The organism is Thalassospira profundimaris (assembly GCF_003326795.1).
Taxonomy (GTDB): domain Bacteria; phylum Pseudomonadota; class Alphaproteobacteria; order Rhodospirillales; family Thalassospiraceae; genus Thalassospira; species Thalassospira profundimaris_C.
In genome coordinates, this window is the sequence record NZ_JPWI01000015.1 from 57672 (window position 1) to 112594 (window position 54923).

67 protein-coding genes and 1 tRNA gene (2 of these 68 cut by a window edge) are annotated in these 54923 nt (G+C 50.9%); 41 read left to right on the plus strand and 27 right to left on the minus strand.

Features of this window, described 5'->3' with window-relative positions; all coding sequences use genetic code 11:
* The 9 genes from TH30_RS18885 to TH30_RS18930 form a co-directional block, all read right to left on the minus strand.
* Positions 1 to 229, minus strand: the 5' portion of a protein-coding gene (locus TH30_RS18885; protein ID WP_114099660.1) for a MobA/MobL family protein. 1718 nt of this gene lie to the left of the window's left edge; the window shows 229 of its 1947 coding nt (coding positions 1–229); the start codon lies at positions 227 to 229; its stop codon lies beyond the left edge, outside the window.
* A gap of 376 nt (positions 230 to 605) precedes the next feature.
* Positions 606 to 1484, minus strand: coding sequence for a DUF5131 family protein (locus TH30_RS18895; protein WP_114099662.1), 879 nt, complete (start codon positions 1482 to 1484; stop codon positions 606 to 608).
* A 95-nt stretch (positions 1485 to 1579) separates the two neighbouring features.
* Positions 1580 to 2326 (minus strand): adenylosuccinate synthase, encoded by a 747-nt coding sequence (locus TH30_RS18900; protein WP_114099663.1) that lies wholly within the window; start codon positions 2324 to 2326, stop codon positions 1580 to 1582.
* Positions 2326 to 3147, minus strand: a complete 822-nt coding sequence (locus tag TH30_RS22485; protein WP_220150343.1) for a hypothetical protein — start codon at positions 3145 to 3147, stop codon at positions 2326 to 2328. Before TH30_RS22485 ends, TH30_RS18900 begins: the two co-directional genes overlap by 1 nt.
* Positions 3144 to 4340 carry a site-specific DNA-methyltransferase gene (locus tag TH30_RS18910; RefSeq protein ID WP_114099664.1) on the minus strand — a complete coding sequence of 399 codons (1197 nt, stop codon included), beginning with the start codon at positions 4338 to 4340 and terminating at the stop codon, positions 3144 to 3146. Before TH30_RS18910 ends, TH30_RS22485 begins: the two co-directional genes overlap by 4 nt.
* The gene (locus TH30_RS18915) at positions 4337 to 4816 is read right to left on the minus strand and encodes a helix-turn-helix domain-containing protein (RefSeq protein ID WP_114099665.1); all 480 of its coding nucleotides are present in this window, start codon (positions 4814 to 4816) and stop codon (positions 4337 to 4339) included. Before TH30_RS18915 ends, TH30_RS18910 begins: the two co-directional genes overlap by 4 nt.
* Before the next feature lie 34 nt (positions 4817 to 4850).
* Positions 4851 to 5312 (minus strand): hypothetical protein, encoded by a 462-nt coding sequence (locus TH30_RS18920; protein ID WP_114099666.1) that lies wholly within the window; start codon positions 5310 to 5312, stop codon positions 4851 to 4853.
* A complete protein-coding gene (locus TH30_RS18925) occupies positions 5309 to 5944 on the minus strand; it encodes a hypothetical protein (RefSeq protein WP_114099667.1) in 636 nt (211 codons plus the stop codon). The genes TH30_RS18920 and TH30_RS18925 overlap by 4 nt, the downstream gene beginning before the upstream one ends.
* A 24-nt stretch (positions 5945 to 5968) precedes the next feature.
* A complete protein-coding gene (locus tag TH30_RS18930; protein ID WP_114099668.1) occupies positions 5969 to 6235 on the minus strand; it encodes a hypothetical protein in 267 nt (88 codons plus the stop codon).
* A gap of 142 nt (positions 6236 to 6377) precedes the next feature.
* Here TH30_RS18930 and TH30_RS18935 point away from each other — a divergent pair, with 142 nt between their 5' ends.
* The 11 genes from TH30_RS18935 to TH30_RS22180 all read left to right on the plus strand — a co-directional run bounded on the left by TH30_RS18935 (position 6378) and on the right by TH30_RS22180 (position 12167).
* Positions 6378 to 6842 (plus strand): hypothetical protein, encoded by a 465-nt coding sequence (locus TH30_RS18935; RefSeq protein WP_114099669.1) that lies wholly within the window; start codon positions 6378 to 6380, stop codon positions 6840 to 6842.
* A 5-nt stretch (positions 6843 to 6847) separates the two neighbouring features.
* On the plus strand, positions 6848 to 7786 hold the full coding sequence (locus TH30_RS18940) for a hypothetical protein (protein ID WP_147252067.1): 939 nt from the start codon (positions 6848 to 6850) through the stop codon (positions 7784 to 7786).
* Positions 7783 to 8193 (plus strand): hypothetical protein, encoded by a 411-nt coding sequence (locus tag TH30_RS18945; protein ID WP_114099671.1) that lies wholly within the window; start codon positions 7783 to 7785, stop codon positions 8191 to 8193. The genes TH30_RS18940 and TH30_RS18945 overlap by 4 nt, the downstream gene beginning before the upstream one ends.
* On the plus strand, positions 8190 to 8468 hold the full coding sequence (locus TH30_RS18950; protein WP_114099672.1) for a hypothetical protein: 279 nt from the start codon (positions 8190 to 8192) through the stop codon (positions 8466 to 8468). The genes TH30_RS18945 and TH30_RS18950 overlap by 4 nt, the downstream gene beginning before the upstream one ends.
* Positions 8469 to 8472: 4 nt before the next feature.
* Positions 8473 to 8549: transfer RNA gene (locus TH30_RS18955), tRNA-Ile, on the plus strand.
* A gap of 20 nt (positions 8550 to 8569) precedes the next feature.
* Positions 8570 to 8950, plus strand: a complete 381-nt coding sequence (locus tag TH30_RS18960; protein WP_114099673.1) for a BTB/POZ domain-containing protein — start codon at positions 8570 to 8572, stop codon at positions 8948 to 8950.
* Positions 8951 to 8961: 11 nt separating this feature from the next.
* Positions 8962 to 9645 (plus strand): hypothetical protein, encoded by a 684-nt coding sequence (locus TH30_RS18965; RefSeq protein ID WP_114099674.1) that lies wholly within the window; start codon positions 8962 to 8964, stop codon positions 9643 to 9645.
* Between the two features lie 196 nt (positions 9646 to 9841).
* The gene (locus tag TH30_RS18975) at positions 9842 to 10321 is read left to right on the plus strand and encodes a hypothetical protein (protein ID WP_114099676.1); all 480 of its coding nucleotides are present in this window, start codon (positions 9842 to 9844) and stop codon (positions 10319 to 10321) included.
* A gap of 137 nt (positions 10322 to 10458) precedes the next feature.
* Positions 10459 to 11136: a GNAT family N-acetyltransferase gene (locus tag TH30_RS18980; RefSeq protein WP_114099677.1), complete on the plus strand. Its 678-nt coding sequence runs from the start codon at positions 10459 to 10461 to the stop codon at positions 11134 to 11136.
* A 67-nt stretch (positions 11137 to 11203) separates the two neighbouring features.
* Positions 11204 to 11887, plus strand: coding sequence for a PIN domain-containing protein (locus TH30_RS18985; protein WP_114099678.1), 684 nt, complete (start codon positions 11204 to 11206; stop codon positions 11885 to 11887).
* Between the two features lie 136 nt (positions 11888 to 12023).
* Positions 12024 to 12167, plus strand: coding sequence for a hypothetical protein (locus TH30_RS22180; protein WP_181850405.1), 144 nt, complete (start codon positions 12024 to 12026; stop codon positions 12165 to 12167).
* 81 nt (positions 12168 to 12248) lie between these two features.
* Here TH30_RS22180 and TH30_RS18990 read toward each other — a convergent pair whose 3' ends face one another.
* Entirely contained in the window at positions 12249 to 13433 is a 1185-nt protein-coding gene (locus TH30_RS18990) for a Swt1 family HEPN domain-containing protein (RefSeq protein WP_147252069.1), read from the minus strand.
* 669 nt (positions 13434 to 14102) lie between these two features.
* Between TH30_RS18990 and TH30_RS19000 the strand changes: the two genes are divergently transcribed.
* The 12 genes from TH30_RS19000 (at position 14103) to TH30_RS19055 (ending at position 24521) form a co-directional block, all read left to right on the plus strand.
* Positions 14103 to 14561 carry a hypothetical protein gene (locus tag TH30_RS19000; protein WP_114099681.1) on the plus strand — a complete coding sequence of 153 codons (459 nt, stop codon included), beginning with the start codon at positions 14103 to 14105 and terminating at the stop codon, positions 14559 to 14561.
* A complete protein-coding gene (locus TH30_RS19005; protein WP_114099682.1) occupies positions 14554 to 14997 on the plus strand; it encodes a hypothetical protein in 444 nt (147 codons plus the stop codon). Before TH30_RS19000 ends, TH30_RS19005 begins: the two co-directional genes overlap by 8 nt.
* 2 nt (positions 14998 to 14999) lie before the next feature.
* Complete coding sequence (locus tag TH30_RS19010; protein ID WP_114099683.1) at positions 15000 to 16511, plus strand: hypothetical protein; 1512 nt, start codon at positions 15000 to 15002, stop codon at positions 16509 to 16511.
* 17 nt (positions 16512 to 16528) lie between these two features.
* Positions 16529 to 17233: a hypothetical protein gene (locus TH30_RS19015; RefSeq protein ID WP_147252071.1), complete on the plus strand. Its 705-nt coding sequence runs from the start codon at positions 16529 to 16531 to the stop codon at positions 17231 to 17233.
* Positions 17233 to 17952: a hypothetical protein gene (locus TH30_RS19020; protein ID WP_114099685.1), complete on the plus strand. Its 720-nt coding sequence runs from the start codon at positions 17233 to 17235 to the stop codon at positions 17950 to 17952. Before TH30_RS19015 ends, TH30_RS19020 begins: the two co-directional genes overlap by 1 nt.
* A complete protein-coding gene (locus TH30_RS19025) occupies positions 17952 to 18563 on the plus strand; it encodes a hypothetical protein (RefSeq protein WP_114099686.1) in 612 nt (203 codons plus the stop codon). The genes TH30_RS19020 and TH30_RS19025 overlap by 1 nt, the downstream gene beginning before the upstream one ends.
* On the plus strand, positions 18560 to 19774 hold the full coding sequence (locus TH30_RS19030) for a hypothetical protein (RefSeq protein ID WP_114099687.1): 1215 nt from the start codon (positions 18560 to 18562) through the stop codon (positions 19772 to 19774). The genes TH30_RS19025 and TH30_RS19030 overlap by 4 nt, the downstream gene beginning before the upstream one ends.
* Positions 19775 to 19926: 152 nt before the next feature.
* Positions 19927 to 20181, plus strand: coding sequence for a helix-turn-helix domain-containing protein (locus tag TH30_RS19035; RefSeq protein ID WP_114099688.1), 255 nt, complete (start codon positions 19927 to 19929; stop codon positions 20179 to 20181).
* Positions 20162 to 21739, plus strand: a complete 1578-nt coding sequence (locus TH30_RS19040; RefSeq protein ID WP_114099689.1) for a type II toxin-antitoxin system HipA family toxin — start codon at positions 20162 to 20164, stop codon at positions 21737 to 21739. Before TH30_RS19035 ends, TH30_RS19040 begins: the two co-directional genes overlap by 20 nt.
* A gap of 106 nt (positions 21740 to 21845) precedes the next feature.
* The gene (locus TH30_RS19045; protein ID WP_114099690.1) at positions 21846 to 22478 is read left to right on the plus strand and encodes a hypothetical protein; all 633 of its coding nucleotides are present in this window, start codon (positions 21846 to 21848) and stop codon (positions 22476 to 22478) included.
* A gap of 14 nt (positions 22479 to 22492) precedes the next feature.
* A complete protein-coding gene (locus tag TH30_RS19050) occupies positions 22493 to 23380 on the plus strand; it encodes a hypothetical protein (protein ID WP_114099691.1) in 888 nt (295 codons plus the stop codon).
* Positions 23381 to 23579: 199 nt separating this feature from the next.
* On the plus strand, positions 23580 to 24521 hold the full coding sequence (locus TH30_RS19055) for an eCIS core domain-containing protein (protein ID WP_114099692.1): 942 nt from the start codon (positions 23580 to 23582) through the stop codon (positions 24519 to 24521).
* 85 nt (positions 24522 to 24606) lie between these two features.
* Here the strand turns inward: TH30_RS19055 and TH30_RS19060 are convergent, their stop codons facing one another.
* The 4 genes from TH30_RS19060 to TH30_RS22025 all read right to left on the minus strand — a co-directional run bounded on the left by TH30_RS19060 (position 24607) and on the right by TH30_RS22025 (position 26581).
* Positions 24607 to 24930, minus strand: coding sequence for a hypothetical protein (locus TH30_RS19060; RefSeq protein ID WP_114099693.1), 324 nt, complete (start codon positions 24928 to 24930; stop codon positions 24607 to 24609).
* A 42-nt stretch (positions 24931 to 24972) separates the two neighbouring features.
* Positions 24973 to 25275 (minus strand): helix-turn-helix domain-containing protein, encoded by a 303-nt coding sequence (locus TH30_RS19065; RefSeq protein ID WP_114099694.1) that lies wholly within the window; start codon positions 25273 to 25275, stop codon positions 24973 to 24975.
* Positions 25276 to 25299: 24 nt separating this feature from the next.
* On the minus strand, positions 25300 to 25653 hold the full coding sequence (locus TH30_RS19070; protein ID WP_114099695.1) for a type II toxin-antitoxin system RelE/ParE family toxin: 354 nt from the start codon (positions 25651 to 25653) through the stop codon (positions 25300 to 25302).
* A gap of 103 nt (positions 25654 to 25756) precedes the next feature.
* Positions 25757 to 26581, minus strand: coding sequence for a hypothetical protein (locus TH30_RS22025; protein WP_147252073.1), 825 nt, complete (start codon positions 26579 to 26581; stop codon positions 25757 to 25759).
* 121 nt (positions 26582 to 26702) lie between these two features.
* On the opposite strand from TH30_RS22025, the gene TH30_RS19080 reads away from it, so the two are divergent.
* The 5 genes from TH30_RS19080 to TH30_RS19100 all read left to right on the plus strand — a co-directional run bounded on the left by TH30_RS19080 (position 26703) and on the right by TH30_RS19100 (position 30865).
* Complete coding sequence (locus TH30_RS19080; protein ID WP_114099697.1) at positions 26703 to 27068, plus strand: helix-turn-helix domain-containing protein; 366 nt, start codon at positions 26703 to 26705, stop codon at positions 27066 to 27068.
* A gap of 160 nt (positions 27069 to 27228) precedes the next feature.
* Positions 27229 to 27729, plus strand: a complete 501-nt coding sequence (locus TH30_RS19085; RefSeq protein ID WP_114099698.1) for a hypothetical protein — start codon at positions 27229 to 27231, stop codon at positions 27727 to 27729.
* A complete protein-coding gene (locus TH30_RS19090; RefSeq protein ID WP_114099699.1) occupies positions 27726 to 28805 on the plus strand; it encodes a hypothetical protein in 1080 nt (359 codons plus the stop codon). Before TH30_RS19085 ends, TH30_RS19090 begins: the two co-directional genes overlap by 4 nt.
* A 353-nt stretch (positions 28806 to 29158) precedes the next feature.
* Positions 29159 to 30100, plus strand: a complete 942-nt coding sequence (locus TH30_RS19095; protein WP_181850406.1) for a helix-turn-helix domain-containing protein — start codon at positions 29159 to 29161, stop codon at positions 30098 to 30100.
* A gap of 18 nt (positions 30101 to 30118) precedes the next feature.
* Entirely contained in the window at positions 30119 to 30865 is a 747-nt protein-coding gene (locus tag TH30_RS19100; protein ID WP_114099701.1) for a hypothetical protein, read from the plus strand.
* 127 nt (positions 30866 to 30992) lie between these two features.
* Here TH30_RS19100 and TH30_RS19105 read toward each other — a convergent pair whose 3' ends face one another.
* From TH30_RS19105 to TH30_RS19135, 7 genes are all read right to left on the minus strand, one after another.
* Complete coding sequence (locus TH30_RS19105; protein WP_147252074.1) at positions 30993 to 32048, minus strand: pentapeptide repeat-containing protein; 1056 nt, start codon at positions 32046 to 32048, stop codon at positions 30993 to 30995.
* Positions 32049 to 32083: 35 nt separating this feature from the next.
* Entirely contained in the window at positions 32084 to 33439 is a 1356-nt protein-coding gene (locus tag TH30_RS19110) for a hypothetical protein (protein WP_114099703.1), read from the minus strand.
* 14 nt (positions 33440 to 33453) lie between these two features.
* Entirely contained in the window at positions 33454 to 33735 is a 282-nt protein-coding gene (locus tag TH30_RS19115) for a hypothetical protein (RefSeq protein WP_114099704.1), read from the minus strand.
* 3 nt (positions 33736 to 33738) lie between these two features.
* Positions 33739 to 34473: a hypothetical protein gene (locus TH30_RS19120; RefSeq protein WP_114099705.1), complete on the minus strand. Its 735-nt coding sequence runs from the start codon at positions 34471 to 34473 to the stop codon at positions 33739 to 33741.
* A 495-nt stretch (positions 34474 to 34968) separates the two neighbouring features.
* Positions 34969 to 35586, minus strand: a complete 618-nt coding sequence (locus TH30_RS19125; protein ID WP_114099706.1) for a hypothetical protein — start codon at positions 35584 to 35586, stop codon at positions 34969 to 34971.
* Complete coding sequence (locus TH30_RS19130; protein ID WP_114099707.1) at positions 35579 to 36274, minus strand: PD-(D/E)XK nuclease family protein; 696 nt, start codon at positions 36272 to 36274, stop codon at positions 35579 to 35581. Before TH30_RS19130 ends, TH30_RS19125 begins: the two co-directional genes overlap by 8 nt.
* A complete protein-coding gene (locus TH30_RS19135) occupies positions 36274 to 36636 on the minus strand; it encodes a hypothetical protein (RefSeq protein WP_114099708.1) in 363 nt (120 codons plus the stop codon). The genes TH30_RS19130 and TH30_RS19135 overlap by 1 nt, the downstream gene beginning before the upstream one ends.
* A 441-nt stretch (positions 36637 to 37077) precedes the next feature.
* Here TH30_RS19135 and TH30_RS19140 point away from each other — a divergent pair, with 441 nt between their 5' ends.
* From TH30_RS19140 to TH30_RS19165, 6 genes are all read left to right on the plus strand, one after another.
* The gene (locus tag TH30_RS19140) at positions 37078 to 37809 is read left to right on the plus strand and encodes a nucleotide-binding protein (RefSeq protein WP_114099709.1); all 732 of its coding nucleotides are present in this window, start codon (positions 37078 to 37080) and stop codon (positions 37807 to 37809) included.
* Position 37810: 1 nt separating this feature from the next.
* Complete coding sequence (locus TH30_RS19145; RefSeq protein ID WP_114099710.1) at positions 37811 to 38182, plus strand: hypothetical protein; 372 nt, start codon at positions 37811 to 37813, stop codon at positions 38180 to 38182.
* A 498-nt stretch (positions 38183 to 38680) separates the two neighbouring features.
* Positions 38681 to 39808 carry a replication initiator protein A gene (locus tag TH30_RS19150; RefSeq protein WP_258548795.1) on the plus strand — a complete coding sequence of 376 codons (1128 nt, stop codon included), beginning with the start codon at positions 38681 to 38683 and terminating at the stop codon, positions 39806 to 39808.
* A 424-nt stretch (positions 39809 to 40232) separates the two neighbouring features.
* Positions 40233 to 40502, plus strand: a complete 270-nt coding sequence (locus TH30_RS19155) for a hypothetical protein (RefSeq protein WP_114099711.1) — start codon at positions 40233 to 40235, stop codon at positions 40500 to 40502.
* Positions 40503 to 40674: 172 nt separating this feature from the next.
* Positions 40675 to 41631: a DNA/RNA non-specific endonuclease gene (locus tag TH30_RS19160; protein WP_114099712.1), complete on the plus strand. Its 957-nt coding sequence runs from the start codon at positions 40675 to 40677 to the stop codon at positions 41629 to 41631.
* 65 nt (positions 41632 to 41696) lie between these two features.
* Positions 41697 to 42548 (plus strand): hypothetical protein, encoded by an 852-nt coding sequence (locus TH30_RS19165; protein ID WP_147252076.1) that lies wholly within the window; start codon positions 41697 to 41699, stop codon positions 42546 to 42548.
* A gap of 104 nt (positions 42549 to 42652) precedes the next feature.
* Here TH30_RS19165 and TH30_RS19170 read toward each other — a convergent pair whose 3' ends face one another.
* A complete protein-coding gene (locus TH30_RS19170; RefSeq protein WP_114099714.1) occupies positions 42653 to 42835 on the minus strand; it encodes a hypothetical protein in 183 nt (60 codons plus the stop codon).
* A complete protein-coding gene (locus TH30_RS19175; protein WP_114099715.1) occupies positions 42835 to 43383 on the minus strand; it encodes a transglycosylase SLT domain-containing protein in 549 nt (182 codons plus the stop codon). Before TH30_RS19175 ends, TH30_RS19170 begins: the two co-directional genes overlap by 1 nt.
* Before the next feature lie 617 nt (positions 43384 to 44000).
* Between TH30_RS19175 and TH30_RS19185 the strand changes: the two genes are divergently transcribed.
* From TH30_RS19185 to TH30_RS19205, 5 genes are read left to right on the plus strand one after another with little or no spacing between them, the layout of a single operon-like run.
* Positions 44001 to 44363: a hypothetical protein gene (locus TH30_RS19185; RefSeq protein WP_114099717.1), complete on the plus strand. Its 363-nt coding sequence runs from the start codon at positions 44001 to 44003 to the stop codon at positions 44361 to 44363.
* Positions 44363 to 45817, plus strand: coding sequence for a hypothetical protein (locus TH30_RS19190; RefSeq protein ID WP_114099718.1), 1455 nt, complete (start codon positions 44363 to 44365; stop codon positions 45815 to 45817). Before TH30_RS19185 ends, TH30_RS19190 begins: the two co-directional genes overlap by 1 nt.
* 9 nt (positions 45818 to 45826) lie before the next feature.
* Positions 45827 to 46318 (plus strand): hypothetical protein, encoded by a 492-nt coding sequence (locus TH30_RS19195; RefSeq protein WP_147252078.1) that lies wholly within the window; start codon positions 45827 to 45829, stop codon positions 46316 to 46318.
* On the plus strand, positions 46315 to 48798 hold the full coding sequence (locus TH30_RS19200; RefSeq protein ID WP_114099720.1) for a DNA topoisomerase: 2484 nt from the start codon (positions 46315 to 46317) through the stop codon (positions 48796 to 48798). The genes TH30_RS19195 and TH30_RS19200 overlap by 4 nt, the downstream gene beginning before the upstream one ends.
* Positions 48798 to 49682 carry a hypothetical protein gene (locus tag TH30_RS19205; protein WP_114099721.1) on the plus strand — a complete coding sequence of 295 codons (885 nt, stop codon included), beginning with the start codon at positions 48798 to 48800 and terminating at the stop codon, positions 49680 to 49682. Before TH30_RS19200 ends, TH30_RS19205 begins: the two co-directional genes overlap by 1 nt.
* Before the next feature lie 12 nt (positions 49683 to 49694).
* On the opposite strand, the gene TH30_RS19210 is transcribed toward TH30_RS19205, so the two are convergent.
* On the minus strand, positions 49695 to 50279 hold the full coding sequence (locus TH30_RS19210) for a response regulator transcription factor (protein ID WP_114099722.1): 585 nt from the start codon (positions 50277 to 50279) through the stop codon (positions 49695 to 49697).
* 125 nt (positions 50280 to 50404) lie between these two features.
* On the opposite strand from TH30_RS19210, the gene TH30_RS19215 reads away from it, so the two are divergent.
* Positions 50405 to 50800 (plus strand): hypothetical protein, encoded by a 396-nt coding sequence (locus TH30_RS19215; protein WP_114099723.1) that lies wholly within the window; start codon positions 50405 to 50407, stop codon positions 50798 to 50800.
* A gap of 289 nt (positions 50801 to 51089) precedes the next feature.
* Here the strand turns inward: TH30_RS19215 and TH30_RS22670 are convergent, their stop codons facing one another.
* Positions 51090 to 51971, minus strand: a complete 882-nt coding sequence (locus TH30_RS22670) for a DUF4113 domain-containing protein (RefSeq protein WP_114099724.1) — start codon at positions 51969 to 51971, stop codon at positions 51090 to 51092.
* Between the two features lie 196 nt (positions 51972 to 52167).
* Complete coding sequence (locus tag TH30_RS19225; protein ID WP_223304932.1) at positions 52168 to 52668, minus strand: helix-turn-helix domain-containing protein; 501 nt, start codon at positions 52666 to 52668, stop codon at positions 52168 to 52170.
* A gap of 658 nt (positions 52669 to 53326) precedes the next feature.
* On the opposite strand from TH30_RS19225, the gene TH30_RS19235 reads away from it, so the two are divergent.
* A complete protein-coding gene (locus TH30_RS19235; protein WP_255356165.1) occupies positions 53327 to 53653 on the plus strand; it encodes a TRAP transporter small permease in 327 nt (108 codons plus the stop codon).
* An 83-nt stretch (positions 53654 to 53736) separates the two neighbouring features.
* Here TH30_RS19235 and TH30_RS19240 read toward each other — a convergent pair whose 3' ends face one another.
* Positions 53737 to 54923, minus strand: partial view of a methyl-accepting chemotaxis protein gene (locus TH30_RS19240; protein ID WP_063086832.1) — the 3' portion only. 484 nt of this gene lie beyond the right edge of the window; only the last 1187 of its 1671 coding nucleotides appear in the window; its start codon lies beyond the right edge, outside the window — the gene reads right to left on this strand; its stop codon occupies positions 53737 to 53739.

Genomic DNA, 54923 nt, shown 5'->3' on the forward strand with positions numbered 1-54923 from the left:
CTTTGAGGCTGAAGACAAAGGTTTGACCTCCAGAAGCTGATATCGGTCGGGATGTTTTGAGTGCCGGCACCAATGGGTTGCGACGGGATGCAGCGAACCTTTTAAAATCCCATAGGGGATCAGAATGCAGCAGGCGTTTAATCAACGCCTCCTCCGCCATGGTGACGCGTCCTAATTTGGGCCCGGTGTCTTCACCGCCATCGAGGAGATCATCAAAAAAAATGCGCATCAGTTAAAAGCCATGCATCGGGTCGCAATGGTCTGTATATTGTCTGAGCTGCCTGCCTGAGTCCTGAGAGTGCAAAGGATCAGTGACGGCTTCCCGTCCGGTTTGGATAGATATATCTCCGTGTTACCTGACAGATAATTCAGGCTTACGCTGGCGGGCTCATAACCCTGTCCAAGGAGTGCTGCTATTGTTCTTGTCTCGAGCGTCAGAATTTCCTGGTTCCAGGTCCTGGTTTCCTCAGTCTGGGATGTGCGCGGAGTGATCTTCCCCCCGGCATTGCCCTGATAGGCATTCCAACTGCCTGATTGAGCCAACAACGGTTGGGGCAGAGCGCACAAGCAAATGCTTGCGCCGATTGTCATGATTGATTTCAGCCTCATGCTGCTTCTCCGCTTTTAGTCATGCAACGACTGCACAGATTTGAGGAAGCCCAATGGCAGGTTCCATTATCCGTCAGACAGGCATGCAGATCATGGCACCCGCAGCTGATACAACGACGGACATTTGATAAAGGAAACTCAAGGATTGACACGCCATCGATGACATTGCCGTGTGGCGCCACACGCCCCGCACCCCATTGCTTGAAGAAAACTGCAACGCCAGCTGCTTGGCATTGATCAATGAGATTGCGGACCCATTCATAATTCGCCACCAATGGTTCCGCATCTCCCATCTGCTTGCTTTGCCCACCAATGATGACCCAATCGAGCAGATGCAGCCATTCAGTCAGATCCACCGGGCCCATGATCGGCTCGATGGATAGGCCCCGCACGATCGCTGGCACCGCTGCCAGCTTGGGCATATCCCGATCGACTTCTTCCTGATTGACCATTGTCGCCAGCAACCAGGTATTGCTATAGCCGTGCTCCCAGTCGGCGGGCAGCATTTTAACCGCATTGCCAATCCGTTTGGTTACCAGGATAAAATCAAGATGATTGGTTGTCCGCAGTGTGTTCCAGACATCTTCGCGCCATTCCTCGGGTACTTCATTGTCGAAAATGTCGGAAGCCGAATTCACAAAGAAGCGCTGACGAACACCCAGGCGTGCTGCTTGCTGACTGGCCTTGCGCACTTTCGCGCTAAAACCTTTCACCTTGTGACGAGCTTTGCCTTGCCCCCATTCCACCATATGCAAGCGCTTGGCGAAAAGCGCATCGGCATAGCAAAGATTGCAACCCGGGCCGACTGCTGTGCATCCGATCCAGGCGTTACCGGAATAATGCGTCCATTCAATACCGGATTCACGTATGGCCATAATGTTTCCTTTCCAGTTCCATCAGGAGGACGGGGTATTTGAGAGCAACCTCTGGGGCTTTCGCTTGCAACAGGTCCGCCGATCGAAAGCCGCTCTCAAATCCCGAAACTGGCAGGAATTGCAGTGCCAGTTGTTTTCCGAACATGCTCGGCGAGCTCACGCATCTGTCGAGCTTGCGCTTGCAGCTGCCCTTCAAGTCTACCGCAGCGCTCCTTGGCATCCGCCAATGAGCGGCTTAAACGGGCTACAAGGTTCTGCTGCTCCCGTTTTCGGTCGAGCACCTCCTGGGCATCGGTGTTGTTGCGCAGTGCCGAGAGGAACAGCAGCAACTCGTGATCACGATTTCCGGCAAAACGCATCGCTTCGACCTTGGCGCGATGCTCTTTCCGATGCGGGGAGTTCTCGATATGCAGGCAGAGTTGAGGCTTTATGTGTCCACGGCTATTCACCCAGATCAGGCCCCATTTCTCGGGCAGATCTGCCGGGGAAATGAGCCCTTCCGGACACAGATAGAACCGCCAGTCGCCAACACCGATTGACGGGTCAGCCCGAAAGCCCTTCTTTCGGTCTGCAAGAAAATCCGGGCGGCTGGTTTTAACCTCCACCAGATAAGTTCCCGACCATGGACCGGATGCTCGATATCCCAGCACATCAGGGCTTTCGCCTCCATAGATGCTGCTGATCTCGCGAAGCGCCAAATTGCAGCCAAGTCCACGTGATGAGTGGGCGCGCAACAGCCATTTTCGAGCGACTTCACAAAGCCTGTCATGCTCACTAAGCGTTCGCTCTTGCAGGTCGGCCGGCACTGTCGCCAGACTTTCAGTGCGTCGAACGATGGTCATCAGGATTTCTCCGTAGATGCTGCAATGATGTCCCCTGGCAAGGGCGAGCCCTTTATTGCAGCAGCCTGCTTGGCACGAATGCGAGGGAATTCTTCCCACACGCGCGCAAGTTCATCTTCGCCGGCATGTAGAAGGTCAATGCCAAGAGCAGTGCACAATGTCGCGAGTGTCACCATCGTACCGCCCACTTCCTGATGCGGATCTCCGGTCGGCTTGTTGGACACATGGTGTACAAGCTGAATGATTTCGTCGGCGGTTCCACCAGCTGCCTGATGCAGCTCTATCGCTTCCTCCATGAAGCGATTGCGGCGATGAAAGTGATCAATAGCCGTCTCTACCCCAAAACAGGCCGACGCCCAATCTCCGGCCCGTTTCTGATAATCGCCCTTAAGGTGATCTATCGTGGTCCAGATTTTCTTCGGGCACATGATCGTCAATCTGATGGGATGTTTGTAGGTCGCAAGTTCCTTAAACCAGTTATCCAGTCGCGCACTGCAATTGGCCCGACAGGACGCGGTAACGTTCAGGAATTCCTCAATCCCCACAGTGACGCGCCATCCCATGACTTCAGTGACTTCCTCATCACTGAGCCACCACGTCAGCCCACGGCCACGGTTGATGACAGCATGTTTCCACGGCAATCTGGTTTGAGCGAGAATATATCTCAGCTCAGTCTCACCATCTCGCTCACTAAAGATGCCCTCACCGGTCACTGTTAAAGACTCATCATCATTCGGGACCGGTTCAACCAACACACAAGTAACGCCATCAATCACGCGAGGATCAAATGGAACGGATGCCGTCTCGATTACCTTGGTCATCGCGCACTCCTTTGTGAAAATCGCAATGTGCCGCCCGCGATGTAATGCGCAGACGGCTCCGATCCGATCCATCGACGCCCCAGCTGCTCAGCGGCAAAACACGTTGCAAGCGAACCCGCCATCGGATCGTAAACGAGATCGCCCGGCTCAGTTGTCAGACGGATAAATCGATCAGGCAGCGCCAAAGGCGAGATTGCCGGGTGCGGCTTGATACCAGCCGACTTGCACGCACGGCGATACGCGCTGTGAGGGCCTTCGTGAGATTGCACCTGAAGCACAGACGGAATGGCAGTACCCGAAGTCTTCAAAAAGCCCTGCCCCGCTATCGCGCCGCCAGGGCGCTTGCCAAGGCCTGTACCGCTTGCCAATGCGTTTGCACGCCAGCGCGTCGTGTTCGGGCTTTCTGCCTCACGTACGTTGTCGTTGTTCGATTTGAAGTCCTCCGACTTAGAGAACCACAACACATGCTCGACTGTGTTTTTCAGTCGCTTCTTCTGCACCGATACCCACTGTACCGGCGATGGAAGTTTTGCAGGATTGTGCCAATAATGCTCATCCACCAGGTGCAAGCCGATCCGGTCGATCAGGTCCAACTGGAAGCGTGCGGCATATGGATCCTTGAACGGCTTACCCGCCTCCGAAATCGATCCGATATTCACCACAAGAGATCCGCTGTTGGCCAATAGACCTGACCACAGTTCCGACAGATCGCCCATCCATTTCAGCCAGTCGGCACTCTTCAAGTTTCCGTATTCTTTCGGCTGCAAAAGCGGATAAGGCGGACTTGTGTAGATCAGATCAATGACACCGGGCTCAATAACGGCGGCCGCCTCCTCGGCGGACCCCCAAAGCACCTGTCCAAGCTCGGTCTCCCAGATCGTAAACACAATCCCGGTCTGGTTGTTGGCCAACTTATCCACGGCCTCTTCAGTAATCGCCCAGACACCTCGCCCAGCTGATCGCAACAAACCATCCTCAATAGCACGGTGACGGGCCCAGCGGACACGTTGCTGGAACTTTGAAACCGTTTTGCCTTGCCCGGACTTCACCGTTTCTGACAAGGCGTCGGCGCTCAAGTTAAACTGCGCTTCAAGAGCCTCATACGCATCACGCGCTTGCAGTTTTCCGCCAGCGGCCTGACAGGCTTCAAGCAAAGGAAGAATGAGCTGCTTCTGGGAGGGAATGGTGGTCATCGATGGCGCTCCATCACTTCCTCATTCGCCTCCCCAGCGCCCATCGCCTTCACAAGTTCGAAAAACTTCTTTCGGACACCGGGATCAATGATGCGGTAGTAGGCGCGGACAAGCTCAAGTGTCTCGCGCCGATGCATCGGATCCGCTTCGTGTTTGACATCGGTCTGTCGGCGTTGCTCCGGCGTTTTTTGCTTGATCTCCTCAGGCATATCATCAAAGAAAAAGGAGACCGGAACATCCAGAATCGATGCGAGATCATAAAGGCGCGATGCCCCAATGCGATTGGCGCCCCGCTCATATTTCTGCACCTGCTGAAACGTCAAACCGATGTCACGCCCAAGCTGACTTTGGCTAAGCCCGATCAGCGTTCGACGCAAACGCAGTCTCGCACCGACATGCACATCTACGGGGTTCGATTGACCTTTAATACCGCGTTGTCCGCGAGTGCGCTTTTCTACGGTCACTTCTTTATTCACTTCTTCTCTCCCTGATCAAAGATTATGGGCACAATTACTGCCCTTCATGCTCGATGTTATCACCGTTCAGAGACATGTACGCGTGTGCTTCCACAGCCTCTCTAATCTGGGCGGGCGTGAGCAAGAGCAGAAGGGCAATATCGTTGACCGTAACCTCCGCATTCTGGGCGGCCGATATGACTTGAACGATCAGTGACAATTCCCGCACATCAATTACTGTGCGCGCAAACTGTCGATCCCTCACGAAGATCAGTGTGCCGTCACTCGTTCGCAGTGTTGAACGCCACGTTGCCGCTTGCTCGATGACAAACGTCGTCGTGTTGAAGGCTGCGCGGGCTTCCGAAACCGGTATGTCACGGCCTTGCAGAACAAGCCAGCCTGCCAGAGCTTTTGAGAAGAGATCGATCGAGATACGGCCGCCATTCTCGATGTTCCAGAAGCCATCGTCATCCGGTCCCGTTTCCAAGCCGGTGATCAACATTGTGCCAACATTCATGCCGCGATCTCCTGATAAACCTCAATGTACGAGGATACAGGGCCCGCGATGGGCCGCTCATATGAAATTCGGTACACCATCTGATCAGCATTCCATACACCATAAGAAGCAGACCAGATGGATTGAAAGAGACTTACGGCGCTTGGATGAAATCCAACACTTACGCGACCGATACAGGCCGACACGCCTTCGTCGACGGCATCTTGCTCACTGATGTCACCAAGCCGAACCAGGTCGATTGCTGTGATCCTCATAAAGAGCCGATTGCGCTCAAATGGCATATGCATCGCCGGTACCCATCGAATGCTGTTTGCGGCACCGCGCAGCTCTTCATCCGCGCGATAGCGCACGGCCGAGATCGTGGACCGATCGCGCTCCTGCTTCGTCAGGTCGAAGTAGTCGCCTGACGTTCCATGTTCTGTTGCATAGGTCGCCTGCCATGCCTCGCGAACCCATCCCACAACATTAAGGCGCTGCTTCAACGCCTCCTGCGCATTGCGCAGAATGGCCGAACCAGCCGGTCGCCGGGTGGCGGTTTTAAGACCATCGCAATTGGCACGGACCATCTCTGACGAAAACGGCAACGGCACAAGATAAAACCCGTCATAGCGTGTACAGATCGGATCCAACATAGATGTGTTTCTCCTGCGCTACGATTATTTCGAAGCTTGGAATAATGCCAATTCGTCATCAAAAAGCACGCGGCCCAATCCGATGGCATCGGCAAGGCTGAACGAACTCTTGCCATGAATCAGCCCGGCAAGACGATGACGACTGAGCATCCTGTGTCCTTCCTGGCGGATCGCAGCAGATAAGGAAGAAACTGAAAATCCCCTGCTCAGGCGGGCAGCTTCAATCTTTGCCGGCAACCCTTCTTCCAGGGAGACCAGATTGGCTTCGAGCTTTGGAACAATCGTCGACATTTTCTTGCAATCCTAATTTTCTTGCAAATGAATTTCTTTCAATGTAATACATTTTGGGTAATGCGCCATAACAAATTGGCGATTTGACTGTTTTTTTCTGGCGGGAAGGGATTAGAGATTTGAAATTTCAGACTTTTGACAGATGGCTGTAAGTGAGCATATCGAGGTGTGGTCGCGCTGGGCGTTCATCGGATGGGCGTGGACACGTTGCGCGTTTCTCTTGCAGTGCGTCTATTTCGTCGTTGGTGTGGCTCTTCCTGCTAACGTCGAAACGCTTGCCGATCTGATCAACACCTTTGGCGCCTACTCCCTTCGAACGCTGGGCTACGGTCTCTTCTTCCAATGTGCCGCTTCGCTCTGCGTTGGCGCGATCGCGGTGTGTGTCGTCGTGCTTAGACAGATGTTCATCGATTTCTTTGGAGCCGAGCAAACCTCCGAAACGAACATCCCGTCCGACACCCCTCACGGGCCGACTGTCGACTATGAAGCGCGTGTAACGATGAACGATGTGACGATGAAGCGTGTTTATTCCGGAGGGCCGGATCAACTCGCCGCACTAGGGTTGCGGCCCGCTCCTCGTCGTTCTGATCAATCACGGAAGGGATGAGCGATATGAATATTCTCGACGCGCAACAGTTGGCGGGCGATCTCATCTATCGATATCTGTCGGTGCAGTATCACTGTCGGGACTCTCGGGACCTTGTTCGAACCGGCAGATTCGACGATACCCCTGTCGATGTGGAAGCATTGAACCATGACCTGACAACAATGATGTCAGCGTTTGGCATGTACATGCGCGATCTCGGGATGCTGGCAAACGGACGCTCCCACATTCACCCTGAAAGATCTGATGCCACCCAACTCAACAATGAACTTTATGACACAGCACGGCGCGTGCATCACACCATCAAACATCTCTATTGTCCGCCGCTGTTCCATAAAAGCTCGGCCTGGCAAGACTTCTGCCAACTGGTTGCGCAGATCGCAGGAGAAGAACCCGTGTTCGGGAGAACACGCGACTACAAGCTGTCTCGACAAGACCAGATTGAAGAACTGCTTACTCTGGCGCGTTACACCGGATACAAGGTGTGTTCTTCAAGCTGGCTAAACCGAATGCTCGGCCGCCCGAAACTTACAAGCTGGGGTTGGTTCATTCGCGGTCTTGTCGGCGGCTTATGCGCAGGGGTCGTCTTTGTACTGATCACAAGCTCACTAAAGACGCACAGTATAATCGAGGCCAGTTACCAGATCATTGAACTGTTCTGGATGTGCGTTCCGCTGAGCATGGTCGGTGGCGGTCTGGCCGTTTCGATCTATTGGGTCTTGCATGCTCTTGGCAAGCCCGATTTAAGCATACGGGATCATCCTCCAACCGGGCGCGTCAATCAAGAATCCGGCGCGAAACCCACGGCGGATTACGACAGCCAGATTTCGGCGGCCGATGCAAGTGTGAAGCGCGTCTATACCGGAACACCAGATCAGTTTTCGACAATCGGAATGGACACAGAGCTGAACAGAACGGCCCCCCCCAAGAATGGCGGTTCCTCATGAGCAGTGCTTCAGCTTCCGAAGAATGGTGGTGCGCACACTATCGCGAAAAGGTGATGAACTACCTGCGCTTCCATCGCCAGTTCACCAAGAGCACCATCCGTCGCCATTTTGGGAGCGACCTTGATCGGGAGCGCCTTGATCGGGTCATTCAGGCTTTGGTCGAGGATGGAACCTTACGTGAAAGCGGGCGTCGCTTTTTCTGCCTAAAACCGCCACCACAACTGACCCGCGCGCCCGCAGTTACCGAGCAAACCCGTGCCGAGTTCGCAGCAAAAAGTGGCCCTGAAAAGCAGGCTATCGCGGCAGCTGGTGATCTGCGTCGTCAAGCGACGTCGGCTGCGGAGAAACGTCAGCAACGGCGCATGGCGCGTCGTCGCCTTCCCTCACTCGGAGGACCTTGCCAATGACAGATAAAGTGGACACCACCTACCTTGCCTTTTCCTGGGCGGCCATTGCTTGTGCTGAAACATTTTTGCATAGCCTGTCGCGCAATAGCCCAAAGGCACGCTCTCATGCAGAACTGCTGATCGAGTTTGTGAAGGTCGGTAAACTCGGTGCTGCACCAAGTCACTATATCAACACCGTCGTCAGGCAGTATCCCGATCTCGCGATCCATCAGACAAGAGCGAACCGCGAGCTTCAGAAACTGCAAACAAACCCGCCCCGCAAGGCCGCAGAATAGACAAGGCCCCGTAGCTTAGCGGTCAAAAGCTGTCGACTCATAACCGAAGGAGCGCAGGTTCGAATCCTGCCGGGGCTACCAACACACTACGGAGATCCTCAATGAATAACATCGCATCCGGCCCGGGCAAGATTACGGCCGACACCATTTGTCTCGATAGTTCGGAATCCAATGGTTTCATTGACAGAAACTTCGTCCTGACGAACCGGGAATATTATCGGGCAATGTGGACCGCTATTCTGGAACGGGCGCGCGAACTCAAACTTGAATTTCGCTCCAACGCGGGTGGCCAAGCAATCACATACGATTACTACCTCGAATATGACGACGTAATGGAGTTGGTATTTGCGCTCTCTTCCGCCCAGGACATGCACCTATATGGCAAAGTTCTGGAAGCTGAAAGCCCGACCGCCTATCGCTGTCTTGTCGAGATACTCAAATCCGCTGCCTTGCAAGGATATGCTTTCCGGCCTGCGGATTAGGGAGAACCATCATGACTAATCTTCAATCAAACCCGCGACAGAAAGCACAAGAAATTCTGTTCGCGTGGTTCGCGTTTCAACGGTCGCTGGGATCACGCATCAAGATCGCAGTCGATGCCATTGAACCACAAGCAAACACCGACCTGATCATTCGCCTTCTTGCCGATATGGCAGCACAGCTTGATAACCTTCCCGAAATCATCTCGGGCAAGTTGCCATTCCAGGATGAAACCGCTGGCGGGGCAGCCCTATCCTCTGTACTCCGAGAAGAATGCAAAGGCATTCATAATCGAATTCAATCGCTCGACGTCCCGGCAAGATGGGTGGACCCACTGGACCGGGATAACACCTGGCCGCTTTGGAAAAAGTTCTGTGATCTTGTTGCAGATTACATTGATGCGAAAAGGGTCTATGGCCAGTTCATTTCCAATGAACAGGACGCTTCAAAATGGCGCGAGCTTTTATTGCGCCTTGTCGACCCCAGTCTTGGAACAATCATCGGACCTTCCAGACTGAAACACTGGCTCGGTGTTAAGCACATTCAGATCAAATTGCCCGATATAAGCACGAACCCACCTAAAGGTCGTGGCCCTTTCACTATCGACGAAACCGACCATGAGTTTCTTAAACGAAAGGCACGCCAGCAGGTCGTTGACAATGGGGATGTCTACAAACTGGAAAGGTCTAAACCATGACCGCCAAATGCACGATCAACGGTCACGGCTTCCAGTTCCTGTTCGACGCCCTCCTCAACAACGCCTATGCCAAGTTGAAAAGGCAAAAGTTGCCATCCAGATCGAAACGGCTCCGGCTTCCCTTCGGCCGGATGACACAATCTTTCACGAAAACAGCACACTGGCAGAGACAGATCTGCAGTCCATTCTCTGGTTGATGCCAGCATCACGCTACGGGGCTTTCGATCACCTGATCGATGCCCTGCCCTATCGCAAGGACGATCGGGCCAATACCTTTGGTGATCTCGCCTGGATCCTTAAGCAGTATTTCCTGATCCGGATTAAAAAGCGACAGGATCTCGCCGATGAAATGCTTTTTGAGCATGTTGGCCAACCGTCAGGCACCTTTTCTGCCGAAACACCGGCGCAACCGGCGGTCACCGGCATTGCGGCCGACAAGGACTGGTATGATGGCAAGGGTTCGACCGGGTCACCGCATGTGCGAACGGAACGGCTTAAGCGACTGGCGGGAAAATGGCTTCAGGCGAAAGACGCTGCAACGTGGCTTGATGGCTGGAATGACGAGCTCCAGAACAGTCCGCTTGGCGCGTCCTTCTTCTCGGCCAGCGCCTATATTCGCGCTCAGGAACTCTTGCGCGATGAAGCAGATCGCAAAGATCTGCAATTGCCGCTTTGAAGTTACGACAATAATATCTCCTCATCCATCATTCGAGACAGGTCGTCCAACCCTTGTTAACACCTTACATCCCTCATCCAGACTTTCTGATTTCTGTCGCCCCATCCGATCCTGAGGATCCTGCATCCGGGAAATGGATGCTGCATGTAAATCCGCGCGAAGAGCGGTTTAAAGCATCCGACGGCAGTCTATATGAAAGCAAACTCTATATTCGATATGCTGTCGTCAGCAGGAACTGGTATGAACGCCCGGTCCCCTACAAGTATTTCGACGCCATCTATAACGCCCACCAGAAATCCCTGGCCGTGGTAGCCAATGTCCTGTTTCTGGACCCTGATGAATTACGGGGTTACGGCATTGGCAGTTGCCTGATGAACAGGATCATTGACTGGGCACAGGAATGGCCAGAGGCAAAAGTTTCCCCGATAGACATCTTTGACCCAGACCCTTTGACCGTTGCCCGCCGCAAGAATTTTTACGAAAAATTCGGACTGGAATTTGAGTTGATCAAGGGCAGACCAGTCATGAAACACATTCTGGTCAAAGATCTGAAAAAATCTGAAAGCGGTGCTTCGAACCTGATTCATGATCTACCGGTCGGACTGATGAAGATTTGCCAGACAAAGGATCAGCTTGAACGTGATCTTGCCCATAAAACCAGAGAATATGATCATCTGCGAGATTTCCGAAACGTCTTTACAGACAAGCCCTTTCTGACAGGCCTTTCATACTGGTTTTCAAAAAACCTCTACCGCCTGATGCTGTATGGCTTACTCTTAATCATTGGGGCAAGTTTCTGGTTCAGCCTGACATAAGCCGAGCCTGAAACGAGCACGGCTCCTCTCCAAGCGGACCAACCTTCAAACCTAGTTTGCCGACGAAATGAACAAGCGCGAAACAAAGCCCCTTCATCTACTGATTGACGGTGACCAGATATCTTCGGCGGCTATACCCGCCATTCTGCAAGCGCTTTATGACCATGCTTACCAAATGGTCTGGCCGGTTTATGTCTATTGCAACGAAAAAGCGGAAGCATGGTCAGGTGTAATGTCAGTCGAACAGCTTGAGCTTACAGTCGCCCCCCAGATCCGGGATGCTGCAGATATCGCAATTACCCTGCAAGCCGGACGGCTCATCGAACGCGGGGCCAATTGTATCGCGATTGCATCAGCTGATCGCTTGTTCATGACTACCTTTGCGCTCTTCAGGAGCTACGACATAGAAGCTGTGGCCATCTGTCCGGCAAAAAACATCATGCGCAAGCAATTGGCATTACATGCAGATAAATGCATCCTGTTTCACAATATCAGAGACAGTGCCCGCGGTTCTCCAGCCGGTGTAGCCCCTCCACCGAAACAAGAACCAGTTGCTGAAGATTTGCGAGAGCTTCTTGAGCAGCTATGCGGCCAAGATCATATGGTTGAACTACAAACCATCGGGGATTTCGCCGCTCAACTCGGGATCCGTTACAGTGCCAGCCTGAGCAAGCAGATCGGGCGCTTACCCGACTGGGAAGTGGTCAAGAGCCATCGGGTGCTCTACGCAAAAAAATCCGCTTGCAAATAACCGTAACTGAACTGTTTGGCAATCATGTTGGCGCTTGCCAAATTTACGTTTGGCGGCGCGCTATCACAGATATCAAGACTGTCCTGTGTTTCTCTACTATCGGGCAATCCGCCCGAACAGCACAGGAGGGAACAGAATGGTCAAACCGGATCTGGAACAACTTCTTCAACAAGCACTCAAACTGGCACGGAAAGATCAGAATTATCGTTTCGTCGCCTGCTACCTCAAGGCAGCTCTTGAAACTGCCCGTGAGTGCAAAGAGATGACGAAATCATCCTGACCGGTATTGGCCGCGAGCAAATATAGAGGCTGCCCGGCAAAGGTCGGGCAACCTTTCTATCTCAACCGGTTTTGCAAAGACCTAGCCTTCGAAGCTACCTGGCCAAATCTTGCGGGCCGATTGCAGAAGCCTCTGACCTTCAATGTAAACAGTGAGGATGTCTTGCCTGAGTAACGCACGGGAATGCATGGTTTCGATACGCACCCAGTAAAGCCTTTGTAGACTTTCACGCACATCTTCCTGGCGATGCCACAAGGCCGAAAAGACTTCCTTCCAATTATCACGACGCTCGATGATCTTCTGGTAATCGGTGAAGTCCGCATAGTCGATAAGCGGGCCCTTCCGTCGCCCAGCCTTGACGGCTTTCTGTTGCTTGTCCAGCCATGTATCATACATGCGGTTTGGCAACCGATGTCGTGGCCATCCCGGGCCAAATGTCTCTTCCATTACATGAGCGATGAGCCGCCGTATGCCGCATTCAAGAACAAAGAGCCAGTTATAAGCCTGACGGGACAAATCACCGTCGGGAAGCTTGCCAATCAAGGGCACAGGGGCAAAAGTTCCGAAGATATCTTCAAGAATCATGGCGGGTTGTCGAATGCCGGTTGTATCGACGATTTCAACGAAACTTTCGTCTTCGCCCTCAACCAGTTCATCATCAAAGCCGTGATCCCGATATGTCTCCTCACGAGATAAAACAGCCTGATCTACAGAGAACTGAACCGGATCACGCCAGTCTCCGAGCTCGTCTCGCATGGCTTCAACCATGCCGGGGCTGTAGCTGTCAGGCTGCCGGACAAGATCCCCGATGGTCTGAAGTTTTACCAGTCCCGCTATGGCATGTTCGGCTTTGGCAATTTCGAGCAGAACCGGATTAAACTCTGCTAGTCGGGATTGAAGATTGACCGCGAAAAGTCCGACATTCTGCGCTGCAGCCATCAGCGGGCTGTCGTGAAGCTTCTCCAATGCTGCTCCTATACGGACGATCTCTGGAGATTTCGCAAACTGCTGATAGGTCAGACCAATTCTTTGGATTTTTTCAAACACCGGCTCCCAATCCAGCCCGCGATAGGGATCAATCATGCGCTCGACGTCCAGGCGCAATTTTTCGCTGGCAGTAGCTGCCCGCCCCAATGCGGACATCTGGATGGATCGCTCTGCAAACTCACTCAAGGGGGAAGCACTTGATTTTATCGCTTGCTGCAACCGATCTGTTGCCCGCGGAGGCTCTGTCTTTTCACTTGGTTGATCGTCGTTCGATGTCATCTGTATCCAATCCCGGCATTAAACGAATATGGGAACCTGAACATCCGTTTTGGCACCCAAACCCCTCTTTGGCATAGAAACTTATGAGAGCAGATATTCCGTCTCATAAACATTAACTTTCGAGGATTTAAGTATGACACGATCAGTTAAAGATACAAACTACGACCAGATATCCGGCATTTTCGCTGATGTTCGGCAAGGGGTTCTCACCCCGTAGCGTTATCCTCACTGTCCTTCTGTCAAATCGCCAATTTGTTATGGCGCATTACCCAAAATGGAACTGATTGACAGAATTCAGGGGGACGACCTCTGCCATCTTCATAAATTGATATTTGCAAAATTTCTTGCAATATAATATTTTCGATGTCGTTACCTGACTTCAGCGACATGAAAGGCTCAGCATGAACAGTCCCTCCGCCTCTTTGGCTGAACCGGTGGCAAAATGATCGACCGGGTATCTGTTCTCATTCTGACCTCTGTGTCGATCGGCAATCTGTTGATGCCTCACAATGCAAAACTGCTCGGCGCGACCGGGCTTGTCTGGTGCATTTTTTTAGCCGGTCGGACAGTTTTATATCGGTCTCGTGACGTCAAGAAACGCATTCGGGATGGAGACAGCCCGTCATTTCTGTTTCGCATCAGCTTTGACACCAAAAAGGATTGAGCCCAATGGATAATAACGAACAGATCTCCATCGATCAGAAATCCCCGACTACGGGCGAGACAACGCCGCATGCTCAGCGCCGGAGCAGATCTGCGGCGAAGCGCGACAGTGTCTCAACTGCCCGTGACCGTCTGAATACCGCAATCAGGGCGGCAGAAGATCAGCTTGAGAAAATCCGCGAATGGGTCACTGAACATGATCCGGCAAATGCCATCTCTCCTGCAACCCAGGCAGCCACTCTGACCAATCAGCTTGGCACCAGACTTGACAAGATTGCCGATGCGCATTCGAGCCTGACGAAAATACGTCAGAAAGCCGCGACAACAACACTTGCATCCGCCGTTTCGGTTATCGATCCGAACATTGATCTGGGCCAGATCGAACAGCTGATCAAAAGCGGTGCGACCGGCGATGAAATTGCCAAGGCTTTGGCGGCCAAACTGACGGAATCGCGGCATGACTGATCAGGAATATGGCATAACCCGTGAAGAGGAAGCCCGGCACACGGCGCTTCAGGAGATTTCACGCCCCCCCAAGGATGATGACATTCCTGTCGTACTGGCCGACATAACTGACTGGATGAAACGGCAAGGGGCCGTTCTCACACATGAAGACAGCTATCAGCTGCAGTCCCAGATTTTGCAGCTTGGCCAGCCGGGTTACTATCCCTGGCTTATTCGTGCCTTTGCCGACTGTGCACGCATTGCGCGCGAGAAACCGGTCCGTGACTTGCGTAAGGAAAAAAAGTCGCGCGACAGTTTCCAGTTGCTCTGTTTCATTCTGGCCGTCTGTCTGGGGGCGATTTCGTTCATGCCGACCAATCCCTGGGTTTATGCCTGTGCTCTTCCACCCGGACTGATCTCTTTGTGGTTTTTGATTAAACAGGCCCGGGGGAAATAGGCATGGATTACATCGCCGATTTCTTCAACGAACTTTACCAGATCAAATACGCTTTCGCGACCGGCGTATATACCACCCTTGGTCCGCCGATGCTCACGCTATTGCGAAGCGGAAGTTCGCTTTACATCATCCTGATCGCGGTCATGATGATTGCGCAACCGCAGAAAGGGAAGGAAAGACTTGAAGGGCTTGCCTATTCGATCCTGGCTGTTATCGCCGCGATCTTCCTGCTGAACCAGACAGGTGGAACGGCACTTGTCCTGAATGTTTTCTGGGCAATTGAGGATATGTCTCTCGGGATTGCCATTGAAATGCTGCGCAAGCTGCCGACTTATGGCCAGGCACTCGCCTTGCCATATCCGATCGACACCGCGACAGCAACAATTCAAGTCGGTGGCGAAACGATCGTCAATGGCTACGCGGTTCTTGCGGCGCTTATCGAAGACCAAATGTTTGGTATTCTTGGGCTCATGGCACAGGTGGCTTATGGTAATGGCACTATTTTGACTCCTGCCACTATTGTCAGGGCATTAATGTCGATAATTGGCATGCTGCCCTTCATATTCGTGCTCGGCATTTTTGCCGCCTTCATGGCGGAAGCGATGTTCAAATATGTGGCCATGAGTACGGCTGCACCCATCCTGATCGCTCTTTTTCCCTTCAAGTTCTTTCGCCCTTTCAGCACAGCCGGCATCCGCATCCTGATTGGAGCCTTTTTCACCATCATATTTGCTGCCGGCGCCATGGGCTTCACCATGGTTGCAGTTGATAACTTTAAAGGTCGTCTGAGCACCAAACTTGAAGCCGCACAACAGGCAGGCAGCGGAACGATAAGATATCGTTTATGGTGTGAAAACAGCTCTACGATTTATACTGGTGCCTGGCCAGAAGAGGGTTATGAGGCATTCAAATGGTATGGAAAAGGTGACGTAGAAGAAATGTCGCCCGAACAATGTGCAGAAGCACTACGTCTATCTAATGTTGGTGCTTGGATTGTTTTTGAGAAGGAATTCTTAACTCTTGTCGTTATTGGTTTCTTGTCAGTTTTGCTCCATTTGTCGGCCAAAACCCTTGCCTCCAATATTTCTGGCGCCAATGACGGGCCTGGACCGGCTGCAGCCGTCGTGATGGCTGCAAAAACTGCTGCCATGGGCGGCGCCGGCATTGCCATGCGCTATGGTGGAGGTACGCTCTTCGGTCAAGGCGGTGCAGGTAACAGCATTTCCAGCCTGATGAATAAAAGCGAAATTGGTCAAACACTTCATAACCATGGGCTTGTGGGCAGCGCAGCCTCAGCCATCAATCCCTTCAAAGGAGCTCCACCGACATCGCAAAACACTAGTTCTTCTGCAGGCTTTGGCAATATTGGCACTGACCGCTTTTCAACCGGAGGCGGTAATGGCAGTATGATGGGATCACAAAAAGAGCAGCAGCAATTTGCTGATATCATCACAAAATCATTTGCACAGGCCCTTCGGCAATCCGGCGTAGGTCGCGACCGAAACGGCCTATGATTTTTAGGAATTATGCCATGCGCAAGATAGTTACACTTCTCCCTCTTATATTACTGCTCAACGCATGCTGGTTCGATACAGCTCCAGAGTTGTATCGCGTAGACGTTGTTTTTCAGGAGAACGGAAAACTCACCTCCGGGCATTCACAAGCAGTTTGTGATTTCAGAGGTCAAACTGCCACACGACAATGCTCTGTTAAGCTTGTGATTAAAGACACACATTTAAATCCTTCCGGAGCAGGACAGTATAAGGCAAAAATCGACCAGATGTTCGCTGACCCGGCTTACGCAAAATCAGAATATGCTACTGCCTTCTCAAAACACGAAGAAATTGCTTTGTCGCTTGAACTCTCTGCACATGGCCGTAAAGAGAACCGGTACAATCTGATCGTAAATGGAGATCTGCCATGGTCCTGGTCAAATCAAGCAACAGCAACAAATGAACTTGGCCAGAAAGTTGTGGTCGTAACAGACAGCGAACTCAGAGACGGAAGAAATCTAAGTTTTGAACCAAATCCAGCTCCGTATATTAAGCTGTATAACGATGCCTACAATGAATTTTTTAATAGAAAATCCGGGTGTTATACCGGGGATGTGAATGGATGCAAAATCATTGAATTCATAGGTATGCAAGTGACGGTTCCCTATCAACCGGCAAATGTGACCATCACCTGGACACCAATCGATGAAGATGATCTCAGTCATACCGATAAGGTGAGCTGATGAACATTAATGCCATGCGCAAATTTATGACCCTTCTGCCTCTTACATTACTGCTGAGTGCATGCTGGTGGGATGATGCGCCTGAACTTTACAGTGTTGACGTTGAATTCTCTGAAGAGGGTGGTTCTTTATCGGCGAAGACAAGTTCAGTTTGTGATTTTAGAGCTCAAACATCATCAAGAACCTGTGAAATAAACCTTCCACTCGAAAATCATCACCTTCAGCTGATCGGAGTTGGCCGATATGCTGAAGGAAACTCTCGGATGTTTATCGACCCGAATTTTGAACGCACAAAATATGCAGAATTCACCAAACAGCACATCGCTATGCCATTAACAATCTTGATTTCTGCGCATGGAAGGAAGGAGAATCGATACGGCATTAACTTGGATGGATTGATCCCGTATGGCTTAAACTCTTCATCTGTCGCTAAAGACGATCTTGGAAGACAAGTCGCTATTGCCACAGATGAAAACCTTAGAAATTCATATGTCATCGATCTTTCTCCAATGCCCGAGGAATACCTCAAGCACTGGTCAAACATTTATAACGAACAATTCAATCGCGAGTTCAGTTGCTACAACGGTGACCCCGGAGGATGCAAATTGCTGGATCAAGTGGCAGTTTCAGAAGCCCAACCATTCAAACCAGCAACCCTGACCATCACCTGGACGCCAATCGACGAAGATGATCTCAGCCACACCGATAAGGTGAGCTGATGGCTGTTCTTGTCAATCCGCACCCTGATCCCGGCAATCTCATTGAACAGCAGCTGGCAGGCCTGCCAGATCACTGGATTGTCGTTAAAGCAGGAGCTGGATGGGCAAGTCTCGAACCAACCCGGGGATGGTATGAAATCGATGCCATCCCGGAAGATATCAAAGTCAACCTGCCTCCTGCCGCCGGGCAGCTCAACAGCCATTTTCTGCCCCAGCTCATCGCGCAAAATATAGAAAACATGCCAGGCAATATCGACAACCTGCCGATCGGCTGGTTTGATGATGCATGTGCCGTGCTGACATCTGCCAAGCCGGAAACGCCACCAGCGGCAAAAAGCAGCACCACTTCGCGAAAACGAACACGTCGCAATCCGGAAGCTCTTAAAGCCATCCGTCTTGAATTACAGAATGCTCTGGCCGGGCTGTATGAGGATCCCGGCGCGGCATGCGCCAGAATTGAAAGAGCACTGCAACGGGATGACAGCACTTTCATCCTCACATTGCTCAACCATAATCCGGATCATTTTGGCAGCACCCATTCGATCAAAAGACGCTGGTGGCATCCGGATATCGAAATACATCTCCAAGCACTTGAGGATTTGTCGTCATGATCCCCCTTATTGCAGCCTTGTTTTGCGCATCGGTCGCAAGTTTTCTGTCGGGCTGGGCGATCCTTGCCCTGTTTGGGATCAACTGGCTTAATCCAGATCATCGCGCAGGCCTGGCAGATCTGGCAGGTTGGCCGCTGGAGGCTTACAGCCTCGGTCATTTATGGCTGACTGCGGCCCATCTGCTTGGCCTGATCACCATTTGCACATGCCTCTTCCTTGGTTGGAAATTTCTTGCCGAACCTTTCCGCATCCTGTTCCGCCAGACGCCCAAACTCATCTATCTGGCCTATCCTGTCGCTTTTCTCTGGAACAAGGCTGGAAAGCTCATCGCAAGGATGATCCGGATCAGAGTTCCCAAACCGCGCATCGAGGCACGTATTGAATGGAATGCCTCGGCCGCGGTCAATCGAACCGAAAATGTTTCTCCTGAAAGAGCGCCGGTAACCCTGACACTCGACCCGCCAGCTTCCAAACCGGTTGCAAGTCAACCAGATGCAGCGGAGCGTAATGACCCGTCCGGACAGGACGTAAATGTTGATGCTGAAAGAATGGCATCTCAGGAAACCGGACTTGTCTATTCCGACCCGATGGCGGAACTTGAGCCAGCACCCGAACGCCCGGAAGCACCGGTATCAAAACCTGTTCTGGATCCGGAAGCCGGACTGCCTTTTGCAATCGATCAGTTGCGCGAGCTTGGTTACGAAACCAGGGTCAATTTGCAAGTCAATGCTGCTGACGGCGGATTTGTTCCCGATATCTTTGATGCGGACCCCAAGGCAAGCGTTCAGCTTGTCGCCATCGATGCCGAAACCATCTATCTGATCGAGACCGTCGATCTGGGCAATATGCAATGGTCTGTTCAGACAATGGCGGACATGCATGACGCTTCCTGGACCGATGCAGAATGGACCAGCCCGTCCGGCACGATGGCCTGCCCGGCCACCCGACTTGCCAGATCACGGGAACGATTCAATTCGGCCCTGCTCGCCAGATTGAATATGAATGAATCATCCCTGATCAGCCTGTTGCTCCTTCGCAACGGGTCGCTCGCTGATCCCGAAGTCCTAGCCCGCTTCACAGATGCAGAAGATATTGAACTTGCCTGGTTCGACACCGCCAGCGATATCGACAAAATTGTTGATCCTGCAGAAGGAAAGATGGCGCCATTCCTCCTGAACATTCTGACCCAACCAGCTCGCAACGCTGCCTGACAGGGAAGGCGCCTTATACAGATAAGGCGCCTGTGGCGCACGCGCGCAACCGTATCATACGATCCAAATGCCCTGCCTATTAAGTCTGATATACTGGACATTTTAAGAGAATTGATCCAATATGTCCTGTATATTGGACAAAGGCACAGGAAATGGATATCTTCGATATCGGTGAACTCATCCGACAGCACAGAAAATCCCGCGGCATGCGACAGGCAGCCCTTGCCAGCAAAGCCGGCATTGCCCGTTCAACCCTGGTTGCGCTGGAAAACGGAAGCCTGCCGGAGCTTGGATTTGGCAAAATATGTTCCCTGCTCGCAGTATTGGAGCTGGATATCACGATTGCTCCGGCCAGAGCCAGACGGCCGACACTGGAAGATTTGAGAAATGATCCGGATATGGAGTGACGACAAAAAAGCAGGCCTCCTGGAGCGCCGCAATCTTCGCGGCAGCACATTTGCCTATGATCATGCTGCCGAACCGGAACGTGCAGTCTCAATGACGATGCCTGTCAGGCTTGAGTCCTGGAATGATGATCATCACTTGCTGCCCGTTTTCGAGATGAATCTGCCTGAAGGCTATCTCAGGGAGCGCTTGCGCCAGCAATTTGCCAAGGCACTGGGACATTTCGACGATTTCGACCTTCTCGGCGTTTCCGGACGCACCCAGATGGGACGTTTGCGCTATACAGGGGCAGACGAAAGCCTGACGGAAGATGTGCCGTTCCAGTCCGTCGATGAAATTCTTAAAAGCCGGCGCGATGGCACGTTGTTTGACGACCTTCTTGAGAAATTCACACTCTATTCCGGGATCAGCGGGGTTCAGCCGAAAGTTCTGGTCCGCGACAATATGAGCGAAACAGGCGCCCGCCTCTCCCAGAGCTTCCGGGGGGCAACCCATATTGTTAAGCTCTGGGACCCAAGAGAATATCCCGAGCTGGCGGCAAATGAATATTTCTGCCTGCGCGCGGCCGAAAATGCCGGGCTCTCCGTACCGAAATTTCAGCTATCCGAAGGTGGCGAAGCATTGGTGCTTGATCGCTTCGATCTTCAACCCGATGGCAGTTATCTCGGCATGGAAGATTTTGCTGTGCTCAATGGGCGCGGTACCGCAGACAAATACCGGGGCAGCTATGAAACCGCCATTATCAGTCGGGCAAAGGACTATCTGGGGGAAACGCAGTTTCGCAGTCAGGGACCCGCGCTCTTCAAACTGCTGGCGCTGAACGCCATTTTGCGGAACGGAGATGCACATCTGAAGAACTTCGCCCTGACATATCCCTCGGTCGAGGCGACCCCGTCTCTGGCACCGGTCTATGACGTGGTAACAACCTCGGCCTACCTCCCCAGAGACCAGATGGCCCTTACCATCGATGGCAGCACCAAATGGCCCGACCGGGAGAAGCTCATCACCCTGGGGCGACGGCTCGGCCTTTCACCTGCCGCTGCCGGTGAGATGATTGACCAGGTGGCCGAGGCGGTTGACCGGACCCGATCCGAGGTTCGCAGCTACATGAAAGACAGACCCTCATTCCAGGAAATCGGTGACCGTATGCTCTCGGCATGGGAAGAGGGCCTTCAGCACAGTGCCGGCCACGTGCCAACCCTTATCGATCCGGGACCACCTCAAACCTCCCTATCCGCTCCTGATCAAAGCAAATCCGAGACCTTCAGACTGCCTGAGACAGGCGATCAGGCACAGTTGAAGGACTTGAAGGTGAAAATGGCAAGGCGCGATAGTGACGACCTCCTGTCGATTGTCGAGAACAACCGCCAGCGCATCTCTTCAATCAAGGATCAGGGAGAAGGCATTACTTCCTCGACCCGCATCGAGCGCCGCGAACTCGAGGCAGGTCTGTCGCTTTTGCGCCAGACCCTCGGCGCGCGCGGGATCGAGACTGGCCGAAAGAAGGAACAAAGGGAAAATTCCCCCTCGCGCACCCGCGGAAGGGGACGGCGCCGATAATACAGGACAGTTGCGCACAGGCACTATTTACCAACTTTCTTGTGTCATCACGTCTTCAGGTTCCCTAAAGTCTCAAGAAATCACAATGGATAGAGAGAATGCTGATATGAGTGAGAAGGATGTCTGGTACCACGGCACCATTTTCGGATTTACCGAATTCGCGCCCTTGGCCCATTTCGGAACCCGCAAGGCAGCCTTGATGGCAATCATCCGGCAAATTGTCGACAACAGTGCAAACCGTGACCGGAAACTCCCATATAACGTTTTCCCTGTTATCGCCCCGACCCTGTTCCAGATTGATTTTGACCCGTCAGCCGTTCCATCGACCAAACAAGATCCGGGCAGCCCGGGCATTCTTGGCATGGCCCGGGCCCTTGACGAGCTCGCCTGCAAAACAGCAAATGAACAATACTGGCAGAAATATCGGGATCTCAGGGATGGCGGACATCTGGGAGATGACGCCGATGAATCGCTCTATGGCCGTCTGGATTTGCTCGAAGAAGATTTTGCGGCCGAAGGCATTAATGCTTTTACCTATCCGAACACCGTCGAGGATCGTGGCAATCAATCTCTTGTGCTAGTAAAGGCATCCGCAATCTTCCCCAAACCAGCCACTGAAACCGTTACCAAAAGTGAGCTTTTGTCCGTTCTCGATGACACCAGCTTTTGGTCATCCAATGCCTGTTATGGCAAAAGCTTTACAGAGATCTTCGACGATCTTTATCCGAACGCTACCTGACCTGCATGTCACACATGTCATCAGAAGAACTGATCCTTCAGGTGTGCAATCCGCGCGACCCTGAAGGGCCGGTTCAGGCCTGGGTGGCTGTACGCATAGAGGCAAAAGACGACGAGATTGACATCCATTGTACATTTCAGCATTGCCTGATCTTTGATCAGTATGGCAGTGCCGATGTAACCTATGGCGCAGACAGAACAAACCGCGGTCTCCGCCTGGCAGGGAAATGCGATACAGGTTTTTTCGAGATCCCTGACGAATTCCAGAGCCTGAGAATTGGCTGCTGGATCATGTCACGTATCATTGACTGGGCGTTTCAGTGGCCCGATACGGATGTTGTCCCGATCTGGCTGGGACCAGCCAATGCAGAAGGGGTCAATCGCGAAAGACGGTACCGTTTCTGGACCGCTTGCGGTTACCGGTTCGAAGCCGAGAATATTGTGCATGGATATTCCCTACCCTGCCAGGTTCGCGACATGACCGCTCCGATGAAGTGGCAGGAAAATATCACCGTCATGACTACAGACGCGTTTCAGAGCCATTTCAATCGTCGAAAAAGAGAACTTGCTGTTCTTTCACAGCAACATGACTGGTTGAAACGTCATCCGGTCCTTTATGGGCTGGGACGATCACTTTTTACATTTTGCTGCCCGCCCGGCGAGGCTGACATCCCCCCCGAACCAGCCATAAGAGACAGTGCCCCCAAGGATGTTTTCAAAGGCATTCAAGAGGTAGAGTGTGATATTCACTGGCATCAAAGAAAACTAAGCCGCATCGAAGCTGCCCCCTTTGGCCATCTTCTGGAAACCCATAAGGAGTTCATGGATATTGCAAGATTGATGGGGCTGTTCTGTCTGATTGCAGGTGTTTTCTTCGGGCTCTTGATGTTAGCCGGCACTTGAATGACAAACAGAGACATCTCTGGTTAACCGATAACGGTTATCTGGAAGTTACTGTCTGCAGATATCTTGAAACGCTCACTTTGCCGACACCCGAACATTGCCCTTTCCTTAATTGATAAATATCCATTTTTATGCAACTACAGGTTAAATGCACTACTTATAATGTAAAATTTAGATCAAGAGTTGGGGGATTGGACAAATGTCCCGGGCAAATTGGACACTTCTTTTTACATTGACGCTATTCTCAATCGCCCCCGCTCAGGCCAGTTGGCTTAGCGAGATTACAGGCGTTGAGATCGATCTCAACAGAGGCACGGTGATCCTGAAGCCGCCAAATATTGGCGCAATCCCGGAAGCGATCCAGAATTTACCTAAAGACGTCGGCCAGGCCCTGCTTAATCCGGCCGCACCGGCACTCGCAACATCGATCCGTTTTTCGAGGGGGCAAGCATTGAATGGTGGAGTACAACCGATACCGCCACACATTCGCGCACAGCTTGCGCCATACATGCCAGCCAACATCCTCGACAAAGTCAGGTGGACAACTGCGAATGGTCGCATTTCAATCGATACATTACTGGCTCAGGTATTTAACCAGTCGGGAGCCGTTACCCTTGATGACGTTGTTGTCTTCAGCAGTTCGGGACTGGCAACAGGGACATCGTTAGCTAACGTGGAACTCTGGGCGCACGAACTAACGCACGTCATCCAATATCAAAACATGGGCGTCGAAACATTTGCGTTCAACTATACTGTCAATTGGAACGGTATCGAAGCCCAGGCAAAGGACAATGCATCTGTAATTATGCGGTCCATCCGCCAAAATTCACCTTATAATCTGCAAGTGCAAAGCGGCGCTTTTGCTAGTCAAATACCTTGGGGAGAGATGAACAATGCGGGTCGCCAATATATCAATCCAATATCCTGCATCTGGATCAATGGCGGGATGACAGGAAACGCCTGCCCGACATATGTTGTGGTCACGGGCGTTGTCATGGTCAACGCATATGGCCAGAGCCAGACAATGGCGTGCAATCAGCCGACTTGCGTGTTCAGGCCGAACTGGAGTGGGCCTTTGCTATCTCCGCCTGGATGGAGAATCACCGGTGTAACTGCCGCATTTGACCCTTATCAACGCTAATCAACATTGGGTAAGGGTCAACAGGATTGCAGATCTCAAGGAACTGAGTTTTCTAAAAGTCACTTTGTGCTGTTGTCCTGAACTTTCACTTTGCAGATGTTGGTACAATGAGAACGGAGTAAGCGCCCATCTTGGGTGACTTGCCGGTGATTTTGAGTCCATCAGCAGTTGACGCGTACGTCTGGTAGTCTTCTGAAAAATCCAGATGATAATCGTCACTGGTCAATTTATCTGTTTCATACAAATGGATCTTTCCATGACCCATTGTGTCCACTTCCATTCGCGCAGACGTATTATCGCTCACCGTACCGTGCTTTGACGTATATGTAACAATGCAATTGAACATGGGATTATTGTTGTTAATCCCGTCCATCTTGAAGAGCATTGATTTAAATTTTCCCAGAGACATCGATTCCTCTTTTAATCTCGGCCGGAAAGGTCGACTTACTACTCAAATGGAAAATCCATAATGTTTTCCATCCGGCAGCTCTACATCCAGTCGCAATTTACCACCAGCGGCCTCAATATAGCGTTTCAATGAAGAAACCCGTAAGTCGTTATCTGGCTTTTCCATGCGCGCAATGGTCGGTTGTGCAACACCGAGGGCCAACGCAATTTCACCCTGAGTTTTGTCCAGGATGGCTCGTAACTCTGCCAAATTCAGTTCCATCAGAATTTCGGCAGCTTCCTCTTTCGCGCGGGCGACAACTTCCGGCTTTTCACGCGCCAACATTTCATTAAGCGATCTTGCCATCTTGCCTACTCCATTTCTGTCGTTTTAATCTTGCTCTTTAATCTTGCTGAGATGTGCCGTGAATTCCCGATCAGCAATCGGAATCATTTTCTTGTAAAACCGCTTCTCATCACCGGCTTTATTCCCGGCACATAACACAATAGCCTGACGCTTGGGATCGAAAGCAAAGAATGCCCTGAGCGGATCACCTTTACTCTGAATGCGCAATTCCTTCATGTTGCTATAGGCAGAACCTTCAAGGGTATCGGCATATGGCCTTGCCAATGCAGGCCCCTTCTCTGCCAGAACCAGAAGTAAAGCCATCATTCGGGCTCTATTGGTCTCATCGAGACTGTCATACCAGTCGTCGAAGATATCTGTCGTCAAGACTTCCCACATGCAGCCCTCAAAGCAACATAGCGAATACGCTATATAGCGTTTATGCTATATTATTGACAGAGCCGTCAATAAAAAAGAATGAGCTTTTCTCATTGTTTCAGGCTTACACAAGCGGCAAGACAAGGCGCAAAGGGAGTATTTTCAAAGGCTTGAGGCTGGATTGAATATGGCCATCCGCAAGCTCTTCCAGATCGATGGTTCCGCCCTGCCTTTTGGCGGGCAGGCGGCATCGTCCGATCCTTTTTTCGCCAGTGTCACTCTCGACCAGACAAATTTTCCCGATCAGCTGACCGGGCTGGTCGGCCAGCGGATCTGCCCGATCAAAAAACAACAGATCACCCTGTTGCCAGACCCCATGACCGCTCACACCAACCTCAATGCAAAACAGATCCCCCCGCGGGCGGACCGGCCAGTCGGTTTCCAGGCAGGGGGCGCGCTCAATAATTTGGCCATCCGCCAGCACGGCCTCAACTGAAAGCGGCTGATCAGGATCAGTAAGCCCGGTATGGAACGGAATATCAAGAACCCGGCAGATTGACTGCCAGCGATCCAGCCTCGGAAACGAGCCATCACGAATTGAACGGATAGCCTCGTAAGATCCAGTAGCGAGTTTTGAAGCTCTCCTAGCTGAGAGACCAGTATTACCCAAGCCGATCTCGATTATGCGTTGCAAAACTTCGATAGAGCAGTGCTCTGAAGAAAAAGTGCCATTTTCGATCGCTTGGAACCCAGTGGTGAATCGAAACTGCAAAACTTTGGATAAGGCCGCCCATTTTTCTACAGATGGCATATTTCCGCGCAGAACACCACTAACGGCATCACGACTTCCAGTAGCTTGTAAAGAGGCTTTCATAGCAGACAAATGGGTCCGCTCAAGCCCTTGTTTTACAAGCCTTTGAAGCTCTTCAATGGAAATGTTCCCCGACATGCTCCGAGGATAATCTCTTCTCGACCTAAAAACTATTTCGTGTTTTTTGGTTGTAATTACGATTTTTTCACTTAATCATGCGAGCATATTGGTTGATTCTGTCGCGAAAGGAGTTCCGGGGATGCAGACACGACAGCGCGCACTGCGCGGGCTCTCGATCACCAGGATTGAACAGCTTGTTGCCGACCAGATCCGGCGCCGGCGTATCGCTCTGGAAATGTCACAAGAGCAACTGGCCCGGGCGCTTGACCCTTTTGGAATCCGGATCACACGCTCCGTTATCCACAAATACGAACAGGGCCCCGGCAAGACCGGTGCGGGCCTGAGCATGACGATGTCGCGCGCCCTTGGACTGGTTCTGTTTCAATCCGAAACCGGATTGCTGGATTCTCTGCAAGCGACCCCGGAAGAATCCATACCGGATTCGACCGATTCCGCACCATCGACAACGCCAGAATCAGCAGAACCTGGCGGGAAAGAGAATTGATATGTGTTTATTGCAAGAATTTACACACGGTACGAATTCCCAGTTTTCAGGGATTCCGGCGCTGCCGTTAACCTTCCATTATCCAGTTTACCGGCATTTATCTTGCAACATAAATGCAACTTCGTTTAATCATATTACGTTGCAAGATTACAGGTGATATATGCCGTCATTCGACCAGAATATGGATGAACAGCTTAAAATCCTTTCTCCGCAAATGGCCCACGGTGCGCGATGCGCCGTCCTGAACTGGACCTATGCCCGCACCACGGAAGCCAGCAAGGAATGGCGGGAAAGAAACGCTCTCAAGGTAAAAGGGCGACAAGGCGAGAGCAGTCTTGGCATTGATTACCGCACCATTTTGCGGATTGAAAAGGGCCTTCCCGTTCAGATTGGCACCGTTCATGATCTGCGCGAAACCTATATCGATGCCGGTGTTCGCTTTACCTCGGACGGTGTCGTTACCCGTTCCCACGAAGAAACGATCCTCAAAATCAATGGCTTCGAACCGGCCCCTGTCTTCTTGCGTCCGGAATGCACCCGGCGGCTAAAAGAAATACTGGCCAGCCAGCCCGATGTTATCGAAGCCGCCTATCTGATGGAAAAAATTATCGCCAGAGGCCTTCAAACAGTAGAAGCACCTTCGAGGAGCCATCACGGATGACACTCGGGGAAATCAAAGACAGGCTGAATTCAGACGCCGCCTCTGCCCTGCAATGGTTGATGCCTGAAGGTCGCTTTATCCGCCATCATTTCTGGTGTGGCGATGTCTTTGGCACCCCGCCCTCAAAAGGCAGCAATGGCTCGTTTAGCTTCAATCTGAGAAAAATGATCGGCAAGGACTTCGCCGATAGTGACCGGGGTTATTACGGCATCTATGACGTTATGGTCGCCCATTGCCATGGCGATCAAACCAAAGCCATCGCCCTGGCCAGAGACTATCTTAAACTGCCGCCAGAACGCAGGCCGGAACTGCGTCAGGGACATGAGCACGGCAGCCGGGGTCGGCGCAAGAATGATGACATCGAAGTTCTCGAAGTCATTGTGCCGGCCCCGGAAACTCCTCCGGTGCTTCCCGCTTCCCATCAACGTATTCTCGCTGGCTGCTGGCCTTGGCGCACCATAGACGGAACACTCCAGGGATATAGCTACCGGATCGAATTCGAGATAGACGGGCAACGGAAAAAAATCCCGCTTCCCCTGACCTGGTGTCATTTGAGGAACAAAAAAACCGGGGATGAATGGTCCGGCTGGCACAATGCCGCCCTGCCCCAACCCCAGCCCGTTATGCACGCCCATATCATGGCAGGTAAAAGGCGCATCCTTCTTGTTGAGGGCGAAAAGACCTGCGATGCGGCCAACAGACTGATCGAAAACCCCGAACATCCATTATCCGACCATTTCGATATTGCGACAACATGGCATGGCGGAACAGGCCGGATCGATTATGTCGACTGGGGCATATTCAAACCCGATCAGGACGTCACAAGTTGGCCGGATGGCGATCTCCCCAACAAGCGCCTCTATCGACCAGGTGTACTGTCAATGGAACGTATCGCGCGCAAGCTGGCCGATCTGCCAGAACCTCCTGTTTTCAGAATTGCCAATCCTCTCAAGCACTGGGCTGAAATCAGTGCCGAGCCCCTTCCAAAAGGCTGGGATCTGGCAGACCCGATACCCGAACCAGGTACTTTGGCCTGGATAAGCTACACTCTTGATATGGCGGAGCGTTATCTATGAGCCCGTAATAGCAAAGGCCCCGCCGAAACGGGGCCTCTGAAAGTCAAATAGAGCTTGCCAACTCTGTAACGATCAGCCTGCACAAGGTCTGAATGAGGGGTCTTTGCTTTTCCGACAGCCATCTTTCGATGCCTGAACAGTGAAGCTCGCCTTGGTTCAGCCAGACAGCCTGCTCGTGTGTTGGCCCGCTCCCCTTTGCGCAAGTCGCGACCCAACATGCCTGAATATAAGGGTGTGAACGGTCGAGCACAACCCCCAAAATGTGACTGAGGCACTTAAAAATGAAAAATGTGACCGTATCGACCACCCGATTTCGGCCTGACGCGACATCTTCATCCCATAGCACTTCTGCTGTGAACCGCTTTGCCTGGCTGCAACACCGGATCTTTCAGGCAGAGAACCTTTCCTCAACCGCCCGTCTGGTTGCCTGCGCTCTGGTAAGCTTCGTTAATGACCAAACACTTGGATGTTTTCCAAAACTCGCGACCCTCGCAAAATCCACTGGTCTGGGCGAGAGAACAGTGCGCAATGCCCTTAATGAACTTGCTGAACACAAGCTTGTCGTCAAACACCGTCGGGCGGCTGGCTGGTTCAATACCCGCAACACCTATCAGTTGATCGGGATCTCGATCGAGACCAAAGCGCCTCAAACACGCACGAAAAGAAAAAACGTACCGGCACCAGCTGCCGCTTCTGCACCGGCACCAGATTCCGCTTCCAATAGGAACACGGATTTAAGGAAATCGGATAGAAGGGCCGCAAAGGTGCGTGCTGCCAAGCGCGAAGATCAGAAACAATCCCTGCCCGCCCTGCCCTCTGATCAAAACCAGTTGATCGAAGTCGTGGTGCGGCGATGGCAGCAGTTGTCTGTCACGCCCTGGACATTGCAGAACGCCAGGGAACATGTCGGGCTCGCAATCGAGCGTGTTGGCATAGATCTCGTTACTGATCGACTGAACGCACTGATCAAACGCCGCGGCCTGAAGCACACAGATCTCCTCGATCATCTACAAGGATTGAGCATTGAACAAGAGATCGAACCTGCTGAAACGCAAGATTGGCTTGGCAATGTGCCAGAGGACTGGGCAGCGATTGCCCGAGACTTTGCCGATAACCCCCACCACAACTGCCCACGGCCATTCATGTGGCTGAAACGCCTGACCCCGTCCTTTGACGGCGACTGCCTGACACTGAAAGCTGACACCCCCTGTGTGCGTGATCAGATCCGCAATCAATTTTTCGACATCCTGTCGGCCATCGTTTCGAAACGTGGCTATCAACTGTCTCTGGCTTAAACCCGAAAGGAAATTGATATGAACCCCCTCTCACACTGGATACAAACCGCCGGTACCCGGCTCCGGGATTTTGACGAGAAACATCATCTGTTTCTTGGAACCCCCGGCTGGCTGGTTGCCACGTTCCTTGTCATGTTTTGTACCGGCATTGTTTGCGTTGCAATCCGCACGCTATTCCCATTCGGGGCTTCCACAGCGATCTTCATCGCTGGTATTTTCGCCTTTCTGGTCAGCTTTGCTATCGGCTGGTCTTTCTCGATCTATCGGACCCGCTACATCCACTTGAACGGCGACAACACCACTTACGAACTTGTTTACTTCGGCAAGGTCGTGGGTGAAATTGATTGTCGCGACATTGCTGGCATAGACCTGGCACTGATAAAGTCGCCTCAAAAATGGCTTCGCGAATGTCTTTTCTCATTGTCCATCTTGTGGGGTTATTTCGGCAGATTGCCCACACTGGTTATCAAGGCTTCCCTCATATTGGGGCTCGCTCTTTTTCTATTCTTTGACGTCCCTCTTGAAACACTGACGGATCGATCGGCTGTCATAGAACTGCTTAAGGTCAGTTTTGCCTGCGCCCTTGCTGCCTGGGCATTGGCTTCGATGCTGGGCTTCTATCGAACCGCAATCAGAGCCGATTTGCCAAGAACACGGATGATCATGTCCGCGGCTGGTGTCTCAGGCTACGATCCAAAAGATATCGAGATTCACCCGAAGCCGGTCATCCAAACAGCAAGCCGCTTGGAAACTCAGACGGCATAACGACCATCAAACGTGCAAATCCTTGCAAAACGAAAGCCCCCGGCTTATCTCCGGGGCTTTCGGACTAATGCTTGAAGGTTGATCTGAGTTCGTTAACAACGGCATTATTCCAAAGATAATATGCAGATTATATTTTTGCCCTGGACCCTTCGGGCAATTCATATCCGTCGGGAAAAATGGCCCTTTCGAACAAACAGTCTCTGAAAGACATTTTCTGCATCGTCTCAACCGATAAGTCACTGAAGTCGGCCCCTGTAAAATCTACCTGCACAAACGAACCCTGATTGTCGGTGTCGTCTTCATCTGGATATGACACGAAACGGGTATCCCTCATCCAGGAGCCTACAATCTCCGCCCCTTCAAAATCGGTTGCGCTAAACACAGCTCCTCTAAAATCCGTTGATTCAATTTTTGCATGCTTCAGAGAAACGGAAAAAAAATCTGTTTCCCTCCAGTCCACTCGTTCCATTCTGTGTACAAGTCTCCTCATAAGAGGAGACGTGATATTCATATGGAAATCAAAATTGATCAGGGGGCGAACATTAATCTCGATGCCAGAGAGATCTGTCCTGCTAAATTTACTTCCACGGAAGGTTGCCTTCTTTATGACGGAATTTCTCAGACTGCCCTTGATAAAGCTCACCTGGTTCCAATTTCCTGCTTCAATAATGGTGTCTGGCAAACGGATGTTCTTTAACTTAAGACCAGAGACGTCAAGGTCGGATATCGACTGACCAGAGGCTGCAATTATTTCAATAATTGCCTGCATCGCTGATGTCTGGTTTATATTCCGTGATGTCTTTACATCTTCGGTCATAGAGGCAATCTGAGCCAAAAATGACGCCCTGAGGATCGCCCTTTCCTGAGGTTTGTCGACATAGAAATCCCAGGAAAATGCAAAGAGCGCAGCCAAGACACCGACAAACTCGATTGTCCTGAATGCGCCCTTAAATGACTGCAGACATGTCTTCATCCTTGACGTTAATTTTTGGAACCGATTTCTCGGTGCCTGGATCACTGCGCGTTTAGCGACACCCTTTTCATCCAGAAGAATTAAATGCCAATGCTTTCCCGATTTCTCGAAACGGTGTCTGCAACCGAGCCTTGTCAAGCCCCGACCTGTTTTTTGGCGTCCGGATAATCGGGCTCGCCATTGATCACAAATTTGCTCAACATTATTCACGCCATCCCTCCACCACTTATGATGAATATCGTGCCTTAAAAAGGCAGAACAACAGCATTCAGCCAGTCAATGACAGATTGGTAGAACTCCATGACCTTCTGAAAAATAGCGTCCAACTTAAGCAACATCGTGCCAGCCAACCCGGCAGCCAATGTTTTCATGAACGTGTCCAGAGTCATATCCAGCTTCTGGGCCGCCCATTTGCCGATCGACTGGATGGCACGCGCAGCGCGTGACACTTTGCGGACATCTGGTTGCTGATTGCGTCGTTCGGCGTCGAGCTCTTCGCTGATGGTCTCAACCGCTTCCTTAAGCTGCTCACTGTGTTCTGCGTCGAGCGCGATATCTGAAGGGGGTTGATTGTGACCGATGCCACCATGCTTTGCTTTGGTCGAGCCGGGTTTTGCAAGAAGGACTTGCAGGTCGGCAGCATGGGCCAGTGTCGTTCGACGAACAGCCCGTTCATACGTCGTCCCGAAAGATGTGCGAACCCCGCGTGCGAGCCTGGCATCGATCTGATCATGATCGGCTATAGGATCCCTCGCCCCAAACGGATCTGTTACCGGCTCGCCGATGGGAAGCCCAAGCTCGGCGGGATCGAGTGCCCGGCGATCGCCAGCCACCACCCCCGCCCGGTCCTGATGATAAGGGCCCGGCCCCCAATTCGCACCACCTGAAGTCTGCACTTTAGAAATGACGGCGGAAATGGCGTCCGGATCTGCAATTTCGACGAATTCGTTAAAAATTGCGTCTTCGGCTTTGTATGTCCGTCGCTGATCAAATGGATATTCCTGCCGGTCAGTACCGGTCGGCAAATCGGCATCGAGAGCCTCAAACAACTGATAGAACCAATGCTCAATCAGCTCCTCTTGTCTTTGTCGGGAAAGACTGCGGACTTCGGAAGTAGATATTCTTGCATCCTTGTCCCAGGGTGCCGCGTAAAAACCACCCTCCCCTAAGGCCCGAGAACCAACCGGGCTTCGATCAAAACCGGCATTAAAATCGAAGAAAGAATTTGATTCATCTCGTGAAGATACAGGTTCACTATCGTAGACTACGTAGTCAGGATGATTAGGGCTGAGGGCCCATTCCAGCGTACCGTTGCTTTCCACGAAGTCGATGGCCTTATCAATGACATCTACGCCAACAACGGCTTTGAACTCGGCTTCTATTGCTTCACGGGCATCATAGGGGCCGCCGTGGATATACAGATACCCCCCTTCACTTCCATTGTTAGATGCCCCAACTCTCGGGACCTCAAAACGATCAAAAAACCAATTGGTGATCAATCGCTTTTGGAACTCTTTGCTAAACCTGCGAATACGGGACGGCGTAACGTAGGCGCCAGAGCCAATTGGGTTTGGATATCGCTTTCCTTGAGGTCTTGCCATCCCCTACCCCGCTTTTAGTAGCCCGCTTCGATTGGCTGCATTTCTTTATATTTCACGATGACTGCCCCAACCTTCTGTGTCACATTCACTGGTGCGCCGCGTTGGTCAAGTAGATAGTCCAAGCATTCCAAGATAGCCTTAAGCTTCTTTGGTTGGGCAGCCGGAATACCAGCAGACTTCAGTTTGATGGGCTGTACCTGAGCTTCTCGGCCAAGGCGTCGAATACGCGAAGGTGTTACCGGAGGATGATCCGCGCCAGACGGATGGTCATATCTTTTACCAACAGGTCTTGCCATCCCCTACTGCGGCCTCCCACCATTGACTTTTCTGAAGTCAGAAGTCGTTCGAACCAAATGGTGAAGATCAGGATCAAGCCAGCCACAAATTTCCTCAATGAGATCATTCGTCGCCACGGGGCGCTTGGTAAAAATGATTTCATGATGGGCGATCCTATTACGCATCACGCGCAGATCTTCAAGCTTTCGCCTCGCATAGTTCCTATCAACGTTCACTGGTGCGTGAGGAAATACCTGAGACCGAACGCCGCCAGTCCAAAGAAACTGATTATAGGCCGCGTTGAACAGCTTTACCCAAAAACCAAACATCATTTGAGAAATGATACAGTCGGATGTGACATGTCGACGACTATTGCTGTTCAGCTTGTTTCTTGTCTTTTCAATTTCCCACTGAGGTGTCGCAGGTAAGCCGGGGATCGGATTGACACCCCCCTGCCAAGACCGATCACCCAAGGCTCTCATAGGCCAATCTGTGTTGGTTCTGGCATAAAGAAGGTCGGACAGACGATTGCGCAATGCCACCTCAAGAAAGTGAAAGGGCATTAGAAGGCTTTCACTAAGAACTATATTCCATCGGTACAACCGGAATGCCAACTCAAGGTCTCCATTGGCTTCCCTGACATAAACAGCCATTCTTGGTTGAGATAGAAGGTCTTTCAAAGATTGAGCATTTGCGAACGCGAAGTTCTGCCCGTTTCGGTCCAACAGGTAAGGACCCGCTTGCCTTGAAAAATTCATATCTCCACCCTTTCTGCTATCTTAAATAGATCAGCAGAAGAGCAAGTTCATTGCAAGCTAATGTGCAAACGGTAAATAACAAAAAGAAAGGCGGCGCAGCCGAAGCCACCCGCCTTAATTCTTTTGCCGCAGGGTTTTCTCACTTACGTGAGGGAACTGATCCCGCAACTCACAAAAACCTTATACAAATTTTCTTGGTACGGAATCAACAAAAAATGAACTTTCCTCATTGCACATTTTTGTGAATGCAAATTTGTTCACAGATTGCGTGCGTCAAACGTTACACGTTTTCGCAGTTCAAAATCATCCATGAATTCTGCGTTTGAACCGAGCATTTTTACGCACTTAATTCCAAAGCAGATTTGAACGCGCATTTTGCAACTGGTTGCACGTTTAAACAGCTTTAAATCTGTTTAAGTTTGCATACCCGCTCTGGAGTGCACTTGCAGATCAATCCCTGAAGCAAGTTTGGTATCACGTGATACCTGAGAGCACTCATTTCATGTTTTCAAGCCCGCCAGCAAACAATTCATCAAACAACGCGCTATCTTGATATAGCTTGTCCATCTTGCGGATAATCGGGTCCGTTAAATATGCCCAGTTCCCGCTCTCCCATGCCTTCTGAAGCATCTCGAGCGTCAGATCTCCACCCAGAAAAAATTCACCTTCCCCTAAAGAATGCCAGCCCTGCCTGGCGATTTGATCCAAAACCTCAGGATAGGTTGCAATATACGATTTCCAGAGTGTCGCCCCACCAAACACGGAATATTCAGGTGTGAAATAGAAACCAAATGTCGTCTGACCTTCCCCGACGAGATCGGCAAGCGTATACGAATTGCTGGAATGGCCCGGTTTCCTGCAAAAATAGAAATACCCATACCAGTGAGCCTTTTCTCTTAACCAGGCGCGCGGACAGAACCAGTTTTGCTCCAGATCTCCGGATGCATGCCCACCTTTTATCCACTGATGGCGTACACACCAGTCGATCAGTGCCTCTTCGCATTGAGCGATGGCAGTTTTCTCCATTTCGGCTTCAAGAAAAACAGATGAACGGTTCCAGAGGGCCAGATCCTTCAAGATTGCAATGCCTGCCTGTCGTGCTTCTTCATTCATGAGCGTTCAAACCCTCTTTCGCTTTGATGTGATCAGCAAAACCATTTGCCAGGAAGCCTGCCAGATCACTGACATCCTTGCTTGCCTCTCTTAAAAAGCACGCCATCAATCCCCATGGCATTGATATAACATTTTCCTGCCCCTCAGGGATTGTTCTTGAGGATTTTCCGGTTCTGGTCAGATAGACAAGTTTACAGTCGCGCGCAGGACCGACACGTCGCCTGGCCAGCTCGGCATATCTCGAGAGTTGCGCTGGTTGCTCCCCCGCCTTGATCTTGACTTCGATAATTACCAGAAAAGCCGGGTCATCAAGCATGATGTCAACCCTGCTTGCTCCCAACCCATCCGGATATTTCTCCAGCATAATCCTCGTCGCCCCGCCATATGGCAGGTCAAGGTGATTAAGAAACCTTTCAAGAACGCCCGATCCCAAACCATGCCCTGCCTGTGGATCAAGGTACCAGGCCAATACCCTGGCATTTCTTGTCTCGTCCGTTTTCAAGCCGGCAATAGCCCAGACATTGTCCATGGGCATCCAGTCTGACAATGGCATTCTCAAGCTATTTGCAAAATCCCGTATGCGCTCGCTGGATAAAACCTCGCTTGAACCTGATACTGGAAATTCGTTTATCAAGCTTGTAGCCTTTACAGATTGCAAGAGCTGCAGAACCTCATCTTTTCTAATCATCAACGCTCCCTGCCCAAAGCCTGGGCGATTTCATCGCGCACTGATTTGCGAACCCCCCTGCCCTTTTCATCAGCCTGTTTCGGCTTCAAAGTGACTGGTAGACGTGAGGCAATCAAGGTGGATTGCAGTACGCCGGCTTCCTTCAGAAGCACAAGAAGCCGCATATGCTGAACATCATCCTTGGAAACCCGATGGATTTCCTTCTTCCATTTCGAAACGACAGACGGGTTTTTCTTCAACAGAAACGCCAGGGTGCGGAGCCACCCGCGCTCAGCCCCATCATTCAGGATCAAACCGAGGGCCAACAACTCCTCTTCAGAGATGTTGGGTTCTTGGGCTGGCTTGGTTTTGTCTGCTGTCATTTCATCATGCCTCAGTCACTCCCTATTCGGCATCATAGTTCCTCAGTCACCAATTGCAATCAGCAATGATGACTGAGGAATTTTTTGTGTTTGCAGCAGGTGCGACAAGAACTCATGTAAGGCGCATAGTGCGCGCTGGGCGTACCGGGCGCATCGCGGGCACACTTAAGGGCCATAACGCGCACAACGCGCCTTTGCTGTATAATGCGCGATATACACCTTAACCGCACAATACGCAGCATACAGATCATGCGCAACAGGCGTACCGCACAGACTTGACGCCACACACACTTTATACGCATCATGCACATGAGGCGCTTAACGCACCATTAACACCTTTGGCGCATAATACTCATCATACAGCTATGCGCACCATGCGCATTCTACAGATTATACGCCTCCTACACCTTATGTGTATCAAACTCAAACCGGAGATAGACAATGACGCAGGAAGACAATTGCTGGATCATTCTGCTTGGTGGCCAGAAGGGCGGCACTGGCAAAACAACCCTTGCGACCAATCTCGCAGCACTCTTCGCTGGAATGGAATGGGCTACGCTCCTGGTGAATGCGGACAACCAGAAGTCTCTTGTTACATGGAATGATCAACGTTCCGAACTTGGTCGTGAAACTGTGGAAGGGCAGGGCAAGGCTTTCAACGAGCTTACACTGGTTAGCCAATTCGGGAAAAACCTGCATAAGGACGTCAAAAAACTGACGCCGCAATACAATGTGGCAATCATCGATGCCGGCGGCTTTGATAGTGCGGAATTTCGTTCCGCCTTGCTGATCGCAGATGTATTGGTGAGCCCGCTCAACGCATCTTCGTTTGATACCTGGACGCTTGAACAGCTCCACGAGATTGTTGAAGGCGCAAAAATCAACAATCCCGACCTGAAGGCCGGGCTGATCCTTAATCGCGTGAATGCTTCTTCGGTCAGCGAAGCAAAGGACGCTCTGCGCAGCATCGTTGAAGATGAAGAAGATCCTCTTGAGAGTTTCTTCCTGTACAAAAAGGCGATTGTAAACCGGAATGCATACAGCCGCGCACCCGCACTGGGGCTCGCTGTTCACGAAATGCCTCGACCGGATCCGAAGGCAAAGGAAGAAATGGTTGCTCTTCAACAGGAAATCCTTGAGCTATTCCAGGCCGCAGCAGAGGAGGCCGCATAAGATGAGCAAAGCACCAATCCTTGCAAAACCCCTCAAAAAGCGTCAGCGTGATCCTCTTCAGGACGTGGCCGAACGGTCAGCAGAAGCTGACAAGTTTGTCTCCGGTGCCGCCGTGGCGACCAGTCCAGCGATCGTGAAGACAAGCGATAAACCGGCAAAGCCGCAGTTCGAACGCAAGAACTTCCGTTTCACCGTCGAAGAGCTGCAAAAGATTGATGATTTGAAGCTCAATCTGTTGCTCGCCAGCCGCGAGAAAGGCGAAACAGTCAGTCTGTATGACAATGAAATCGTTCGTCTCGGCGTTCTGGCACTCGCGGAGATGTCGACTGATGACGTCCTGGCACTGGTTGGTAAGCTGTCCCGCGCTAAGTGAAAAACTTGCTTGATGACCGATGAGAGGGCAGGGGACCTTGATGGTCTTTTGCCCTTCGCTTCTAGGCAGAAATGTCCGCGAAGTGACGTGTCGATTCGGCACAACGCGGACAGGCTCATGTTAATCAATGAGTCATGAAACTTCATCCATCGCATTAAGTCCAAGTTCTCCACGTTTACAGTGCTTTAGCAAATAACCATTGAGAACAACTCTCAAGATGATGGTTGCTCGATTCGTGTTATCGCGGACATTTTCGTACTGTTGGCTCTTCAAACAGCTAATCTGCGGGCGATAAAACTTTAACGCCGATTGCGTTACCGGTTTAATGTCCGCGAAATGCCGTGTTTTCAGTGTTTTGAACCCTGATCTTTTCGTCACATCGCGGACAAAATGAATCGTCACATCGCGGACAAACCTGAATCAAAGCATTGATCCTACGGCGCTTTTCCATAAAACTCGTCACATCGCGGACAAACGCTTAGCAGAGGGGATCGGTCGTTGAGCGATTCACAACAGGTTGATCTGTTTCTCGACCAGCTTGTCGATGGAGCACCATTCAAGGATGACCGGGCTCTCATGGAGCATCCGTGGTTCTCGCTGACCAAACAACCACGCAAGACACCCTTTGAGTATAATCGTGGAGGGGTGGAGATCCGCATCGAACCTGGTGCCAAAGGCATGGCCAGCATCTGGGATAAAGATCTTCTGATGTATATCGGATCGATCATCAACGACAAGATCGAGCGCGGTGAACCGGTACCGGAAGATCGCAAGATCAAGTTCGCAGCCCATGACTTCCTGAAAGCAACCAGGCGGCAAACTTCAAAGCGCGGCTACGACCTGTTTCTTGACTGCCTCGAACGCCTCGATGGTACACGTATCAGGACGAACGTGGCATCGGCCAAGGAACGCACCCGACAGGGCTTTGGCTGGATCGAAAGCTTTAAGATTCTTGAACGCAAGACCAAGAGCGGCAAGACCGTAATGGCCGCGGTTGAGGTCACTCTCAATGAATGGATGTTCAAGGCCATTGTCGTTGATCGACGTGTATTGACGATCAATCCCCGCTATTTCGATCTGTCTAAGGGGCTTGAACGCCGTCTCTACGAGCTGGCACGCAAGCATTGCGGCAATCAGCGTTCGTGGTTGATTGGCATTCCATCGCTTAAGGAAAAGTGCGGCTCCGATCGTGAAGAGCGCAAGTTTCGAGCAGAACTCAAGAAGATCATCGAGGACGGTACCGTTCCCGACTATGCCTTGCGGCTGGATAAGGCAGCGGCATTTGACAGTCCATTCAAGTCTCGCAATCCAAAGGACTGGATGCTTGAAGTAAGGCCATTGCGTCCGCGAAGTGACGAATTGGAAATGCCTGGCAGTGGGGATGGGGTAGAGGGATCTGGTCAGGAGTTGCTTTCCGGTACCAAGACCGTCTCAGCTCGTCCAAAGAAACTTCATATTGACGCAATGGAACGCGCCCGTGGCCGATATCCCGGATGGGATATTGAACTGATCGAGCGTGAATGGATGCGTTTCACAGAAGAACGCGGACAGGTGTTGAAGAACCCTGAGGCTGCTTTCTTTGCCTTTGCTGACAAATGGGTCGAAAACCGCAGCGTCGACGCCTGACCTGCCTGTGGATAACTTTTATGATCATTCGTGCTATCGCGGACGATATTTCGGCATATCACGGACGATCATTCGTCACATCGCGGTCGTGTTATCGCGGACGTTCAAAACGATACATCGCGGACGCTACATTCGATATATCGCGGACGTTATTGAAGATGCGACTCTGACACTTACCAAAGCACTCATTCCCAACGTAACGGCCGTAACTCCTTCTAGCCTCATTATTAACGGGGGTAACAGCTCTAACGGCTGGAAGAGTGTTGAAAAATATATTCTTCTTAAAGTAGCGTAAAAAACGTTGGGGCACTGGTATCCGGCACAGGGTAGGGGGAGAAGTTGTTGGAAACTCAGAAGGCATCCAGGGAGAACTGTACCTTCAAACAATCGATTTTTGAAATTGCTGCCAAGAAGGAAGGCAACGATGCCGCTCTATCGTCTTGAACCTGCTCCAGCGTACATTTATGATGAAGACTGGTCTGCCAGCACGCACAAGACACTCGTCTATGTAGAGGCTGACTCAGAAAAGGAGGCCCGTAAGATTGCTCATCGAGCCTTCTGGATAGCAGCCGACAGGAAGTCGGATGGACGGGTTCCAGAAAATCCCTGGAAGAACCCGGACATGGTACTTTGCTACGAAGTAGATCACATACCTGAGGGTGTCCTTATGTTGAGAGCACAGGACATCCAGTGAAGCATATCGTCATCGGAATAATAGTCGGCTTTTTGACAGGCCTGTTCTTTGGTATCTCGACCGGTATTGCCGGGTTTGGTGGTGCGATTAACGGCGCCTTTGTATTCGCCCCATTGGGGGCGCTTATCGGGGGCCTCATTTCATCCAAATTGAAACGCAGGTAGCTTATGCGATGAAATATTCGATCCTGACGGCCGCTGTTCTCGCAGCACTCACCATTTCAGTTGGCACTGCACAGGCCGCTTCACGTAATTGCACAGCAAATGAGAAGGCCCAAGCTGATCGCCAGCTTGAAGTGATTGCCGCAGATCCAAGACTTCAGGCAAAGCTTGCTGAATATCACAGCCCCTTGGGTCTCCCGCGCGCAGCACCTGCCGGAAATGAACAGATGCTGTACCAGGGCGGCTATATCATGGCCCATGATGAGGACCTTATGACCAGCCTTTGGGTGACCTACCGGTTGACCCGCGAAGATATTGCCAATGCCAGGGGCAAGGACCGGGTCAATTGCTTCCGATCGGATCCGCGGTTGAACACTGGCACCAAAGCCTCGACAGCCGATTACAAGGAGCCCGTTTTTGATCAGGGGCATATGGCCAATGATGCGGATTTAAAGGACAATCTTGTTGAGCAGATCAACAGCTATGTTATGTCCAATATGTCACCGCAGCATTGCAGGTTTAACCGCGGTATCTGGCTCTCTATGGAAAGTTTGACCCGGTATTGGGCCCAGATCTATGGTGAAATTTTTGTCACCAGTGGTGCGATATTTGATCGGGACGGGGCAGGGGGCAGAGATCCGGACCAGAACGCAGTGCGCATGAAAAGCAATAATGGCAAATCACGGGTGGGCGTGCCCAGCCACTATTACAAGAGCATCGTGCGAGAAGAGGGCGGTCAGATGCAGGTGATCAGTTTTGTGTTTGAAAACACCAACGATGCCCATGGCAGTGCCTGGCAAGATGTTCAGCCGGGGGTGATGGATGCGATCAGCACCATCGATGTCATTGAAGGACATGCCAGCCTGCAGCTCTATCCGAAACTGCAGGGGCAAGTGATAGAAAGCGAGAAGGGTGAAGGATGGGATTTCTCGCAGAATGACAGCAATTTTGAAGCCAGCTGCAAGTAGGTCGAAAAGCTTGGCGTGAGCGCCGAATTCTGCAATTCTTGATTGCATCGTAAGGGGAGGCGATGATGTCAGAACAGCAGTTTCACAACATTGTCCTTGAGCTGGATTTCAAGGTCGACAATTCAGATAGCCTGGGAGGTTACGCCAGGGTTAATCGGGATGCTCGATGGTTTCCGGAGGGACTACTTCAAGCGGAAATAATTAGGTTTCTTTCGCATTGGCGTGATCGAACCCAGTTAGTCCCAAAAGATCCATTGGAGAGCGGCTCTACATATGTCTTTCGAACGCCTAACTTCTTTGAAGTTGGGCACCTTGAATATGTAGCGACATTTGCCAGCGAAATGCTCTTGTATGGGTTCGACGATTTCCTTCGCCAACATGACTTGCAAAGCCCAAGTGATTTCATACGCTATGAAGCGATCGTCATTGAGCATCTGGGTTTTGGATGTGTAAAGACGCGTATCAGATTCTATCTGAAGGTGGCAGTTGATGTAGTAAAGCTGCTTGGAGCTATTGGCGGGGCTGTAGGAGCAGCAGTGGCACTCGATACCTATTTCGATCCGCCTGCGCCAGCCATCGAGGCCAGCTGTACAGTGCATATGAAAGAACCCCAGAATTTGGGTCGAGAGTTGCGACGTACGATCGAGCGTTATCCCTATACATGGATGGCTTCCGGCAATGAAGCCTGCGTAAGACTGCGCCAGCAGGTGCTCAATCAGTTTCTTGATAGCCCGATCAAGGATGACGGTTTCTATGGTGGGAATACAGCGAAAGCTAAAGAAGCTGTCGCCAGAAAGGTTGGTCTGGATAGCGCGGAAATCGAGGGGCTGTATCCATTTCTGACGGATAGGCTTGAAGAACCGCAGAGCATTCTCGTCTTCAATATTCCCAGGCAACAATCGCAACAATTGCCATAGCAAGCACGGCGCCAACAAATAGCCATATGAGCTTGCACCGAATGAGGTCAGCTGCAGCATTGTGAATGCCGTCCAAGGAAGATTTATCGCGGTTTACCATCGCCTCATTCCTTTGTCTTGAAGGGCAGGATGTCGGCCGAGAGTTGAGCAGCCGGTATGATTTGTTGTTGGAGGCGTAAGGCTTGCAGCTTGTTAGCCTTACGGGGCAACAAGATCTTCGTGACTTCGAGAAGGACGTTATCGAGTTCCCGATCATCCTGCGGGCAACGGGTTTCGGTTATCTTCATCAGCACGGGTTCTCTTTGCCAAGCAGATGCGCATATTTGCGACCAACTTTGCAAGCATAGCCGCTTGCTCTGGCAATTACAGCCGTTTCTTTCCGATTGGGGCCGACGTGATAAGCCTCCACGGCTTTGTGCCAACTGCCCAGCTGATCGTGCAAGGAGCGCAAATACATCGCAGAACATTCTGCATTGGGGTAAGGGGCGACCAGATCGGCCGGGTCGGTCGCACATATTTTACCGACCCAACGCCAATTGATCTGCATGCATCCGATATCGACATTTTCCGTGCGGGCCGTGATTTCATCAAGTGCGTTCAGCATGTCTTTCTGATTGCGATATCGCCGCGGCTTGCCTGAAACATTCAGGGACCAGGCCCAGGCCTGGTTCGACCAGAGTGTTTCAACTTCATTCATGGCCAACAGAAGATGCTGCGGAATGCCATAAATGCGTTCTGCTGCCCTGATTGCATCCTGACACTGTGATGCCCGTGCGTTTGTTTGCCATACCAGAAAAACGAGAGACGCTATCAGCCCGAGTTGCACTGCGCGCATGGCTATCGTGCTCCCATTAACTTGAACAACTCCAGCATTTCTCCGGGAGACTGGTCATACAGCCACCAACCAGTCAGCAGCACGATTGCGACGATATAGACCCAGCCCCGCAGACAGACCCAAAGCAGCAATAGCAGCCAATTCCACCACCCGTTTACAGGGCGCTTCAAAGTGAAAGAGCGACGGACTGATCGGGTTCGTGCTTCCGCCTCCGAAACGATTGAAGTGCTGATACGACGTCCTATCTGGCGTCCCCATAAGCCGATCACATCTTTCACCGGTTTCATCACTTCCTCCGTCATGGCGATCACGTTGCAATAAAAACAGATCACAGGGTAAAATGTCCTGATCACATTTCCGATGGGCCAAAATCACTGATAATCACGCGGTCGGCTAGAACCGATACACTGATGTAACTAGCGATAATCCCCGTAAATCCTTACATTTTTCGCCAGAATCAACAAAGTGGATACCTGCTAATTTATTTTCGCAGGATATGCATTTTGTAATACGTTAAAAAATGTATTGCAAGAAAAACACTTGGGGAATACCCTTTAAAAATCTTGCAAAATAGGGGTTAAGGCGTGTCGGGAAAGACAGGGGTTCGCAGTTATCGAATGGATGATGCTGAATATTCTGCTGTTGTCGCTGCAGCAGAAAAGGTTGGCCTCAAGCCTGCCCGATTTGTGAAAGATGCAGCCCTGATGCGCGCTCGGGCCTCAACCGATCCGAAGAAGGCTCAAAGAGAAGTTGTGCCTGTTTTGACAGTAGAACAGGAAAGTGTGTTGCGCGGGTTGCTGGTCAATATTCGCGGCATACGGGGATTGCTGAACCAGATCGCCAAGAATGCCAATATCGTGGCCAAGGGTGGAGAAAGTGAGGTTCCACTCGTGGATGCATGTGTATCTGCGGTCGATAATTCAAATCAGGTATTTGATCAGGTCAGGAATGCTCTGGCATCAGCAGGAGCGCAGATCTGATGCTTTCATCCGGCGATGTTTCCCGCATCAAGACAATTAGCGGCTGGACACCTTTTGGCGGTCCTGGCGAGCAGTTGCTGCTCAAGGTTACGACGGGACCAAGAAAGTCTGCCAGTGGTGTTCAGGCCCTGGTCAATTACGTTGCCAGGGCGAATGAAGAGGGTGAACTCTCCCGTCTCGATCTGTTCGATGAAGTGGGAGAAGTGGTTCCCTTTAATGAACTGGCTCGGCGGGTTCGGTCTTGGGGGCTCCTGGCAGATATCGACAACCTCACACCCAAAGCAAGAAGTCTTGTGCAAGACGGTGCGCCGGTTCGACATCTCCCTGAACGCGATCGCTTCTGGCGTATCCAGGCATATCATTTTGTCTGGTCTCAAACCACTGAAGGAACCGGTATTGAAGAACCGGACTTGAAAGCCCGAATGCTGGAAGCAGCACGTGAATTTGTCTTTGCGGAATTTGCCGATCAGAACAGTCAGGTTCTTTGGGGAATGCATGAAGATCATCCCGGTCGGCCGCATATTCATTTCATTATCAAGGCACGAACGAATGGCCCTGTAAAAAAGCAGCTTCGTTTCGGACCTGAAATTTTAGAAGATATGCGTGCCCGGCTCGCAAGCGTTGCTCGTCAGCTTGAGATACCGGTTCACTCGCAGCGTCGAGAAGATCGTAAGGAATTGCTTGATGATATTCTAGGCGGTTTTCAACCACTTAGAAAAAATGTCAGGCGAGTGGCATATGACAAACCGACAGAGCTTCATCTGCAGGTGCCTTTGTGGTTTGCCGAGGAGGGCCCTGCCTGGCTTGATCGAAAGAACCGACTTCAATCCCTGTATACACAAGCTCAAGATCTGGACGGGGATGAACGGCAGAAATGGGTTGTTTCACAAAGGCCTGTCGAAAGTCTTCCCGGTTCCGACGATGATCTACCTGAGCCGTACCGGCAGATAAATCATAAATTCTCCAGAGTGTTTCAGTCTCCTCGCGAGGCGATGAACAGTTTTCTGAAAATGACTTCTGGATCGGGCCAGCCTGGAAAACATCGAGCACTGGCAATTTGGCATCTTTCAAAGCAACCACTCGCATTTGGCGATCTTCTGCGAGATGCAGAGAAGCATTTGCCTGACCTGACAGAAGCAGCCCGAAAGCTCGACAATTTACCCCATGTAAATTGGGGTACTGCTTCACCAGAAATCCACCATCTTGCCGAACAGCATCGCTCGCTTGCACTCGCCAGGCGCAAGGGTCGTGAACGGCATCTTGTTCTCAAGGGCCTTAACCGACTTCGTCGAAATGCGAGGAAGGAAAAGGTACAGGGCCCAACACTCGAGCTTGTTCGCAAGCGTGTCGATTATGTTCGTAATTTCGAAGCACCGCAGATTCAGGAAGAGAAGCCTGCACTGCATCAGCGTGTGGTCGATTTTGTTACGCGTAAACGCAAAAAAAACCGATAGGTACCAGTAATGCTTAGCATACGTGTCATAGGATGGAGTGACCACACGGAGGAAACAATCGCAGAGATTGTCAGTGCTGCGACATGGCAGGACGCAGTGCGTCAATGCTATTCCAAATATGTTGGTGAACTTCGTTTTGTCGTTGCTCTGGATGAAAGCTATGCCTCTCTTGAACGGGGCTTCGCGCCGGTCGGCAGATGGGAAACGTTACCGACAGAAACCGGTGGTTGGCGTCGGGACAAAACCGGATCATCCAAATTGTTCAGTATTATCGGTTTTGATCACCGGGCATTGATCCCGGTTCTGGAATGGTGGCAAGCCCCGAACTGGACAATGGCTGCGCAAAGATCGGTAACCGAGCACCGTCACAGGGAGTACCGTTTCGTTGCCGCGTTCGAAGGTAATGTACCGGAAGGATCCATTCTTGGGTATTTTGCGCCGGGCAGTTTCGGTGATCTGACTGCCCTAACGGATCAGGCGAACTTGCGTGCCGTCCGATGACCCGGCGACTATTTTTTACAGAAAAGCCGGATCAGGCGAATGTTCTTGCTCAAACACTTGGCGGCTATAACGCCGGACAAAAAAGTTCCGGATACTATGATTGCGCTGGTGGTCATCGTGTCATTTGGGCTTACGGGCATCTGTTTCGCTTGAAGCTTCCTGAAGAGATTAATCCCGAATGGGCGACTTGGCGTATGGAAGATCTGCCTCTTGATATTCAGAGGTTTGACTACGTCCTTGATGAACGGGGGGATATAGGATCTCTCAAAAAACGTCAGTTCTTTGTTCTGAAACAGAGTTTGCCCGAGTTTGATGAGGTTGTGATCGCGACCGACGATGATCGGGAAGGCGAAGTTATCGGTTGGCTTCCGCTGACATTGCTTGGCTATAAAGGTCCGGTTAAACGGATTACATACACCCAGATTGACGTAAAGGCATTTCGGGTCGCCATCGAAAATATTCAGGATGGAGCCTTCTTTAGAAACAGATTTCATGAAGGTTTGGCACGTGCTGCAATTGACATGATTGTCGGCCTCAATTCCAGCAGGGTTTCAACACTGGCGTTTGGCCAGGAACGAGATGACATTCCGACGTCGGCCGGCAGAGTTCAGACACCGGTATTGAATCTTGTTGGAGAGCGATGTGACGAGATCGCCAATTTTGTCTCTCAACTTTACCATGAATTAATTGCCCGCGGGACGGTCGGGGGTGTTGATATTGAACTTGCATATGCGCCCACCGAGAAAATCTTTGACGCCGAGCAGGCCGAAAGCATACGTCAGTCCATCCCTGAAGCCGCCGAACTGTTTGTTCGTCACGAGGATAAAAGAACTTCTCCACCCAAACTATTCAACCTGAATGCTCTGCAAGGTGCAGCATCGACGCAATTCGGGTTTTCTCCAGCAAAAACCCTCGAAATCATTAATAAGCTTTATATTGCAGGTGTCCTGACCTATCCACGAGCTCTGCCGAGAGTGCTGCCAGAATCAATGAGTAGCGATACGGGAAGTCTGCTTTTTTATCTGGCAAAAGTCCCTGAGCTTGAAACAGGGGGATTGGGCGCGCTGATTGCCGATCACGGCTTTTCATACCGTAACGAAGTATACAATGATCGAGAGATGGTTGGGCATTCCCATCATGCGATCATTCCAAACCCAAACAGGATTGAAGCGACGACGCTTGAGCTCTCTCGCCTTGAACCAGATGAAAAGAAGATTTTTCTGTTGGTCGCACGGGTGTTCCTTGCCGCGCATTTGCCTGATTATCGTTACAAAGCGACTGTTGTCGGTTTTGAGCATGATAACAGAACCTTTAAAACTCAGATTGATGTTCCGGTGTCTCTAGGGTGGAAAGCCATCTATGACGAACCGGAGGACCCGGAACATACCTCGGAAGATGGATTCAGGAAGCCAACGGTATTGCCCGAGATTAAATCAGGTGATGTCCTCGATGCGATTGAAACGACGATTGTCGGTAAGAAAACCAGACCTCCAAAATTCTACTCTGTGAAAAGTCTTCTCGAGAAGATGGCAACGCTTGGTCTTGGTGCCCCATCGACCTTTGATAAATATGAAACGACCCTGCGAAACAGGATGTATATTGAAGGATCACAGGCCAAGGTTGAAATCACCTCGCGTGGAGATGAAAGTCTAAGGTTTTGGCGGAAATATGCTGAAATTCTGACTTCACCGAATTTGACAATCGAGATTGAATCCAGACTGGCAGCGCTCTCAAAAGGAGAGATGGCCTATGCCGATGTCCTGTCTTATGCAAAGGAAATGACTGGAGAGATTGTCCGGTCAATCAAGCATGCTCCTCCAGGATCTGTTGACCTGGAGCGTGTGCGTGTTTCTCGTCCTCCTTCGATCAAGCTTCGTCGCTATGTAAAAAAAGCTGCCGAGACAATTGGTATAAAACTGCCATCAGGTCTGCTTTCTTCTGCTTCGGCCTGTTCCGCCTGGCTTGAAAGCCACAAATCGGAAATTGATGCGGCTTTCTCAAAACCTACTGAAAAGGAAATTTGGCTCGTCGACGCTATCCTGAATGGTAATCCGGAACTGTCCTTTCCGGATGAAGACAGGATTGATAGAGAGAAAATTTCGGCATTCATAACGGCTTATCGAGATCACGCCAGGCCTGCTCCGTCAGAGAAGATGCTTTCCTATGCGCAGAAACGTGCAGAAGAGCTTGGTGTGCTGATCCCGATTGATGCCAGACAGTATAATGACCGTCTGGTGGAATGGCTAAAAGATCATCCTGTCCGCCCCTCTGCCAAGCAGCTTGACTATGTGAGAAATGTGGCAGAAACGCTTGGAATTGCGCTGCCTGAACATTACGAAGTCAGTAGTGATGTCTGCCGGGAATTTCTTGACAAGTATGCCGATAAGGCCGGCAGCAGTGGCACCAAGGGCGGGGGAAGCACAAAGAGTCCCCGCAGGCGGACGTCCTCTCATAAACACAGTCGCAGGAGAACTGGATAATGAAAATCCGTATGGTTGTTTTTGTGCTTTCTTTTGCGGTTGTGGCTGGTGCTGCTTTTGCTGTGATGGCGGACAGCAAATCCAGCGCGACATCTGTGGACTGTTCCAATCCTCAAAGCTATGGAATCAGCCTTGCTAATCTTGAAGCCTGTCGATCCCGGGGGGCTGTCCCTTTTTGGTCCGTCCTGTTCAAGGAGGAAAGTGCGGCTGGTTACATAACCTGTCTGGATAAAGGCCTCGAGCGTGCTTTGATAAAGGAAGTGGCTCAGGCTCAGGAGAAAGACAACGATATCGAAATCACCGCTGCAGTCGAGGTGCTCGATGTTTATAGGAAGCATTGCCGTTCAACAGATGAAGATTTCGCATCACGTTTGCAGAACATCGATCAGGAAGTGCTGGCACAGATTGACCAGATTTCGACCTTTCTCTGGATGCGGTCCTGGCATCTGGAATATATCCAGTATCTGGTCGATGATACCGGTTTTATCCGGTCCTATTTTTCAGACGAGAGCTGGATTGAAATCAAGGCGATAATCCAGAAGAGTTTTCAGACTCAGTGGTTCTACGATCAGAAGGCTATTGTGATGGCTTTTGATCAGGAGCCATCACTTGAACAATTAGACAAATATCAATGGCAATATGTCGGAAAGGTTCGTTTGAGTGCCCGGACAGAAGATAACAGGCATAAAGAGCTTTTGGTTCCTGTGACATATATTCTTGAGGCTAGTCCGTTGCATGCCTCGGACATAAATCCGGGGGGCTTTTATGTTACAGACGTCGACATTGATCTGAAATCAGCATTCGATGAAATTTATAAAGCTCTTCCAGTTGTCGCAAATCCGGAAAGATCGGGAAAGGAAGGGGAAGTGCGACAAAGCCGCTGATCTGACTGCGTACTAGCTGCGATCCCCAAAAATATTATCGCCAAGTTTCGCTCTGATATTTCTCCGGATACTCTTTACCGTGCTTTCACTTTTTCCAGTGATTGCCAGGACATCCCGTACACTCAAGCCTTGATCGAAGAGTTGAAAGACCTGGCTTTCCACGGGGGACAGGCAAGAAAATGAATGCTCCACGGCTTTTTGTTCTTTGGGCAGCAATTCGAATTCTTCGGTACCTTTCTCAATCCGGTGGATCGCTGTCGCCAACTGACTAAGATGATGGTTCGACTTGGCGAGAAAACCGTTCGCAAGCATTTTCATCTCTTTGATCTGGTCTTCTCCGGGGGAAGATCCTGAAATGACAATAATGCAGCTCTCTTTCCATCGTCTCCGAACGGATCTAAGGCCGGTGAGCCCTTGTGTATCGGGGAGTATCAGGTCAAACAGGATTGTCTCTGGTCGAATGGTTTCGTCGAGGCCCAGAGCATCCTTTAGGGTGGATGTGGAGAAGACTTCGCAGTCACCGAATAAATCGTAAGCCGATCGTGCCAGATACTCGCGTATGAGATTGTCATCATCGACAATCAGAACCTGTTTCATACTTCAGTCCTACTTCTAAGTATAGGCTTCCGCTACGTTGGAGGGGTTGCCTATACCATCCTTTTATTCAGTCTTTGATTGTGTAAGGAATATTTGTGCGAGAAAACGCTCTCCTAGGGACAGTCATGTTAGAATTAATAAACTCAAGTCAGCTCGTAAAAACGAGCGATTATCAGGCGAAGTCGTTCCCTGTTTTTGCTACACCGGATGACATCTGTCAAAAGCCATTCGTGTTCAGTCGCGATCTCAGACTGACAGTGAGTGAAACTTCCGGTACAGGGCAGGGCTTTATAGAATGTTCTGTTATAACGGCAGAACCTTTGAAAAATGGTCTTCTGCGCTCATATGGGACCAAGTCAGCTGTTGACCATTATTTTGCTTGGTGGGACCGCTGGAATCGGGATCAGGTGGACAAGTTATATCTTGGGCATGAGTTGCTAGAGCTTCAGGTTTTGAAATATGAGCTGGAGCTTACCCTCGGGCGCGTTTTACTCGAGCCAGCCTATGAACTTGTCCAATAAGTGACCATCGGATAGCTTTGTCGCCGCGAAAGCGATAGAGGATCACAGGTGGCAGTCAGATATAACTTTCATATTCAATTTCCGAAGGCCTGGTCTCAGGAGCAGATAGAGAGCAGTGACGAACTTGCCATACTCCGATCATTCAAACCTGCATTCATGTGGCGTGGAGACCGAAAGTCAATCGACGCGCAACTCACTGAGGAACAAGTCTTGCACTTGGCTGTATCAGGCCTTCGCCTCTCAGAGATCCCATAGCGCTTTCATTTACGAGCCATAACTGCCATCTTGATTAGCTAAATCGCGGAATGTCACTCCAACGTGTCGTATAGCAGGGGCTTCGGTTCTCTGAACGGGTGAACCAGTCGACGCGTTCCCGCGGTAACCTGCCTATGACAACCGAATCACGACCAAACTTTTCCTCAAGCCTGTCGATTGAGGCCATGAGCGGTGAAGTTGATATTGGCATCGGCGTGAATAGATCTCGCGCTGCAGCTTCTGGTCGACAGAGATCAAGCAGCAAGATGCCCGCTTTCTTTACCTGAAGGCTCGGGTGCGATAGGCGATCGACATTTTGGCCAATTGCTGTGCAGATCTGTCTTGTGTCATTAGAACGCGGCAAAAGCCCGATATCGACGGACCGCGAGAAGTGCCGAAGATCTGGACGAAACCGGTTACCCAGGGCAAATATTTGCAGACGCCCGGCAACCAGACCGGCCCTCCGAAGTTTAAAGCAACCGCGGGCGGCAAAGCTGAAGAGCAGATCAGACAGAGCGTCTGGACAGGAAATCTCGGATGCGAGTGATCGCGATACGCAGATCGTCTGTTTGTCGGCCGGACTGTCATCAAGCGGAAAGCAACGTTCCCCACGCAGCTCACGGACCGTTTTAAGGCCGCCGACGGCCATCAGGTCGCGCGCCGATCTGTCTGGCATGTCCCGAAGTTGCCGGGCAGTGTTGATACCTAACGCCGAGAGCTTGCGGGCATATTGTCGGCCAATACTGTAAATGAACACAAAATATGAGACTGTAAAATTAAATATGAGAACTTGTGTCGGAAAATATGAGAATGCCAAAATGGTACGGGTGAATCTCAAATTTTCGTTGTGAAGACAGTATTCAGTTTCACATACGAATTTAATTGAACAGCACCATATAATTTTTATATTAGTCATAGTGTGAGTTGCGGGATCAGTTCCCTCGTGCTAGCGAGAAAACCCTGCAGCAAGAGAATTGGAGCGGGTGACTTAGGTTGCGCCGCTTTTTTTATTTAACTTGATTTATCCGATGCGGACGCCCTAGTGATCGTATCAAACGGAGTTTTCGGGATCGCTTTGATCCGTTGAGAACTCCGTCGTATCGGCTAGCTATTCAGATACCCCTGTCTGTTTTGCTGCTGTTGTATTTCGAGATCGATTTTATCAGTTCAAATATCCGTTCACGCAACACATCATCCTCAACACCGTAATAACTGCGTACAAGTTCTAAAGTTTCTCGCCGCTGCATAGGGTCCTCACGAGAAACGAAGAGTTGAGTAACAATCTTGTTGCGTTGAGCAATAGACTTGTCAGTAAGATCGCGTGGTATGTCATCGTAGAAATAACTGACCGGAACTTTGAGTGCTTGGGCAATATCATATAGCCTTGATGCACTTACTCGATTGGTTCCCCGCTCATACTTTTGAACCTGCTGGAAAGTAATACCCAAAAGTTTAGCAATTTCTGTCTGCCCGAAACCGTTAAGCATGCGGAGCTCGCGCAATCTTCTACCGACATGAAGATCAATTGGGTGAGGTCCTACTGTTTTTGTTTTTCGCCGTCCGTTACGCATTGGTTTGCGACGGCGATTATCGTCTGGCTGTTTAGAAGGCATGCTTGTCTGATTCCGCGGACGCATTGAGAGAATAATATTCTAAATAATGCAAATTCGGGAGCTGTTGCTATTCATGTTTGAGCATTTTGATAGTGAAGAAATGTAAGTGATCAGCTCTCTTCTGCACTATTAAAGCGCAATCAGCTTATCTACATTGTGCTGCCTTTCAAATTTTCTGAGAATGGAGCTCTCAATCATCCTTCCTCAAACGGGGTGTGGGAGAAACTATCGGACGTTTTGCGTGGAGGATTGCAAAGCTTTTCGTCTCGGTTATCTGCTGACAATTAGATAGGCTACTGCAGAAAATCCGTTGGCGCGCTGACCTTTCTAAAACGCAAGAAGCCGCCTACCAGGTGGTTAGTCTGGATCAAAGGCGGCTTCTCTAATTGAGAGGTGATTGCTTTAGATAGAACCAACTCGGTATCAGCTGAACCAATGTGTGATTTATTGACGGTATTGTCAATAAATCCCCGATCACAAAACACCCCAGGTATGAGGTCTGTACAATCAATAAATCGCCCATTAAGCGTGCTCAAAACAACACCTTTGAAATCAGACTGACATGCAGTCACTCTCATCATGAAACAAAAAAGAAAATCAGGTTGAACATCGGGTATCATTCATAACCGGTATAATGCTCCGTCTCTAGATTGAAACAATTGTTGGCTATGCAATCATTGTCGTGAGCTTCGTGGGTATCAGTATCGGCATCCGGCTCGGAAGTCATATTTCGGTCGATTTCCTTGATGCTTTTGTCCCGGAAAAATACGTTCCGGCGTTACATGCGATTGCCATGGCCCTCGGGATTATATTTGCCATTGCGCTAATCTATTATGGAGGAAAACTCTTCCTGCCCCCTTGGGCGCGGTCAGTTATCCCCGCCTCTTACAGCATGATCCGGAGACTGATTTTATCATTACTGACAGCACTGCGCACTGAACTGATTGAAGGTAAGTCGAGGGCGCTCACCCCGCCATTTCCATGACAAAGACAAATGAATCACAAGCAACGGATATCACTCAAATAACTTTTATCTCGGCCCTGACACTTCGAAAGGATGTTTGACAGTTAGACTGCTCGAACAGAACTCAGGAATGCTTGCACTTTCTCACGCAATTTGTCTGTTTCATGTAATAAACTGCCCGAAGCATCTAATACTTGTTCAGCTGCTCCACCTGTCGAAACCGCAGCTTCATTCACACTAATAATACTACTAGTGACTTCGGTGGTACCCCCAGCGGCTTCTTGGACGTTGCGAGTGATCTCGAGTGTAGCAGCTCCCTGTTGCTCAACAGCGCTTGCAATTGCTGCCGAAACTTCACTAATCTCCGAGATAGTGGAAGAGATTGCAGCGATTGCCTCAACCGCACCATCAGTCTCACTTTGGATATTTGAAACCTGCGCAGTAATCTCATCAGTTGCTTTTGATGTCGCTGTCGCCAAATTCTTGACTTCTGCAGCCACCACAGCGAAACCCTTACCCGCGTCACCAGCACGAGCAGCCTCAATCGTCGCATTTAGAGCAAGAAGGTTAGTTTTCTCGGCAATATCGCTAATCAGTCCAACAACGTCACCAATCTTTTGCGCTGCATCCGCCAACCCACGTACCCGGACATTCGTTTCTTCCGCATTTACAACGGCTCGAGCTGCAACCGTGGATGACTGCCCCACCTGTTGATTTATTTCGCTAATCGAAGCGCTTAACTCTTCAGTTGCACTCGCTACTGTTTGAACGTTAGTCGAGGCCTGTTCGGCCGCTGTCGCAACTATCCCAGCTTGCCGACTTGTCTCTTCTGCAGTATTGGTCATTCCAGTCGCAGTCGATTGCATTTCCTTGGCCGCAGTTACGAGGGCTTTGAGCACAAAAGCCATTTCACTGTCAAACTCGGCGGTAAGTTCGCTTATCTTCTCGGCTCGTTTTTCTCTTAATTTTAGCGCTTCAGCTTCTTTCGTGGCAAGCTGATCAGCACGAATCATGTTTTCTTTGAACACCAATACTGCTTGAGACATTTCTCCAATTTCATCTCCACGATGCTCACCTGGAACATTTGCTTCTTTGTCCCCCGCAGCTAACTTTTTCATCACTTCAGTAATTTGCACGATAGGTTGAGAGATGCCCCTCCCAATTAACCACGCGAAAATTACACCAATGATGATTGCAGCACCCGCTAGTATCTCGCTGATCAAAACAGATCTTTTAGATGCAGCAGCAGCGCGCGGGCCGATCTCATCTTGCTCTGCTTTTACGTCAAGCT

Excerpts from the sequence above, each read along its gene's own strand:
- TH30_RS19195 (WP_147252078.1), top strand. The coding sequence starts at position 45,827 with ATGCTTAGCATACGTGTCATAGGATGGAGTGACCACACGGAGGAAACA.
- TH30_RS19145 (WP_114099710.1), top strand. The coding sequence starts at position 37,811 with ATGAGCAAAGCACCAATCCTTGCAAAACCCCTCAAAAAGCGTCAGCGT.
- TH30_RS18975 (WP_114099676.1), top strand. The coding sequence starts at position 9,842 with ATGCCAGCATCACGCTACGGGGCTTTCGATCACCTGATCGATGCCCTG.
- TH30_RS18960 (WP_114099673.1), top strand. The coding sequence starts at position 8,570 with ATGAATAACATCGCATCCGGCCCGGGCAAGATTACGGCCGACACCATT.
- TH30_RS19030 (WP_114099687.1), top strand. The coding sequence starts at position 18,560 with ATGATCCCCCTTATTGCAGCCTTGTTTTGCGCATCGGTCGCAAGTTTT.
- TH30_RS18925 (WP_114099667.1), bottom strand. The coding sequence starts at position 5,944 with ATGTTGGATCCGATCTGTACACGCTATGACGGGTTTTATCTTGTGCCG.
- TH30_RS19160 (WP_114099712.1), top strand. The coding sequence starts at position 40,675 with ATGAAATATTCGATCCTGACGGCCGCTGTTCTCGCAGCACTCACCATT.
- TH30_RS18980 (WP_114099677.1), top strand. The coding sequence starts at position 10,459 with ATGCTGCATGTAAATCCGCGCGAAGAGCGGTTTAAAGCATCCGACGGC.
- TH30_RS19200 (WP_114099720.1), top strand. The coding sequence starts at position 46,315 with ATGACCCGGCGACTATTTTTTACAGAAAAGCCGGATCAGGCGAATGTT.
- TH30_RS18940 (WP_147252067.1), top strand. The coding sequence starts at position 6,848 with ATGAATATTCTCGACGCGCAACAGTTGGCGGGCGATCTCATCTATCGA.
- TH30_RS19175 (WP_114099715.1), bottom strand. The coding sequence starts at position 43,383 with ATGCGCGCAGTGCAACTCGGGCTGATAGCGTCTCTCGTTTTTCTGGTA.
- TH30_RS18985 (WP_114099678.1), top strand. The coding sequence starts at position 11,204 with ATGAACAAGCGCGAAACAAAGCCCCTTCATCTACTGATTGACGGTGAC.
- TH30_RS18965 (WP_114099674.1), top strand. The coding sequence starts at position 8,962 with ATGACTAATCTTCAATCAAACCCGCGACAGAAAGCACAAGAAATTCTG.
- TH30_RS18900 (WP_114099663.1), bottom strand. The coding sequence starts at position 2,326 with ATGACCATCGTTCGACGCACTGAAAGTCTGGCGACAGTGCCGGCCGAC.
- TH30_RS19155 (WP_114099711.1), top strand. The coding sequence starts at position 40,233 with ATGCCGCTCTATCGTCTTGAACCTGCTCCAGCGTACATTTATGATGAA.
- TH30_RS22025 (WP_147252073.1), bottom strand. The coding sequence starts at position 26,581 with ATGTCGGGGAACATTTCCATTGAAGAGCTTCAAAGGCTTGTAAAACAA.
- TH30_RS19090 (WP_114099699.1), top strand. The coding sequence starts at position 27,726 with ATGACACTCGGGGAAATCAAAGACAGGCTGAATTCAGACGCCGCCTCT.
- TH30_RS19140 (WP_114099709.1), top strand. The coding sequence starts at position 37,078 with ATGACGCAGGAAGACAATTGCTGGATCATTCTGCTTGGTGGCCAGAAG.
- TH30_RS22670 (WP_114099724.1), bottom strand. The coding sequence starts at position 51,971 with ATGACTAATATAAAAATTATATGGTGCTGTTCAATTAAATTCGTATGT.
- TH30_RS19135 (WP_114099708.1), bottom strand. The coding sequence starts at position 36,636 with ATGACAGCAGACAAAACCAAGCCAGCCCAAGAACCCAACATCTCTGAA.
- TH30_RS19080 (WP_114099697.1), top strand. The coding sequence starts at position 26,703 with ATGCAGACACGACAGCGCGCACTGCGCGGGCTCTCGATCACCAGGATT.
- TH30_RS19125 (WP_114099706.1), bottom strand. The coding sequence starts at position 35,586 with ATGAATGAAGAAGCACGACAGGCAGGCATTGCAATCTTGAAGGATCTG.
- TH30_RS19000 (WP_114099681.1), top strand. The coding sequence starts at position 14,103 with ATGGATAATAACGAACAGATCTCCATCGATCAGAAATCCCCGACTACG.
- TH30_RS19060 (WP_114099693.1), bottom strand. The coding sequence starts at position 24,930 with ATGTCTCTGGGAAAATTTAAATCAATGCTCTTCAAGATGGACGGGATT.
- TH30_RS19035 (WP_114099688.1), top strand. The coding sequence starts at position 19,927 with ATGGATATCTTCGATATCGGTGAACTCATCCGACAGCACAGAAAATCC.
- TH30_RS19215 (WP_114099723.1), top strand. The coding sequence starts at position 50,405 with ATGTTAGAATTAATAAACTCAAGTCAGCTCGTAAAAACGAGCGATTAT.
- TH30_RS19055 (WP_114099692.1), top strand. The coding sequence starts at position 23,580 with ATGTCCCGGGCAAATTGGACACTTCTTTTTACATTGACGCTATTCTCA.
- TH30_RS18920 (WP_114099666.1), bottom strand. The coding sequence starts at position 5,312 with ATGAATGTTGGCACAATGTTGATCACCGGCTTGGAAACGGGACCGGAT.
- TH30_RS19065 (WP_114099694.1), bottom strand. The coding sequence starts at position 25,275 with ATGGCAAGATCGCTTAATGAAATGTTGGCGCGTGAAAAGCCGGAAGTT.
- TH30_RS19085 (WP_114099698.1), top strand. The coding sequence starts at position 27,229 with ATGCCGTCATTCGACCAGAATATGGATGAACAGCTTAAAATCCTTTCT.
- TH30_RS19020 (WP_114099685.1), top strand. The coding sequence starts at position 17,233 with ATGAACATTAATGCCATGCGCAAATTTATGACCCTTCTGCCTCTTACA.
- TH30_RS19130 (WP_114099707.1), bottom strand. The coding sequence starts at position 36,274 with ATGATTAGAAAAGATGAGGTTCTGCAGCTCTTGCAATCTGTAAAGGCT.
- TH30_RS18950 (WP_114099672.1), top strand. The coding sequence starts at position 8,190 with ATGACAGATAAAGTGGACACCACCTACCTTGCCTTTTCCTGGGCGGCC.
- TH30_RS22180 (WP_181850405.1), top strand. The coding sequence starts at position 12,024 with ATGGTCAAACCGGATCTGGAACAACTTCTTCAACAAGCACTCAAACTG.
- TH30_RS19100 (WP_114099701.1), top strand. The coding sequence starts at position 30,119 with ATGAACCCCCTCTCACACTGGATACAAACCGCCGGTACCCGGCTCCGG.
- TH30_RS18930 (WP_114099668.1), bottom strand. The coding sequence starts at position 6,235 with ATGTCGACGATTGTTCCAAAGCTCGAAGCCAATCTGGTCTCCCTGGAA.
- TH30_RS19070 (WP_114099695.1), bottom strand. The coding sequence starts at position 25,653 with ATGTGGGAAGTCTTGACGACAGATATCTTCGACGACTGGTATGACAGT.
- TH30_RS19110 (WP_114099703.1), bottom strand. The coding sequence starts at position 33,439 with ATGGCAAGACCTCAAGGAAAGCGATATCCAAACCCAATTGGCTCTGGC.
- TH30_RS18990 (WP_147252069.1), bottom strand. The coding sequence starts at position 13,433 with ATGACATCGAACGACGATCAACCAAGTGAAAAGACAGAGCCTCCGCGG.
- TH30_RS19025 (WP_114099686.1), top strand. The coding sequence starts at position 17,952 with ATGGCTGTTCTTGTCAATCCGCACCCTGATCCCGGCAATCTCATTGAA.
- TH30_RS18945 (WP_114099671.1), top strand. The coding sequence starts at position 7,783 with ATGAGCAGTGCTTCAGCTTCCGAAGAATGGTGGTGCGCACACTATCGC.
- TH30_RS19005 (WP_114099682.1), top strand. The coding sequence starts at position 14,554 with ATGACTGATCAGGAATATGGCATAACCCGTGAAGAGGAAGCCCGGCAC.
- TH30_RS19165 (WP_147252076.1), top strand. The coding sequence starts at position 41,697 with ATGTCAGAACAGCAGTTTCACAACATTGTCCTTGAGCTGGATTTCAAG.
- TH30_RS18935 (WP_114099669.1), top strand. The coding sequence starts at position 6,378 with ATGGCTGTAAGTGAGCATATCGAGGTGTGGTCGCGCTGGGCGTTCATC.
- TH30_RS19210 (WP_114099722.1), bottom strand. The coding sequence starts at position 50,279 with ATGAAACAGGTTCTGATTGTCGATGATGACAATCTCATACGCGAGTAT.
- TH30_RS19190 (WP_114099718.1), top strand. The coding sequence starts at position 44,363 with ATGCTTTCATCCGGCGATGTTTCCCGCATCAAGACAATTAGCGGCTGG.
- TH30_RS19115 (WP_114099704.1), bottom strand. The coding sequence starts at position 33,735 with ATGGCAAGACCTGTTGGTAAAAGATATGACCATCCGTCTGGCGCGGAT.
- TH30_RS19225 (WP_223304932.1), bottom strand. The coding sequence starts at position 52,668 with ATGCCTTCTAAACAGCCAGACGATAATCGCCGTCGCAAACCAATGCGT.
- TH30_RS19050 (WP_114099691.1), top strand. The coding sequence starts at position 22,493 with ATGTCATCAGAAGAACTGATCCTTCAGGTGTGCAATCCGCGCGACCCT.
- TH30_RS22485 (WP_220150343.1), bottom strand. The coding sequence starts at position 3,147 with ATGACCAAGGTAATCGAGACGGCATCCGTTCCATTTGATCCTCGCGTG.
- TH30_RS18910 (WP_114099664.1), bottom strand. The coding sequence starts at position 4,340 with ATGACCACCATTCCCTCCCAGAAGCAGCTCATTCTTCCTTTGCTTGAA.
- TH30_RS19170 (WP_114099714.1), bottom strand. The coding sequence starts at position 42,835 with ATGAAGATAACCGAAACCCGTTGCCCGCAGGATGATCGGGAACTCGAT.
- TH30_RS19015 (WP_147252071.1), top strand. The coding sequence starts at position 16,529 with ATGCGCAAGATAGTTACACTTCTCCCTCTTATATTACTGCTCAACGCA.
- TH30_RS19185 (WP_114099717.1), top strand. The coding sequence starts at position 44,001 with ATGGATGATGCTGAATATTCTGCTGTTGTCGCTGCAGCAGAAAAGGTT.
- TH30_RS19010 (WP_114099683.1), top strand. The coding sequence starts at position 15,000 with ATGGATTACATCGCCGATTTCTTCAACGAACTTTACCAGATCAAATAC.
- TH30_RS19045 (WP_114099690.1), top strand. The coding sequence starts at position 21,846 with ATGAGTGAGAAGGATGTCTGGTACCACGGCACCATTTTCGGATTTACC.
- TH30_RS19120 (WP_114099705.1), bottom strand. The coding sequence starts at position 34,473 with ATGAATTTTTCAAGGCAAGCGGGTCCTTACCTGTTGGACCGAAACGGG.
- TH30_RS19040 (WP_114099689.1), top strand. The coding sequence starts at position 20,162 with ATGATCCGGATATGGAGTGACGACAAAAAAGCAGGCCTCCTGGAGCGC.
- TH30_RS19205 (WP_114099721.1), top strand. The coding sequence starts at position 48,798 with ATGAAAATCCGTATGGTTGTTTTTGTGCTTTCTTTTGCGGTTGTGGCT.
- TH30_RS18895 (WP_114099662.1), bottom strand. The coding sequence starts at position 1,484 with ATGGCCATACGTGAATCCGGTATTGAATGGACGCATTATTCCGGTAAC.